Source organism: Eubacterium sp. AF22-8LB (assembly GCF_003458715.1).
In the GTDB taxonomy this organism is placed as follows: Bacteria; Bacillota_I; Bacilli_A; order Erysipelotrichales; family Erysipelotrichaceae; genus Holdemanella.
The window spans coordinates 1-57,671 of record NZ_QRVI01000012.1; the positions used below are offsets into that span (position 1 = coordinate 1).

The window sequence follows — 57,671 nt, forward strand, 5'->3', positions numbered from 1 at the left end:
ACTCTATTTGACAAGAGTTACTCTATTTTTTATTTTGTCTGTTGTGATGATTTTATAATTTTTTGTTTTTAGATTCGATGAAACATCACTATCTTTATCTACGATCCATATCGCTTGTACATCATAATCAAGAGTAGATAGATATTTCTTTCCATCCTTTACACTCATACAAAATAGAGTCGTGCTTAAGGCATCGGCCTTTCCTGAATCTTTTGTGATGACAGTTACACTTCGTACATCGTTTGCAGGATAACCGGTTTGTGGATCAATGATATGGGAATACTTTTTATTTTTATATGTAAAATATCTTTGGTAATCTCCACTTGTAACTAAACAAGTGGCTTTTTTTGTTGAATATTGAACTAGAGCATCATTTGAATCTGGACTTTGAATACCAATCTTCCAATTGGATCCATCTTTTTTTTCACCAAGTAAGACAACGTTACCACCGGCATTGATATATCCATTGGTTAGGCCTGCTTTATTTAATGCTTCTTTGGCAAGTTGAGCGGTATATCCTTTGGCAATGGCGCCTAGATCAAGAGATAATTCAGAATCTAAATAACGTACTGTATTTCCATCAATTTGAATTGAATTTATATCAATATGTTTTAAGGCTTCTTGAATTTGTTCATCACTTGGAGGAATCTGTGTGTTTTCCCTGGCATCATGCCAAAGATTTAAAAGCGCTCCTTGTGTAATGTCAAACTGTGAGTTTTCTGCCTGCATTTTAAGTGCTAATTGTAAACAATTAATAAAGGTAGTATCCATTTCTATTGGATGATCATAGGCTTCATGATTCAATGTATATAGGTTGTTCATATTTTTATAGGCATGGTATTGGTCAAAACGTTTGTTGTTGTCTTTAAATGTTTTTCTTAATATCTTTGTATACTTGGCAAAATCTGCTTGTGAACACGTACAATTCAATGTGATTGGGGTGTCAAAACCTACATCGGTAAGTGTAATATTGAGATCTTCGCTTTTTGGATTTGCTTTATTTTGTGTATAGAAGATAACGGAACAAATAAAGATCAAGAAACATATCGAGAGTACCAGCCATGATGTAATGGATTTATTTTTTTGCATAAGAGTATTATAGAATGAATTTAATTGGTTGTAAATGTAAGTACTTACCTAAATTATGGGAAATTGTCAAAAAATTCTTGAAGTTGTGTGAAAAAAGGCCTATGATTAACTAGTATAAATGGGAGGTAGGATTTATATGTCACTATTTTTAGGACCAATGAGACAGCATATCCCTGGTAAAAAAGAATTGACAGAGAAGTCTGAATTATTACATCTTATGCCTAAAAAGGAAGTTTATATTCCTTTAGTAGCAGGACGTACTTTAGACTTTGATATTCTTGTTGAAGAGGGAGATACTGTATCCGTTGGAACAAAACTTGCTGAAACGAAGTCAGGTTTTTATGTGCCAATTTATTCAAGTGTTTCTGGAACTTACAAAGGAATTGTTAAGAGAATGCACAATTCTTTGCGTCCACAAAATCACATGGTGATTGAATGCGATTTCAAACAAACAAAAGTTCAATCATTTGCACCTTTAGACTGGCAAAGTGCTTCTAGAGAAGAGTGTGTGGATTTTGTAAAAAATGCAGGTATTGTTGGTTTAGGTGGAGCTGGTTTCCCAACCTATGTTAAATACATGAAACCAGATGGAGTTGATTACGTATTGATCAATGCCGTAGAATGTGAACCATATATCACAGCTGATTACCGTTCGGTAATGGATGATGCACAAGATTTAGTTACTGGTGCTAAAATCATGAAGAAAATGGCAGAAGCTAAAACGGTTTACATTTGTATCAAGGAATCTCACCCAGATTTAATTGAAAAAGTAAAATCAAGCTTAAATGATGCTGCTGGTGTTGAGGTTCGTCCAGTCCCTGATGTTTACCCAATGGGATGGGAACGTGTTTTAGTACGTGAAGTATTACATAAGGAATATGGTGGATTACCAGCCGAAGCCGGTGCCATCATTGGAAATGCTTCGAGTGCTATTGCGATTGCGAAAGCTTTCGAAAAGGGTGAAGCAATTACCCAAAAGAATTTAACAGTTAGTGGAGAATGTGTTAAAAATCCACACAATGTTTGTGTCCCTGTTGGAATGCCTGTTAGTGAAATCATTGAAGCTTGTGGTGGATATACACAAGATACTGTTCGCTTGATTTCAGGTGGACCTATGATGGGTAAAACAATTGTCAATGATATGTTTGTCGTTGATCGTGCCATGAATGCATTAACTGTATTACCAGCTGCTAATGATGATGCGATTGCTTGTTTACGTTGTGGTAAATGTAGTGATCATTGTCCAAGTGGTTTACAGCCAGTCCGTATTACGGCTGCATTGAAGGCCAATGACGTAGACGAAATGTCAAAACGTGGCGTTATGAGTTGTATCGAATGTGGAATGTGTACTTATATTTGTCCATCTCATATTGATGTAACTGAAAATGTTCGTAAGGCAAAACGTATTGTTATGCTTAAGAAAAAGTAGGGAGGATTCAAATGAAATTTACTTTTCATGTAAGTCCAAGCATTAAGAATAACTTGTCAACACAACGTATCATGAAGGAACTAACTTTAGGCTTACTTGTTGTGTTTGCAGCTTCAGTCATTTACTATGGTAAATCTATCGGAGCCGATGCTGCTTTACATTGTATTCTTTTATTAGCTTGTTCTTTAATTACAACATTAGTTTGCGAATCCATCTTCGCAAAAATTATGAAGAAAGATGTTAAAACTTTCTTAAAGAACTCATTTGGATGGGTTTCAGCTATCATTTTAACTTTAATGGTACCTGTAAACATGTCTTGTTATGCCGTTATCGTTGCAACCGTATTCGCAATCGTAATTGCTAAATTATTGTTTGGTGGTTTTGGACAAAATATCTTCAACCCAGCAGCTGTTGGACGTGCTTTAATTCTTCAAGCTTTCACTGGTGTTAGTGTTGGATTGGTTACATATGCTACACCAACAACTACAATTGCTAGTACTTATCATTGGTTGCCAGCAAATGCCAGTGTTTTAGATGCTTTTTTGAAAACTATAAATGGAACTAATAAAGGTACTTTCTTAGATTTAGCTTTAGGTAACTACCCAGGATCATTAGGTGAAACATTTACTATCTTGATTTTGATTGTTGGTGTAGTTCTAGCAATTCGTCAAATCATTGACTGGAGAGTTCCTGTTGTATACTTAGGTACAATTTTTGTATTGACAGCAGTTGTTGCAGCTATTACAGGAATTGATTCATACCACGGTATTCCTGCAGTTATCTGGTATCCATTACTTCACATCTTAACTGGTGGTGTTGTATTTGGTGCTGTATTTATGTTGACAGATCCAGTAACAAGTCCAACAAGCGCAAGTGGTCGTGTTGTATTCGCAATGGGTGCGGCTATTATCACTGTACTAATTCGTTTAAAGGCAAACCTTCCAGAAGGATGTTTATATTCTATCTTATTAATGAATATGTTTACTCCTTGGATCGAATCTTGCTTCGACGGAAAACAATTAGAATTGGTTAAAAAATCAAGAATTGTCTGTGCCTGCTTAGCTTTAATTGGTTTAGCTATCAGTTTCTATGCAGCTAGTTCTATTCAAAAGGTAGAAGATGTACCTGCAACTACAGCTGCTGTTGTTGAAACGATGGAGGTAACTCTATGAACAAGATCGTACATTTAGGTTTATTCTTGGCCATTGTTAGTGCTATTGCTGGTGGTGCCTTAGCATTCGCAAACCAAATGACTGCGCCAGTTATTGCTGAAAATAATGAGCGTCAAGAAAAGGAATCATTGGTTGCAATGTATCCAGATGCAAGCGAAAATGATTTTAAAGTTGTTAATAAGACTTTTAATTCTAAAACTGTTCAAAAGGTTTATGAATATAAAAATGTATATATCTTCAACATGAGTGTTAGTGGATATAAAGAAGGAACTGTATTCTTAGTTTCAATTGATAAGGATACAAAGAAAATCGACAAATATAATGCCATCAGTAATGGAGATACTAAGGGCTTAGGTTCTCAAGTAACTGAGGCTCCATTTAAGAAATCTCTAGAAGGAAAAGATGCAACTGGTGAATTGGATACAATTTCTGGTGCCACTGTTTCTTCTGGTCCAGTTGTGAATGGTATTCATGAAGCTGCAAAGCTTGTCGATAAGTTGAAGTAAGGAGGTTATCTAGATGAATCGTTTTGAAAACTTTAAAGCGGGTTTGATTAAAGATAACCCAGTATTCTCATTATTCTTAGGAATTTGTTCAACACTTGCCATTACTACAAGCGTAAACAATGCGATTGGTATGGGTGTTAGTGTTATTATCGTATTGATCATGTCAAACGTGATTATTTCATGTGTTCGTAAAATTACACCAGATGAAATTCGTATTCCAGTTTATATCGTTATCATTGCGACTTTGGTTAAGATCATTCAAATGTTGATCCAAGCCTATGCTCCAAGCTTAAATACAAGCTTAGGTGTATTTATTCCATTGATCGTAGTTAACTGTATCATCTTAGGTCGTGCGGAAGCATTTGCGAGCAAGAATGGTATTTTAGATTCAGCTCTTGATGGATTAGGAATGGGTCTAGGATATACATTAGCTGTACTTGCGATGTCATTTATTCGTGAATTGATTTCGACTGGAGGAATCAAAGTGGTAAACCCATTTAACGAAGCACAAGTTTGGTTAAACCTACACATCATCCCTGAAAACTTTACAATTAGTGTTTTTGGATCAAGTGTAGGAGCCTTCATTACATTTGCGGTTTTAGCAGCAGCTGTTGGTGCTTATAAACAACATGTAAATGCTAAAGAGGAAGCTGCAGCAAAGGAGGTAAAGTAAGATGGGTGAATTGATGGCACTTTTAGTAACGAGTGTATTAGTAAATAACGTTATCTTAACGCAGTTCTTAGGTATGTGCCCATTCATGGGTGTTTCTAAAAAGAAAAGCTCAGCCATTGGTATGGGTGTTGCCGTAGTCTTTGTTATTGTCGTTGCAGCAATCGTTACATATGGTCTATATTATTTAGTCCTTGTACCTTTACAACTTGAATTTATGGATTTGATTACTTTTATCTTGGTAATCGCATCTTTAGTTCAGTTAACTGAAATGTTTATTAAAAAGACAAGTCCTGCACTATACAAATCATTAGGTGTTTACTTACCTTTGATCACAACAAACTGTGTTGTATTAAACGTATGTTTAGTAAATATCTCTAATAGTTATAATTTTGCACAAATGTTAGTATACTCAATCGGTACTCCATTAGGATTTGCCCTTGTATTATTCATTTTCTCTACAATTCGTGAAAGATTAGAACAAAGTGAAGTTCCAAATGCCTTTGTTGGTAATCCAATTGCCTTGATTGTAGCTGCTATCATGGCTATGGCATTTTCTTGCTTTACAGGAATTGTATAATGAGATATCTATATGCAATATTGTTTTTTGGTGGATTAGTTGCCATCTATATTGTTTTGTATTTAATGAATAAAAAAACACCCAAACCAGAGGGGTGTGAAGATTTAAAAGCCGATTGTGATGGATGTAAGGATTTTTCCTGCACAAACAATCCGGCTCATAATCAAGTGAAGGGAGAATAAATATGGTAATTGTAGCCGTAATTATGATGCTTGTACTTGGTGCAATACTTGGCTTGGGTCTAGGTGTTGCCGACAAATATTTAAAAGTAGAAGCAGATGTACGTGTTGAAAAAGTAACATCATTGCTACCTGGATATAACTGTGGTGGTTGTGGATTCCCTGGATGTAGCGGTATGGCTGAAGCCTTGGTATCAGGTGATATGGATCACATTGCTTGTAAACCTTGTAAAGCTGACAAGCGTCAAGAAATCATTGATTACTTAAAAAACACACCAGGACCTGATGGTTCTACAATCGAAGTAAAAGGATAAAATGAAAAAGACGGAATTTCAATTTCCGTCTTTTACTTTACTTGATATTGTTTGATGATTTCCAACAATTTGGATTCATCCGGATCAATATAGATGGTTTTATTGGATTTCATCGTCACAAAACCAATCTTAGATCCTGGTACCTTTTTGATCTGAGAAATCAAACAATAATCGACTGGTACTGAACTAGAATCTTTTCCTTTTGAATAGTAGGCTGCAAGCTGGGCACATAACCGTATTTGGAATTCTGTGAAATGATCACTTTTAAGTAGTACGTGAGATCCATGGTAATCTTTTACGTGGAACCATAAATCGTTCTTACGTGAGACTTGGTGAGTCACATAATTATTTTGAATGTTGTTTTTACCAACATAGATTTCACAATCTTCCAAGACTAAATGAAGGACATTTGGCTTATTGCTCTTCTTTTTTCTTTTGTTTTCTTTTTTAGGCATTAAGACACGCTGCTTAATTAACTCTTCACGAATTTCACCTGCATCAAATACAGTACAGTGCTGCAACTGTTCTTCTAGCTGCGTATAGTATTCGATATCTTCTTTACATTGTTCAATTTGTTCTTCTAGAATGACTAGACTTCGTTTCATCTTGTGATACTTCTGATAGTACTTATTCGCATTGGTTTTTAAATCAAAACGCATATCGATTGGAATTTTTACATCCTCATTTGTTTCAAATGAAGGTAAGACAATGGTTTTCTCCTTGTTTATTTGATACATATATGCAAAGATCAAATCGCCATACTCTTGATATTTTTTGTAGTCTTTGCCATCCTCTAGAGCTTGTTCAAGCTTAGGAAGCTTCTTGATTTGTTTCGTCTTTTCTTTATCAACTATACGAATGATATCGCCATATTGTTCTTTAATACGCTTTTTTTGTTCATCCTCTTCATATAAATGATTCAAACCCTCCATGATTGTATAGATTTTAGGTATCTCATTTAGATGCTTGAGTTCGATACAATGAAAATCTTTTTGATAAATATATAAAGTATTTGAAGAAACAAGTTCATTTAAAATCTCATTATAGTTTTCACCACTTTGAATACGATAAATAAATTCATTGGATAATAATGGAGAAAAACCATAGATTTGTTTCACAAGACTTTGATCTAAGTCGACATTCTGAATTTCAAAAGGATTTTTCTTTTCAGGTTGTGCTGGGGCAATATATTTTGCGCCTGGATGAATGAATCGTTTGGCATTTTCATATACAGGAATACGCTTTAAAGCATCTTGAATGATACCACCCTTTACCAGTATCATGTTGGCATATTTTCCCATTAATTCAATATATAAATTGTATTTAACTAGGTCTTGAAATTCGTTTCGACAAGATAGGTGCAAGCATAAAATACGATCATATTCTACTTGCTCAAAGGATTCGACAATGGCTTGTGAGCATAGCTTTCTTAAGACCATCACAAAGTTGGATGGTTCAGGCTGAATACCAGGAATGAAATTTGCGATATATACACGGTTTGTGTTGGAATGTACATTGATCACAAGTTTTTGGTTACCCTCGTTACGTGTATGCAGATGAATTAATATTTCTTCATCGCTAATATTTTGTATTTTACCAATTTTGCATGGTGTATAGGCATTTAGTTTTTGTTGAATGTTGTATAAAAATAATCCGTCAATGGCCATAGAAAACCTCCTTAGTCTGATAAAGATTATAGCATACTAAAATTAAATTTGACACATATGGTTTGGACTTGTAAAATGGATGAAAAGAGGGAGAGCAAGAATCACATGGAAAGAGGTTTATTAATCATTTTGAGTGGTCCTAGTGGTGTAGGAAAAGGGACGATTCGAAAATATTTTGAACAAGATGAACGCCTAAATTTAGCTTATTCGACTTCAATGACAACACGTAAGCCACGTGCAGGAGAAGTAGATGGAAGAGATTATTATTTCTCAAGTCGTGAAGATTTTGAAGAAGCCATCAAGAATGGGGAATTACTTGAGTGGGCTGAATTTGTTGGAAACTATTATGGTACACCTTTAAAAGAAGTCAATCGTTTACGTGACGAAGGCAAAAACGTCTTATTGGAAATTGAAGTGCAGGGTGCATTGCAGGTGCAGGAAAAATGTCCAGATGCTGTATCGATTTTTATCATTCCACCATCAATGGAAGAGTTGGAAAGACGTATTCGTGGACGTAGTACGGAGCCTGAAGAAATCATTCAGCAAAGGCTTGCCAAAGCTAGCAATGAGATGAAGATGGTATCGCAATACAAATATATTGTTTGTAATGATGATCCAAAGTTAGCGGCTGAATTGATTAAGACGATTATTCTTCGCCATGTTGAGCTTGAAGAAAACAAATAGTTGCACAAAATCGGTTTTTGTGCTATAAATATATTGTATAGAAATTAAAGGAGTGGGTCGTACCACTCCTTCTATTTTGCTACTAAGGAGAATAAGTATGGACAATCTTAAAGAATGGATTGAAGAAGTTCTTAATGCGAATGGGTGCCATTTATATGAAATTGAATGGATTACAAATCAACAAACCCCATTATTAAGAGTTTCAGTTGAAAAAGAAGACGGTACAATGGATTTGGATACTTGTGCAACTTGTTCAGATGCGATTGGACAAATGCTTGATGAAAAAGACTGGTATGCCAATGAATACATGCTTGAGGTTTGTTCGCCAGGAGCAGAAAGAGAGCTTAAGACGGATGAAGAAATTCAAAGAGCTGTTGGTAAATATGTCTATGTCAAAATGAAGGATCCAAAACAAGGATTAGATCAAGTGATTGGAGATCTTGTTGAAGCAACAGAAAACGATGTAACCATTTCATATCGTGATAAGACAAGAACAAAAAAGATCACTATTGAAAAGAGTAATATTTCGCTGATTATGACAGCAGTAAAGGTATAGGAGAACAAAGATGAAACCAAAAATTAAAGTTAAAGATATCGCTAAAGCATTACAGGGTATTGAAACAGATCGTAAATTGACTAAAGAAATCGTTGAAGATGCATTAAAAGAGGCTTTAACTAAGGCTTATCGTAAACATATCGAAATTCCTGATGCTTATGTACGTGTAGACATTATCGATGATACGATTCACATTTACCATGAGCGTATGGTTGTTGAAGAAGTTGAAGATGATGAATTAGAAATTGAATTAGAAGAAGCTAGAAAAGAAAATCCAAACATTCAATTGGGTGATATGGTCGATGAAGAAGTTGATTTTACAGACTTTGAACGTGCTGCTGTAGTACTAGCAAAGAATGTTATGAAACAAAAGATTCGTGAAGCAGAAAAAGCATTGGTATATGAAGAATATTGTGACAAAGTCGATGAAATGGTTTTAGGTACAATTGAAACGGTTGAAGAAAAATTTGTTGTTGTCAATATTGGTAAAACATATGCGGTCATGAAAAAATCAGATCAGATTCCAACAGAACACTACAAAGAAGGAGACAACATTTTAGTTGTTATTACGGAAGTAAATAAAGAAACAAAGGGGGCACAGGTTTTAGTTTCTCGTGCTACACCAGTTTTTGTTCGTCGTTTATTTGAACGTGAAGTTCCTGAAATTTACAATGGTATTATTGAAATCAAAGCCATTGCCAGAGATCCAGGTGAAAGATGTAAAATTGCTGTTTATTCACACAATGAAAATATTGATCCAATTGGAGCATGTATTGGTCCTCGTGGAAGTCGTGTTCAAACCATCATCAATGAATTACATGGTGAAAAAATTGATATCTTCGAATGGTCAGACAATATCAGTGAATTAATTGCGAATGCATTAAGTCCAAGTGTTGGTGTTGCAGTCATTCCAAATGAAACTGTAAAAGATGGATTGATTGTTGTTGTGCCTGATAACCAATTATCATTGGCTATTGGTAAACGTGGTAAAAATGCGCGTTTAGCTGTTAAATTAACAAACCACAAGATCGATATCAAATCAGAAACTGAAATGCAGGAATTAGGTATTGACTATATGGCTATTTCAGCTAAGATGCAGCAGGAATATGAAGAAAAGAAAGCCAAAGAACGTGCTTATAAACAACAACAAAAGATTGAAGAATTAAAATCAAACGAATCTGAAATCGAAAATATTGATGTAGCTGACTTCACTTATGAAGATGAAGAAGTGGATGCGGTTGAAGAACATGCCGAAGATACTTTATTCGAAAAAGAGAACACAGTTAAAGAAACTGAACAAGAAAAAGAAGTTGATGAAATGGAAGAGGCGGCTCGTATTGCGAAACAAAATCGTAAAGAAAAGACGGCTGCTGATGTAAAGGAATATACTTCTAAATTTGAATCTATGGCAGATGCTTCAAACAAACAAGAAGAGGTTGTTTCTAAACCTAAGAAAGAAAAAGAAAAGGTTGAAGAAGAAAAGAAACCTGTTGAAGTTAAGAAATTCAACTATGAGGATATGAAGCCTATCTATTCAGAAGAAGAGTTAGCTGAAATCGAAGAGCAGGAATATGAAGAAGAAAATGCTTGGGATGATGATGTTGACTACGAAGAATATGATGAATACTATGATGACTAGGAGTAAGTTACATGCGTAAGATTCCAATGAGAAAATGTGTCGTTACCCAAGAACGCTTTCCTAAAAAGGAATTGATTCGTGTGGTGCGTACACCTGAAAAAACAGTTGAGATTGATTTAACAGGTAAGAAAAATGGGCATGGTGCTTATATTCAAAAAAGCTTAGAAACCCTAGCTCTTGCGAAAAAGAACAAGGCTTTACAAAGAGCTTTAGAAATTGAAATTCCTGAAGAAGTTTACCAGGAATTAGAGAACATCATTACCAATGAATAAGATTACGAATTTGATCCAGCTTGCCTATCGAGCAGGTAAGGTGGCAAAAGGCGATTCTTTACTTGTAAGTATTCAAAAATCTCAAGCCAAAGTTGTTATTGTGTCTTCTTTATGCGGTCAAAACCGTATGAAGAAGATTCAAGATAAATGCACATTTTACAATGTGCCGTATATAGTAGTAGAACCATCTGTATTAGATGATGTTTCATACAAAAAGATGAGTGCTATTGCGATTGTAGATAGTGGCTTTGCCAAAGCGATTATCGAAAAGATGAAAGGTTAGGTGATTCGATGGCTTATAACAACAAAAACAAAAAGAAACCAAATCGAAAAGGGCATAAGAGTTCGTATCAGTCTAATGCACCTAAAAAGGAAGAAGCAGTAAAGGAAATCACATATAGTGATGCGATTACTGTAGGTCAGTTAGCACAGTTGCTTCATAAGAACAGTTCTGAAATCATTAAATTTTTATTTATGATGGGAAATATGTCAACAATCAATACGGTATTATCAGATGATGATATTGAATTGATCTGTATGAACTTCAATGTGGAAGTACATAAAGAGGTTGTTGTTGACGAAGATGATATTGAAGAACAACTTCAAAATGTAGAAGAAGATGAATCCAAATTAGTACCTCGTCCTCCTGTTGTCACAATCATGGGTCACGTTGACCATGGTAAAACAACATTATTGGATACAATTCGTAAAGCGAATGTTACGGAAAATGAATTTGGTGGTATCACACAGCACATTGGTGCGTACCAAGTATCCTTAAAGGGAAGAAAGGTAACATTCTTAGATACACCAGGTCACGAAGCTTTTACAGCTATGCGTGCGCGTGGAGCGGAAGTTACGGATATTGTTATTATCGTAGTTGCAGCGGATGATGGTGTTATGCCACAAACAAAAGAAGCCGTAGACCATGCGAAGGCTGCAGGCGTTCCTATTGTAGTTGCGGTTAACAAAATTGATAAACCAGGTGCAAATCCAGACCGTATCATGTCTGAAATGAGCGAGTTAGGAATTATGCCAGAAGAATGGGGCGGAGATACAATCTTTACTCAGGTTTCAGCTAAAAAAGGAACTGGTGTTCCAGAATTGTTGGAGACTATGTTATTAGTTGCGGATATGCAGGAATTAAAGGCAAATCCAGATACAAATGCTTCGGGAACTGTAATTGAAGCAAAACTAGATAAAGGTCGTGGACCTGTTGCCACATTGTTAGTTCAACGTGGTACATTACACACGGGAGATAGTGTTGTAGTTGGTACTAGTTATGGTCGTGTTCGTAAGATGACAAATGATCGTGGTATGGAAATCAAACATGCTGAACCAAGCTGTCCAGTAGAAATCATTGGTTTAAATGAAGTGCCAAGAGCCGGTGATGTATTCATGTCTTATGATAGCTATAAAAAGGCTGCTGAAATTGCAGGTCATCGTTTGGATAAACAAATTGAAAAAGAACGTAATTCAACAAGCGCTATGTCTTTAGAAGATTTAGCTAAGAAAATTGATGAAGGTGATGTTCAAGAAATCAATGTCTTGATCAAAGCCGATGTTCAAGGTTCTGCGGAAGCTTTAAAGGCTAGTATGGAAAAGCTAGAAGTTGATGGAAACGTTCGTATCAATGTCATTCGTTCAACTGTAGGAACAATTACAGAATCAGATATCTTATTGGCAAGTGCTTCAAATGCGATTATTTATGGATTCAACATTCGTCCTAGTGCAGCTATTCGTAAAAAGGCTGAAGAAGAAGGTGTGGAAATTCGTTTACACAACATCATCTATAAGGCTTTAGAAGAATTACAGGCTGCTATGAAAGGTTTGCTTGCACCAGTATACGAAGAGGTAGTTATTGGTCAGGCAGATGTTCGTCAAATCTATAAAGTTAGTAAGATTGGTACAATTGCTGGATGTATGGTTACGGATGGTAAGATGAAACGTGACTGTAAAGTTCGTTTGATTCGTGAAGGTATTGTTGTTTATACAGGTAAACTTGGATCATTACGTCGTTTTGAAAATGATGTTAAGGAAGTTATAAATGGTTACGAATGTGGTATGACAATTGAAAACTTTAACGATATTAAAGTAGGAGATATTATAGAAGGCTTCGAAGATCAGGAAGTGGAAGAATAGTATGTCATTAAAAACAGAACGTATGGAGATGACAATTCAAAGAGAGATTTCACATATTCTTCAATTTGAATTGAAAAATCCTAAATTAGGTTTTTGCACAGTAACGGATGTACAATGTACAAATGATTTATCACAGGCAAAAGTTTATGTGACATTTTTAGGTCAACAAGGTCGTAATGATGCAGGTATGCGTGTATTAAATCAGTCGAAGGGTTTCATTCGTTCGGGTGTCGCAAAGAAAATAAAGATTCGTAAGATGCCAGAATTGATCTTTATTCAAGATACAAGTCTTGAACAGGGAAATAAGATTGAAAACATTTTAAAGGAAATCGAAAAATAGAGAAGACTTAGTGGTCTTCTCTTTTTTTGTTTGTCGATAGTATTAAGGAACAGAGTCCTAATGGTAGATAAGTAAAATTCTTTGTTAAGAAGTATGTGAATATAAAACATATCCCTGCGAGAATAAATAATATTCGATTTATATTTGTGTTCATAGTTATTGTAACTCCTTTAAATTGATTATAACAGAAAAAAATTGTTGAATTGTAAAAAGTAAGAAAAAAAGAAGAGATTCAGTTTTAGATGAATCTCTTTTTGAAGTAGTTAGTTATTATTGATTTAAATTAGTCACGTTCTACGATAGTAGCACAACCCATACCACCACCGATGCAAAGTGTAGCTAAACCTTTCTTAGCGTCACGTTTTTGCATTTCGTGTAGTAATGTAACTAAGATACGGCATCCACTAGCTCCAACTGGGTGTCCTAATGCAACGGCTCCACCGTTAACGTTAACTTTGCTCATATCGAATCCTAATTCTCTAGCAACAGCTACAGATTGTGCAGCGAAAGCTTCGTTAGCTTCGATTAAGTCCATATCATCAACTGTTAATCCAGTTTTTTCCATTACTTTACGAGTAGCAGCAACTGGTCCAATACCCATAATTTCTGGTTCAACACCAGCTAATGCACCTTGTACCCAAGTAGCCATTGGTGTAACACCTAATTCTTTAGCTTTTTCTTCGCTCATAACAACGATAGCAGCAGCACCATCATTGATACCTGAAGCATTACCAGCAGTTACCATTCCGCCTTCTTTTCCAGAGCAGCAACGTAATTTAGCTAATGATTCAGCAGTTGTTCCTGGACGAGGTCCTTCATCAACTTTGAATTCAACGATTTCTTTTTTAACTTTAACTGGAACTGGTACGATTTCGTCATCGAATTTGTGTTCAGCCATAGCTTTTTCTGCTTTTTGTTGAGAGTTAGCTGAGAATTCATCTAATTCTTCACGAGTTAAGTTCCAACGATCACAGATGTTTTCTGCAGTGATCATCATGTGGTAGTGGTTGAATGCATCAGTTAATGCATCGTTAACCATTGTATCAACGATAGTAGCGTTGTTCATACGGTAACCGAAACGTGCTTTTGTCATTGCGTATGGTGCCATTGACATGTTTTCCATACCACCAGCAACTACGATATCAGCTTGACCAGCCATGATCATTGCAGCAGCTTGGTTAACACAGTTTAAACCAGATCCACAAACAACGTTTAATGTTACAGCAGGAACTTCAATAGGTAGACCAGCTTTGATGCTAGCTTGACGAGCAACGTTTTGTCCTTGAGCTGCTTGGATAACACATCCCATTAAAACTTCGTCAACTAGTTCAGGTTTAACACCTGCACGGTTTAATGCTTCTTTAATTACGATAGCACCTAATTCAGCAGCTGGAGTGTTACTTAAAGCTCCACCCATTTTACCAATAGCAGTACGACATGCACCTGCTAAAACTACTTTTTTTGTCATATTAATATTCCTCCATGTAAGACTATTAAGTCATTTACCTTTTAAACTTTATCATAGTGAATGATGAAAATCAATCACAAATTAAAAAATTCACAAGTGAATTCAAAGAAATAAGGAGAATAGCTCTCCTTATTAATTAATCGCACATTTTTACGATAACAGCGGCACCTTGTCCTCCACCAATACATAGGGAAGCAAGACCGATTTTTGATTTACGTTTTTGCATTTCATATAACAATGAAACTAAGATACGGTTACCACTAGCACCAACTGGGTGACCTAAAGCAATAGCACCACCGTTTACGTTTGTCTTAGCTAAGAATGCTTCACGATCCATTCCTGTAGCTTCTTCCAATTCGTGGATAACACCTAATGATTGTGCTGCGAAAGCTTCGTTTAATTCAACTAAATCAAGATCTTCAATCTTAAGATCTGCATACTTCAATGCATTTAAGATAGCTGGAGTAGGACCTAATCCCATAACTCGTGGGTCAACTCCACCTTGTCCAAATCCGATAACTTCAGCGATTGGTGTTAAGTTATATTTCTTAACAGCATCTTCACTAGCAACGATAGTAAATGATGCACCATCATTGATACCAGAAGCATTACCTGCTGTTACAGTTCCATCTGCATTGAATGCTGGACGTAATTTAGCTAATTTTTCAAGACTTGTTTTACGAGGGTGTTCATCTGTATCAAATACAACTTCACCTTTACGAGTCTTATAAGTAATAGGAACGATTTCATCCTTGAATTTACCTGCAGCAATAGCAGCTAAAGCTTTTTCTTGAGAAGCAAATGCGAATTCATCTTGTGCTTCACGAGAAATGTTATATTTCTTAGCGATGTTATCAGCTGTACATCCCATGTGAATTCCATACATTGCATCTGTTAGACCATCGTGTAACATAGCATCAACTAATTTTTGGTCTCCCATCTTAGTTCCTGTACGGTTTTTGTAGCTTAACATGAATGGAGCACGAGTCATAGATTCAACACCACCAGCAACATATAAGTCACCAAAGTTAGCTTGAATACGAAGTGTAGCTTCCATAACAGCTTTCAAACCTGAACCACATAACATATTGATTGATTGTGCACAAACTTCAACAGGAATACCTGCATCAAATGCAACGTGACGAGCAATGTTTTGTCCTAAACCTGCAGCGATTACGTTACCAATAATAACTTCGTCCAAGTTTGCTGGATCGATGTTAGCCTGTTTAATAGTTTCTTTTAAAACTGTAGCTCCAACAGTTGCTAAATCAACATCTGTTAGACTTCCCAAAAAAGTACCAATTGCACTACGTTTAGCAGCAACAATATAAGCTTTTCTCATTTGTATACCTACTTTCTACTCCTAATCGAGATTTACTTTTTACAACGTTAGTCTAGTCCTTTAAATAGGGGATGTCAACCACTTGTTTATAATTTCACATGCTAAAAATGCTCAATATATATTAATAAGATAAAGCTTATTGAACAATTTGTTAAAATATTAACAAAAGCATTGACGAGGTCGAAAAAAGTATGTAGAATATGACTGTGTGAAAAGTTTAACATACTTTCTCATGCTATCGATGTCCTAATTCGAATAGTTCAAAAAACTGGAAAGGAGAACTTCATTTATGGATTTCAATTTAACAGAACAACAATTAATGATGCAAAAGTTGTTCAGAGAAGTTGCGCAAAACGAAGTAAAAGAAAACGCAGCGGATGTTGACGAAAACGAAAGATTCCCTAAGGAATCTGTAGAAGTGATGCGTCAAGCAAAAATGCTTGGTATTCCTTATTCTCGTGAATACGGAGGAGCTGGCGCAGATTATTTATGCTACATTTTAGCAATTGAAGAATTGTCTAAAACATGTGCTACTAGTGGTGTAGTTTTATCAGCTCACACTTCATTAGGTACTTGGCCTATTGCTCAGTTCGGTACTGAAGAACAAAAACAAAGATTTTTAACAGATCTTTGCACAGGTAAGAAATTAGCTGCATTCGGTTTAACTGAACCAAACGCAGGTACAGATGCTGCTGGACAACAAACAACAGCTGTATTAGATGGTGACGAATATGTTATCAATGGTACAAAAATCTTCATTACAAATGCTGGAGAAGCTGATGTATATGTAATTTTTGCCATGACAGACAAAACTAAAGGAACACGTGGAATTTCTGCTTTCATTCTTGAAAAAGGAACTCCAGGATTCACATTCGGTCTTCACGAAAAGAAATTAGGTATTCGTGGATCTGCTACATGTGAATTAATCTTCAATAATGTACGTATTCCAAAAGAAAACTTATTAGGAAAAGAAGGTATGGGATTCAAGATTGCCATGCAGACACTTGATGGTGGACGTATTGGTATCGCAGCTCAAGCATTAGGTATTGCTCAAGGTGCTATCGACGAAGCTGTTGCTTATGTAAAACAACGTAAACAATTTGGTCGTCCAATTGCTAAATTCCAAAATACTCAATTCCAATTAGCTGATATGCAAACAAAAACAGATGCAGCTCGTTGGTTAGTATATTCTGCAGCTACTGCTAAACAAGAAGGTCGTCCTTATACTCAATTAGCTGCTGAAGCAAAATTATTTGCTGCTGAAACAGCTATGGAAATTACAACTAAGGCTATCCAATTATTAGGTGGATACGGATATACTCGTGACTTACCAGTAGAAAGAATGTTTAGAGATGCTAAGATCACTGAAATCTACGAAGGTACTTCAGAAGTACAACGTATGGTCATCTCTGGCGCAATGTTGAAGTAAGAAAGGAATTGGTGTTGAAAATGAAAATCGTTGTTTTAGAAAAACAAGTTCCGGATTCAACTGAAATCACAGTTGATAAAAAAACTGGTGCGTTAATTCGTGACGGTGTACCTGCAATCACAAACCCTGATGATTTAGCTGGTTTGGAAGCTGCATTGGAATTAAAAGACAAAAACCCTGACACTGAAGTTGTTGTAATGACAATGGGATTACCTAAAGCTGCTGAAATGTTAAAAGAAGGCGTTGCTATGGGTGCTGACAAAGGTGTTTTATTAACTGACCGTGTATTAGGTGGATCTGATACATGTGCTACAAGTATCGCTTTAGCTGCTGCTTTGAAAAAAGTAGGATTCGATTTAGTAATCGCTGGTCGCCAAGCTATCGATGGTGATACTGCTCAGGTAGGACCTCAAACTGCTGAACGTTTGGATATTCCTCAAATTACTTATGTAGATGAAATCTTAGAAGTAAAAGAAGATACAATCACAGTAAAACGTTCATTAGAAGATGTTGAACAAATCGTAACTGCTAAGTTGCCATGTGTTATCACAACATTATCTGGAATGAACAAACCTCGTTACATGCAATGTGACAATATCGTTGACTTATGTAAAGAAGACAAGATCGAAGTTTTAACAAATGCTGAATTAGGAATCGATCCAGAAACAGTTGGTTTCAAGGGTTCTCCTACATCAGTTAAAACTACTTTCACTAAAGACGTAACTGATAAAACAGAAGTATTCACATTGTCTGAGCAGGAAACTGCAGATATGATTGCTAAAACATTGAAAGAAAAGCAAATCATTACAAAGTAGGGAGGATGAAGTAGAATGGCTCGATTTGAAGAATATAAAGATATCTTCGTTTTCGTTGAACAAGAAAACGGAAACATTGCAGAAGTAAGTTATGAACTTATTTCAGAAGCAAGAAAACTAGTTGCTTCTATCCCTGAATTTGGATACAAAGTAGTTGGTGTATTGCTTGGAGAAAATGTAAAAGAAAAAGCTCAAGAAGTTATTAGTCATGGAGCTGACAAAGTAATCGTTGTTGATGATGCTTTATTAAAAGACTATTCAACTCAATTCTATGCAGATGCTTTAACACAAGTTGTTTTAGCTCACAAACCAGATTCAATGTTAACTGGTGCCACTCCTTTAGGACGTGACTTAGCACCACGTGTAGCTGCTCGTTTAAACGTTGGTCTTACTGCAGATGCTACTAAGATCGAAGTTGACTTAGAATATGCTAAAGAAACTGGTGAATCATTATTAGACGTAACTCGTCCTACATTCGGTGGTAACTTATTTGGTACAATCGTATGTAAAGACACTCGTCCACAGATGGCTACAATCAGACCAAAAGTATTTGAATTAGCTCCAACAGATGCTAGCCGTACTGGTGAAGTTGAAGAATTCAAACCAACTTGGAGAACTACAGATCCTCAAGTATTCGTAGAAAAAGTTATTGAAAAAGTTAAAGCAGATGTAGATATCACTAAAGCTAACATCTTAGTAGGTGCTGGTCGTGGTGCTGAAAATTGCTTAGACGTACTTCAAAAAGTAGCTGACGAATTAGGTGGTGTAGTTTGCTGTACACGTGCCGTTGTTGAAGATGGATTCTTAGACAAAGATCGTCAGGTTGGTCAAACAGGTAAAACTGTACGTCCTTCATTATATATCGCTTGCGGTATTTCAGGAGCCGTACAACACTGTGCAGGTATGGATAAATCAGATTTGATTATCTCTATCAACCGTGACCCTCAAGCAGAAATCTTCAATATTTCTAACATGGGATTCGTTGGTGACTGTGCTACAGTATTACCTTTATTAGTAGAATCAATTAAAGCTGCAAAAGCTGAATAATAAAAAGGAGCAAAACGAAATGAAAAATGTAGGTGTTATTGGTGCTGGAACAATGGGGCAAGGTATTGCCAATGCATTTGCTACAGCTGGTTACAATGTAACTGTATGTGATATTAAAATCGAATGGGCACAAAATGGTATCAACAAAATTGGTGCTAAATTAGATAAATTAGTATCTCGTGAAAAAATTACTGCAGAAAAAGCAGAAGGTATTAAAGCTAACTTAACAGCTGGTGAATACAAAGATTTAGCTGATTGTGATTTAATCGTTGAAGCTGTTCTTGAAAAAATGGAAATCAAAAAAGACTTATTTAAGACTTTAGATGAAATCTGTAAAGAAGACTGCATCTTCGGAACAAACACTTCAAGTTTAAGTGTTACTGAAATCGCTAACGGAATCAAACACAACGTTATCGGTATGCACTTCTTCAACCCTGCTGATCGTATGAAATTAGTAGAAGTTATCTCTGGTGAAAACACTCCAGTTGAAACTAAAGAAGCTATTATCGAATGCTCTAAATCATTAGGAAAAACTCCTGTTGAAGTTGCTGAAGGACCTGGATTCGTTGTTAACCGTATCTTGATTCCTATGATTAATGAAGCTTGCTTCATTTACCAAGAAGGATTGGCTAGTGTTGAAGATATCGATACAGCTATGAAACTTGGAGCTAACCACCCAATGGGACCGTTGGCTTTGGGTGACTTAATTGGATTAGATATCGTTTTAGATGTAATGGAAGTATTATATACTGAAACTGGAGATCCTAAATATCGTCCATGTACATTATTAAAGAAAATGGTTCGTGCTGGAAAATTAGGTCAAAAAACTAAACAAGGATTCTACAGCTACAACTAGTGAAATAACTAAAGTGAAACACTCGTTGTTTCACTTTTTATTAATATTTAGAGGAGAAAAATCATGGAAAACGTTTTATTAGAAAAACAAGGACACGTATCAATTATCACAATCAACCGTGAAAAAGCATTAAACGCATTATCAACAGCTGTATTAAATGACTTAGAAGAAGCTGTAAACACAGTAAAAGCTGATAAAGATACTTACTGTGTAGTTATCACAGGTGCTGGAAGTAAATCTTTCGTTGCGGGTGCAGATATTGCTGAAATGAAAGACAAAACTGTTGAGGAAGCTGCTGAATATGGAGCTTATGGAAACAAAATCTTCCGTCAAATCGAAACTTTACACTGCCCAGTTATCGCAGCAGTTAACGGTTTTGCATTAGGTGGAGGATGCGAATTAAGCATGGCATGTGACATTCGTATTGCTGCTGAAAACGCAATCTTTGGACAACCAGAAGTAGGATTAGGAATCACTCCTGGATTTGGTGGAACTCAACGTTTAGCTCGTTTAGTACCTGCAGGAATCGCTAAAGAAATGATCTTTACAGCTCGTAACATCAAAGCTGACAAAGCATTAGCAATCGGATTAGTAAATGCGGTAGTTCCTCAAGAAGAATTAATGGCAACTGCATTAAAGATGGCGAATGGAATCTGCAAAAATGCTCCAATTGCTGTTGCACAATCTAAAAAAGCTATCAATGCTGGACTTCAAACAGATATAGATTCAGCTATCGCAATCGAAGTAAAAGATTTCTCTGATTGCTTCGCTACAGAAGACCAGACTTATGGTATGGAATGCTTCGTAAATAAAGTAAAAGAAAAAGAATTTAAAAACAAATAATTTGAAAGGAAGATTTAAATGTCAAAAGTAATGTCAGCCCAAGAAGCTATCAGCATGATTAAAGATGGCGACAAAATTGGTGTTGGTGGATTTATCGGAATGGGCCACCCTCAAGAATTAAGTGTTGCCATTGAAAAGAGCTTTTTGGAAACAGGACATCCTAGAGATTTAACAGTAATGTTCTCTGCTGGTGTAGGAGATGGAACACCAGATTTAGGATTGAACCACATGGGCCACGAAGGATTGTTAAAAAGAATCATTGGTGGTCACTGGGGATTGATTCCAACATTCCAAAAATTAGTTTTTGAAAATAAAGTAGAAGGATATAACTTACCACTTGGAACAATCAGTTTGATGTTCCGTGAAATTGCAGGACACCGTCCAGGTGTTATCACTAAAATCGGTTTGAAAACATTCATTGACCCACGTTTAGAAGGTGCGAAGATGAATGAACGTACAAAAGAAGATTTAGTTGAACTAATCAATATGGATGGAGAAGAATGGTTACGTTATAAATCATTCCCACTAGATATTGCCTTAATTCGTGGTACATATGCAGATGAAGATGGAAACTGCTCAATGTGTAAAGAAGCAGCTACATTAGATTCAATCAGTATCGCCCAAGCTGTTAAAAACAGTGGTGGTAAAGTTATTTTACAGGTAGAAAAAATTGTTGAACGTGGTTCATTAAAACCAATGGATGTTAAGATTCCAGGAATTTATGTTGATGCGATTGTTGTTGCAGAACCAGAAAATCACTGGCAAACATATTCAGATCCATACAATCCATCGTTCTGTGGAGAAATCCGTGTACCAGTAGATTCAATTGAACCTATGCCATTAAATGCACGTAAGGTTGTATGCCGTCGTGCTGCTATGGAATTAGATCCAGCTGCAGTTATCAACTTAGGAATTGGTATGCCAGAAGGTATTGCCAATGTTGCCAATGAAGAGGGTCTTCCAGGACTTAAGATGACTGTAGAAGCCGGAGGAATTGGTGGTGTTCCAATGAACGGTACTGCCTTTGGTGCTTGTACAAATCCAGACGCAATCATCGACCAGACATACCAGTTTGACTTCTATGATGGTGGTGGATTAGATCAAGCCTTCTTAGGACTTGCAGAATGTGATGCGAAAGGTGATATCAACGTATCTCGTTTCGGACCTAAAATTGCCGGATGTGGTGGATTTATTAATATCACACAAACTTCACCAGTTGTTGTTTATTGTGGAACATTCACAGCTAAAGGTTTAAAAGAAACTGTTGGTAATGGTAAATTGACAATTAATCAAGAAGGTCAAATCAAGAAATTTAAAAATCACATTGAACAGGTTACATTCTCAGCTGAATACGCAAATCAAACAGGTCAAAAGGTCTTGTATATCACTGAGCGTGCCGTATTTAAATTAATTGATGGTAAATTAACATTGATTGAAATCGCACCAGGTGTAGATCTTCAAAAAGATGTATTAGACCAAATGGAATTCAAACCATATATCGCTGAAGATTTGAAGTTGATGGATGCACGTCTATTTACTGACGAAATCATGGGATTAAAAGAAGAATAAAAGCTAAAACAGGTCAAATGACCTGTTTTTGTGTTAAAATGGTTTTGGGAGTTGATATAAATGTTATTTTTTAGAAATGATTATGGTCAAGGCTGCATTCCTGAAATTATGGAATATATGAATACCACAAATGGCCGTTCTTTTACTGGATATGGTATGGATGAAATTTGTCAAAACGCAAAGGAAGCTATTAAAAAACATATTCCAGATTATGATGTCGATGTTCACTTTTTAGTTGGAGGCACCATCACCAACCAAACAATCATCAAAGCATGTTTAAAACCATTTGAAGCTGTGATTGCCTGTGATACAGGACATATCGTAACACATGAAACAGGTGCTATTGAAGCTGTAGGACATAAAGTCATTCCTGTAAACAACTATGCAGGAAAAATAAATCCAGCTGATATTCGTAAGGTGTTTGATGCACATATGCTTTCTTATGAACACATGGTTTATCCAAAAATGGTTTATATTTCGAATGCAACTGAATATGGTACTGTTTATACATTAGATGAATTAAAAGAAATTCGTCGTGTTTGTGATGAATTAGGTCTTTATTTAATGATGGATGGAGCTCGACTTGGTGTCGCTTTAGCAACCGTAGATTACACACTTAATGATTTAGCAAATTTATGTGATGTATTCTATATTGGAGGAACAAAAAATGGTGCTTTAATAGGCGAAGCTGTTGTCATTACCAATCCTGCATTAAAGCCATATTTCCGTTTTGTGATGAAACAAAATGGTGCGATGCTTGCCAAAGGATGGTTATTAGGTATTCAATTTTTAGGTTTATTTGAACACGATGCATTCTATAGTTATGCCAAACATTCTGTAGTATTAGCGCAACAGATTCAATCGAAACTTCAAAAACTAGGCTATGCCTTATTTATGAAGAGTGATACAAACCAGATTTTTGTCAATGTCACGAAGGAACAATATCAGTTCTTAAGTGAAAAGATTGATTTTGAAATCTGGGAAAAATGCGATGATCATTATGTCATTCGATTTGTGACAAGCTGGCATACTTCAAATGAAGAAGTAGAAGAGCTTTGTGACTATTTAGAGGCGGCCATCGAAAAAAAAGAAGAATAGTATTATTCTAGATTGGAACGATACGTCCAACCTAGTATACCATTCTTTTTGATTTGAACTTTATCTTGATAGGCGAAAACGATTTTAACAGTTTCGCCTTTTTTTAATGGAATTTCATAGTTCGTATAATCAAATGCCTTTAAATCCTTGGTCACAAATTCATTTTCAACCCAAAAAGTTCGATGATTATATGGACAATACACCTTAGATTGTTTATCACTTTTTTCTAATATTTGAATTTGACCATGGTTCCAAGTTACAAAAAAGGGAATTTGCGTATGATATGAAACATCATGAATGACCTTTTTTTCTTCAAGCAGATCGCTTCTTTCCATACGTGTTGTCTTGCCTTCAAAGATTAAGGCGTTCAATTGTCCACCATGCTTCACAACATTTCCACCATCAATACTATAAATATTGTGTTTGACATCATAAATAGGATCAAAAGAGGCGATATGCGAACAATATTCTGTCACAGGCATGTGTCCTACAACCACATTCTTTTTAAAGACTTGATGCGTTTCTAAAAAGAAGGGGTGTGTTAAAACTTGTTTAAAATCTGTACCATAGTTATCATTTGATTCAATGCCGGCATGTACATAGATATGTTGATCATCCTCTAATACGTGAGGCAAATCATTTAAGAAACATAATTCTTTTAAGTAATGTTTTCGTAATATCTGACAAATGTTTGATATGTCACAATCTTTGTTGATTTCAAGATGTAAGCTTTGAGCCATTTCATGAATCAAGCTTTCCTTACGAAAACCTAAAACATGCTTTAAAAAATTAAGGCGATACGAATATAAAACATTTTTCGCTATAAAATCGCAGTTTCCCATAATACAATGTACATCCTGTGTTTGTACCTGATGCATAATGTAATGTAATGTTTCTAAGTTTTTTGGTCCTTTTTCAATGATGTCTCCTAATAGAATTAAACAGTCTTCATTGGGCTTATAATCAATCTTTATTAATAGCCTTTTATATAAGTCTAGATTACCATGAATATCACTAATTACAATTTTGCGTTTAGACTTTGTATATAGCCTTTTAATCACGACATTTCGATTCATTGAAATAAGAAGGGAAGGAATGTATCACATTCTTTTTCCCAGTCCTCCTCACAATGTCTTCCATCTGGAATTACATTGTATAATACTTTAACATTCTTTTTAGAAAGGGCATTTCCTACTTCGGTACATGCTTTTGTCTGCCAAACAAATTCATGCATTAAGCTTGTTTCTTTAGAACCCCATGATAAATAGATGGAAGTATTGCGTTGTATTTGTTGTTTAGAAATATCTTTAAGTATCGCATCCATACTTTCTAGAATATAAGGAGATACGACAATAGCCTTTGAATAGATATGAGAATATGTATAGGCTGCATATAAGCTCATTAAACCTCCACAGCTGCTTCCGGCAATATAAGTATTTTTTCTTGTTCTTTTCGTTCGATAATGCTGATCGATATAGGGCTTTAATTCATTCACAAAAAAATCCATTGTCGCATCGCCTTGTCCTTCAAAAGAACCGTATTCAGGATCATAAAAGGGATAGGGTGCATATTCTATTAAACGATTATTTCCGTCATGTGAACATTCTTGACCGACCACAATTAAGTCTAAGCCTAACTTTTCAATGTGGTCCTGAATATGAATGGCCTTGCCATAAGTGGCATATTCGTCTAGAAATAAATTATGCCCATCAAACGTATAAAGAACAGGATATTGTTTGGTATTCAACTCATAATCATCGGGTACATAAATAAATATTTTACGATTTTGATTCAGCTTTGACATGAAAAGCTCTTTTTCAATTATCATAAGCAATCCTTTCTTAATAGAGCTGTTTTAAAGAATTCATCTCTTCTTACAGGACTTGTAAATTTAGCGACGATCGCAACATCTCCCATGGCAGCCGCAATAGCTTCTGGCAAGTAAAGTATTTCAATCAGCTCTTCATTAAACATAGCTTGAATTTGTTTTGTCGAATATTGATATTTGATGGAATTTCTTCTTCCGACAAAACCAGCAGAAAATCTTCTAAGTTTTGAATAGGATGCCGACTGTTTTAAAATAACCTCTGCCCATAAACGATAGACATCAAGTTCTCCGGCATAATTCATTAAATCCGGACAGAAACCTCCTGGTGGTCTGAAGTTTACTTCTAAGCCAAAAATGCGTCCTTTTTCACCTAAACCTTGAACATTATGATTTAAACGGAAGAACTCACAATGGAAGAAGCGATTCTTGATTTTGAAGGCATGAATTGTTCTTTGAACAATATCACGACACTCATCGTCAATTTCAAATTGGGTATAACAACCAATACTTTGTTGATACAGAACCGAATCCATACAGTTACCTACATATTCTAAGCTGTTTAAGTATTGAATATCACCATGTTCATCACAAATTCCATCTAAAGTAAAGACATCTCCATCAATGAATTGTTCTAAAATCATCACATGATCCTTTGTCTGCATATAGACAGATTCTAATTGTTGTTGATTCATGATTTTGTATGTCATACTTGCACCAACACCATGATCCGGTTTCATAACAAGTGGATATCCGACTTTGTCGGCAAATTCAATCGCATCCTTTAAGGTATTAGGTACTTTATAATCGGCAACAGGTACATCGGCTTCTTTATAATATTTTTTCATTTGTGACTTTGACTGTAACTCTTCAATTCTTTCAAGCGAAAAACCTGTTTTCACATTGAAATCATCACGCAAACGAGCATCTAAAGTAAGCCACGCCTCATTATTAGATTCAATCCAGTCCATTTTTCCATATTTAAAAGTGAAATAGCCAACAGCTCTAACCATCGCATCGTAATCTTGAAAGCTATGTACGACATAAATTCCATCACAATATTGTTTTAACTCATCTTTTAATTGATTGTAGGGTGTATCTACAATAGCTAATACAGTAGCCCCATTTTCCTTTAATCCTCGACAAAACATCCAATAGCTTTCTGGATAATTTGGTGAAATAACGACAAAATTCATAAGCTACACATTCCTTTCTGCCATTATTTGACTAATCGCAATGACCGTTTTACCATCATCAATCTTGCCATTTTTTGTATATTCATAGGCTGTTTCTAAATCAAGCCATACAATATCAATTTCTTCATCCTCGTCCTTGGCAAATTGAATTTTTGCCTTTGTAGGATTGATGGCTTTATAAATCCAGATTCTTTCATCGCAAAAGCCTGGAGTTGAAACAAAGCTTAATAAAAGCTCAAGCTTTTCACATTCCATACCCGTTTCTTCATTCAATTCACGAAGACCACATGCCATAGGATCCTCACCATATTCAAGCTTTCCAGCTGGAATCTCTAATGTTTCTGAATTAATAGCTGGACGGAATTGTTTCACTAATAAAATCTTTCCATCCACAATACATATCACACCTACGCCGCCTGGATGACGAATAATATCGCGTTTATATACTTTATCTTTGATTTTGACATCTTTGGATACTAAATCAAAAATAATACCTTTATATATCATTTTTTCTTCCATAAACAAACACCTCTATTTTAAAAAAATTATAACACAAAAAAACACTCCGAAGAGTGTTAATTGATTTTATCCAAAAAGCTTTGTGTAATCGCATCAGCAATTTTTTGTTGGAAGGTTTCATCAATCAGCTTTGAATAATCATCCGAATTACTCAAATAACCAAGCTCTAAAAGAATCGATGGAATTTGACTGTCATATAGAATTGGGAAGTTTTCATAATGATCTGAATCAATTCCCTCAAATTGAGATAGGTTGATTGAACTCATGGTACTTGCGAGCTCCTTTGCCAATTGAATCATTTTTTCATTTGGCTGCGTGAATATTGAATAGCCCTTTGATAAGGAATCGGAGCTTGAATTCATTTGAATCGAAATTAAGTAATCTGCTTTTTGCGCATTTAAAGCTGTAATACGATCCTCTGTAGTCAATGATGAATCATCACTTCTAGTGTAAACAACTTTATAGCCGGCACTTTCTAATGTATCGCCAATCTTTTGTGCAATCGCAAGATTCAATTCTTTTTCACTCGTATGGCCTTCACTTGTATAGCCGGCATCGCTGCCACCACGACTCGCATCAATGCAAATAATTGCTTTTGATTTCGAACGTTTATTTGAAACTGTATCATTTGTGATGAGTGTTGTTTTCGATTCAGCTTGTTCTGGTACATCGATTTTTGATGTTTCTTTGATTTGTTTATTTAGATTTGGCTGTATAACCATAGCCAAAAATAACGCAAAAATTAAAAAGAGAATGGCTCTTCGCATGGAATACCCCCTTGTCTAATTATTCTAACATTTGTCGTAACAGATGAAAAGCTTTTTAAAATTTGTTATAATGGGTAACATGGGTGATAGTATGGATTTTTTAATAATGTTAGATCAGTTTGAAGGTCCCTTGGATTTGATGCTGCATTTAATCAAAGAAAATAAATTGGATCTTTTTGACTTGGATATGAATGTTTTGGCAACACAGTATATTGATTATATTCATGCCATGCAAAATATGCATTTAGAAGTAGCCAGTGAATATTTATCGGAATTGGCAAGCTTGATCGCATATAAGTCAAAAAAGCTTTTGCCTAGAGAAACCGTTGAGGTAGAAGAAGAATATGAAGAAGATCAGCGTGATCAATTGGTGGCTCGCTTGCTGGAATATCAAAGATATAAGGAAGTTAGCTTGGCATTAAAAGAAGATTATGATAAGCGGCAGCTGCATTTTTCACGCCCAGTTTCAAGCTTGGTTGAACAATGGAAGATTCCAGTTGAAACCGATACATTAGAAGAACAATCGCCATATGATTTAATGAAAGCGATGCGCCATTGTATTGTTCGTATGGAATTGTTGCAGCCCTATGAAACGAAAGTAACCATTAAAGAATTATCGATTGAGGAACGTACGATACAAATAAAAGAGCGTATGAAACATTTGAATGGATCGATTTCATTTCAAGATCTTTGTTCAGATTGTACCAATCTGCATATGATTATTGTTACCTTTTTATCGATATTGGATTTAATACATGATAAATGGATGACCTATTCGATCGATGAAACAGAAATGATCTGGGTCACTAGAGAGGATTTATAATGGATAATGCAAAAGCTATATTAGAAGGCCTTTTGTTTTTAAGCGGAGAAGAAGGGCTTACCATGGAGCAGATGGTTCATGGTCTACAAAATTTAGAGATGGATGATATACGTGTCTTGTTGGATAGCTTAAAATCAGAATATGCGAGTAACTCCAAAGGGATTGAATTGGTTGAATATGCGAATCGTTTTAAGTTTGTCACAAAAGAATTCGTATATCCGTATGGTAAGCAACTGTTTGAAGAATATAAACAGCCAACCCTTTCTCAGGCTGCCATGGAAACATTGGCTATCATTGCCTATAAACAACCCATTACACGTGTTGAAATCGAAGAGATTCGTGGTGTGAATTGTGAAATGATGTTAAAAAAATTAGTGGCTCGAGGCTTGATTGAAGCTAAGGATCGTTTAGATGCGATTGGAAAACCACTTTTATATCGTGTAACGGATGAATTCTTGGATGCTTTTCAATTAGAGGATCTAAAGGAATTGCCGGAATTACCACAAACTAGAGCGAACAGCGAAGAACTATTTGAAGGAGAATAATATATGGAAAGACTACAAAAGGTAATTGCCCAGGCGGGTATTTGTTCAAGAAGAAAAGCCGAAGAATTGATTTTGGATGGAAAAGTTAAAGTCAATGGCAAGGTGTGTGATGTGTTAGGTACAAAGGTATCAAAACAAGATATGATTGAGGTCAATGGAAACATGATCTCTAAGGAAGAAAAAGTGTACTACATTATGAATAAGCCTAAGGGATGTTTATGTACAAATAGCGATGACAAGGGAAGAAAAACAGTGTTGGATTATATGCCCAAAAATGAAAGAATCTTCTCAGTGGGTCGTTTAGACTATGATACAAGTGGTGTTTTATTACTGACAAACGATGGAGAATTCTGTAACCATATGATTCATCCTCGTTATCATTTAGAAAAGACATATGTTGTCAATCTTCAAGGGATTTTAACAGAGGATGATATCAAACAATTAAGAAAAGGCTTAAAGACAAAAACCGAAAAGTATCAGCCGGCAAAGGTCTTTGTGCTACAAAAGGATTTGACGCGTGGACGTACACAATTTGAATTAACAATTTCAGAAGGAAAGAACCATCAGGTGAAAAATATGATGTTGGCACTTGGACACGAGGTGCGTCGTTTGCACAGAGTTCGTTTTGCGTTTTTAGATGTCAAGGATTTAAAAGCAGGAGAATACCGTCGCTTAAAGCCATATGAAATCAAGCAGTTGAATCGTTTAAGCATGGAAGGTATTGACGAATAATGAAACAGGTTTATTTGGACCAGATCATTAATGTAAATGATACACTTGCTTTAGATTCAAAGCAGGCACATCATATCTTTGATGTGCTTCGTACTTCATCAAAGGAAAAAATTCGTATTGTTACTAAAAGCTCAGGTGTCTTTTATGGACATGTATTGGATAAGCCCAAATTACATATTGATGAAAAGTTAGATGTTTTAAAAGAACATCAGTCAATAACACTATGCTGTGCTTTGATTAAACAAGATAAATTTGAATGGATGCTTCAAAAGGCATGTGAACTTGGTGTGAGTAAAATCGTTCCTTTTGTCTCTAAAAATACTGTTGTGAAATTAGATGAGAAAAAGGCTGAAAAGAAATTGGTTCGTTGGAATGAAATCTTACTTGCGGCAACCAAGCAATGCAACCGCAATACGTTGGTTGAATTAGAGTCAGTTGTTTCTTTAAAGGACTTGGTGAATTATAAGAGTGAATGTAATGTGGTTGCTTATGAAAAGGAAAGTGATCCATCTAAGCATATGGCGCATTACTTACAATCCAATCCTTATTCCATTACGGTTTGTATTGGTCCTGAGGGTGGATTTGAAGAAAGTGAAATTAAAGTATTAAATGATTTTGGCTTTGAAAATTGTTCTTTAGGAAAGAACATACTGCGTGCTGAAACAGCCGCATGCTATGTATTAAGTGCGATTGAATACCAAAATCATGTGGAAGGATAAGAAAAAATGAAGTTTTCAATTATAACACTTGGCTGCAAGGTCAATGCGTACGAATCGCAATACTATGCAGGTCAGTTAGAAGAATTAGGGTATGAACAGGTATCGCCAGAACAACCATGTGATATTTGTATCATTAATACTTGTACTGTAACAAATACGGCGGCGAGTAAGTCTCGTCAAAAGATTCATTATGCTAAGCGTATGAATCCTAATGCGTTATGTGTTGTGGTAGGTTGTTTTGTGCAATTCGCAAATGAAGAGGAAAGAAAAGCTTTGGATGCTGATCTAGTGATTGGTGCCAAACAAAAGAATGAGTTGGTAAAGCTCATCCAACAAGCTTTAAATGAACATGAAAAAATTGATGTTGTGAATGAAGTAACGCAATTCAAAGATTTTGAAGCGATGCCTGTTCATTGTTTTGAATCGATGCATCGTGCATTTTTGAAGGTGCAGGATGGATGTAATCAATTCTGTTCCTATTGTGCTATTCCTTTTGCGCGTGGAAGAGAAAGAAGCTTAGATCATAACCAGGTTATTCAAATTGCCAAGGATCTATGTGATAGAGGGCATAGTGAAATTGTTTTAACGGGTATTCATACAGGTCGTTATTTTGATGGGGAATATCATTTGGCTGATCTTTTAAAGGATCTTTTAGAAAACACACCCGAACATGTATATTATCGTATATCAAGCATTGAAATTACTGAGGTTACGGATGAATTGATTCATTTGATGCAGGAAAATCCTCGTATGTGCCATCATTTACATATTCCAATACAGTCGGCATGTAATGAAACGTTAAAGCGTATGAATCGTCCATATACGATTGAAGAATTTAAAGAAAAAATCAATTATATTCGTTCTTGCATTCCAGATATTTCGATTTCAACCGATGTAATCGCAGGTTTTGTACAGGAAAGTGATGAGGAGTTTGAAACGACATATAAAAATCTTGCGGATTTAGAATTAAGTTTTTTCCATGTCTTCCCTTATAGTAAGCGTAATGGGACAAAGGCAAGTACTTTAAAGGGTGAAATCAATGGTAAGATTGCCAAGGCTAGAGTTGCTCGTTTACTTGAACTTTCGAATGCTTGTAGAGAAAAGGATATGCAGCGTTTTAATCCTGTTCAAGTCTTGATTGAAAGAAAACAAGATGGTTACTATACAGGATATACAAACCAATATCATCCATGTAAGATATTGAGTGATGCGCCATTAAGTGGTAGAATCACTATCGAATGGGAACGTATCGAAGAGGGTACGTACTATGGAAAGAAGGATGTTGTATGCGATTAAGCAAACTATTTAAAAATGCACCTACAATCAATATTACAGGTTTAAGCTTTGATTCAAGAACGGTTCGTCCAGGAAATATTTATTTCTGTTTACCCGGACTAACAAATGATGGGCATGACTTTATTGATTCAGCTATAAAAAATGGCGCTGTTTGTATTGTTCATTCAAAGGAAATTTTGAATATGGCACCAGGTGCTGTATATATTCGCGTGGAAGATGTCAATGATGCCATGAATACAGTAGCGCGTATCTTCTATGCGAAACCAAGTGATAAAATGAAAATGTATGGTGTGACTGGTACAAATGGAAAATCAACCATTACTAATATTATTCGTGACATTATCAATGATAAAACGCCATGTGGCTATATTGGTACGATTGCGATCAAATATGGAGATATTGAATTGCAGCCAAATTTAACAACGCCAGATGCTTTATTCTTGCAATCAAAGCTTGCAGATATGGTTCGTTGTGGTATGAAGGCTTGTGCTTTAGAGGTTTCAAGTCATGGGCTTGCCCAACATCGTGTAGATGGTATTTCTTTTGATTGTGCTATCTTTACAAATTTAACATATGATCATTTGGATTTTCATGGAACAATGGAAAACTATTTTGAAGCGAAGAGCCTATTGTTTAAAAATCTTGTTAAGGATAATGGTGTTTCCATATTGAATAAGGATGATGAAAAATATGAAGCATTAAAGGATTGCTCAAAAGCTCGCGTTATTTCTTATGGAGTCAATAGTGAAGCGGATTATCGTGCAATCAATATTAAGATGAGCTCTCAGGGTACACAATTTGATTTGGTGTATTCAGGACATATGTATCCGGTTAAGACAAATTTAGTAGGTAACTTTAATGTCCATAATTTATTGGCGGCAATCGCAGCTTTAAAAGAAACGGGATATGATTTAAATAATATCATTGAAAAATGTCAGCATATTGCTCAGGTCGAAGGTCGTATGGAACGTATTGACTGTGGACAGCCATTTAATGTGATTGTTGACTTTGCACATACACCAGATGGCATGGAAAAGATGATGCAGTTTGGAAGAAGCGTGACAATGCCAGGACATCGTTTAATTGCAGTATTTGGTTCGGCTGGTAAGCGTGATGTGCATAAGCGTAAGGTATTCGGTGAACTAGCTGATAAATATTGTGATTATATTGTTATTACTGAGGATGATCCTCGTGATGAAGATCCAAAAGAAATCGCAGATCAAATTAAGTCTGGTATTCAAGATACGTTACATGTATTTATTCAGGATCGTTATGAAGCTATCCATCAAGCCATTACATCAGCTCAAGAAGGAGATACTGTCTTGCTTCTTGGAAAAGGGGACGAAAGCTTTATCTATCGTGAAAACGGAAGAGCTCCTTGGGTAGGAGATAATGTGGCTGCCAAGGAATGTATTCAGCAAAGTCTTGCCTAAATTTTTAAATAATGCTTGCATTATATGAAATCTTTGATATAATATTTTTGCTAATCTTGGGAAGGGAGGTTTGTGAATATGCCAAAAGTAGTTCTTAAAGAAAACGAAGGACTTGATGACGCTTTAAGAAGATTTAAACGTCAGGTTTCTCGTAATGGCACCCTTGCTGAGGCGCGCAAAAGAGAATTTTACGTTAAACCAGGTGTGCGCAGAAAATTAAAATCAGAAGCTGCGCGTAAAGCACGTAGAGGTAAATAATCTGCATACTATATGCAGATTTTTTTCTTGAGGAGGAAATTTGTGTCGTTTTTAGAATTTGATTGTTCCGATCGAACATTTGAAGAGATTCAGATTTTTACAGGTTTTCAAGATTCCAACTTGGATATGTTGAGTAAATGCTTTAAATCTGTATTTATGATTCGTGATCAAAAAATCAAAGTGGAAGTAAATGATTCTTTAGATGAAAAAAAAGTAATTGAAGTCATTGAAGCTTGTTTTTCGATTATTGATACGCAACATCGATTGAATGCACAGGATGTAAATTATATTTGTTCTCTAGCATTTAAGAATCGTTTAAAGGACTTTAAAGCTCATCAGCTACAGGCTGTATGTAAGACAAAAACAGGTAAAATGATTTATCCAAAGACCATTGGACAAGCTATTTTATGTGACGCGATGCGTCATAATGAAATTGTTTTTGCGACAGGTGTTGCTGGTACAGGAAAAACATATCTTGCCGTAGCTTATGCGGTTAATATGTTAAAAAGTGAGCGAGTTGAGAAAATCATTCTTACACGTCCAGCAGTAGAGGCTGGAGAGTCGCTTGGCTTTTTACCGGGTGATATGAAAGAAAAGGTTGATCCTTATTTAAGGCCTTTATATGATGCGCTGAATGAAATGCTTGGCTTGGAAACTGTTGAAAAATATGTGGAGAAGCAAGTTATTGAAATTGCGCCATTGGCATTTATGCGTGGTCGCACTTTAAATGATGCTGTAGTTATTTTGGACGAGGCACAGAATGCGACTTGTGCACAGATGAAGATGTTTTTAACGCGTATGGGTAAAAACTGTAAGATGGTTGTTACAGGAGACGTTACACAGATCGATTTGATCAAGAAAAAGGATTCTGGTTTAATGCAAGCTTGTACGATCTTGGATCATATTGATGGGATTTCAATTATTCATTTGGAAAATAGTGATGTTGTTCGAAATCCATTGGTACAAAAAATTATTGAGCGTTATGCCAAGGTTGAATAATTTACATTAAACTGTTATAATTGAAAACTGTAAAAAATATATTGAAAGGTGATAAATCTATGGGAAGACATTTTGAGGTTCGTGCTGCTGCAATGCAGAAAACAGCCAACGCAAAGGCAAAAATTTATTCTAGATATTCTAAAGAGATTTTAGTTGCTGCAAAAAACGGTGACCCAAATCCAGATATGAACCAGACTTTAAAAAAGGCGATTGATCGTGCTAAGGCAAATAACGTGCCTGCAGACGTAATCAAGCGTGCTATCGAAAAAGCAAAAAGTAGTGCTGATGAAAGCTATTCAAGTGCTCGTTATGAAGGTTTTGGACATGGTGCAGGATCTACAATCATCATTGATTGCTTAACAGATAACGCAAACCGTACAATCGCAAACTTAAGAGCTTGTTTCAATAAATCACATTCTAAATTGGGTGTTGGTGGATCTGTATCATTTGGATATGAACACTTAGGTGTAATCGTTATTCAATATGATAATGAGGAAGCTATGATGGATGCTTTATTAGAGGCTGAAATTGAATTAAATGATATTGAAATCGAAGAAGGATATATGACAATTACTGTTGATCCAACTCAATTGGATGACGCAAAGGTTGTTGTTGAAAAATTAATTCCAGATGTTAAGTTTGAAGTCTTAGAAGATAAGATGATTCCAAATGAAGAGGTTGAACTTCACGGTGAAGATTTAACTTTATTCAAACGTTTAATAACTTTACTAGACGAAGTTGATGATGTACAAAATGTATATCACAACGTTTCAAACTTAGATGAAGCTGAATAATTCATTCCTAAGAAAAAGAAAAAGATAAGGATATACTGTAGAGAGAAAATGGCTGGTGAAAATTTTCGTAGAATCCTTGTTGGGACACTTTGGAGGAGTTGGCTAAAAACCAACCGTTGGTCGCGTTAAGACTTGAGGTGTATACTTTACGTATAAAATAAGGTGGTACCGCGTTTAAAAACGTCCTTATATTGGGGCGTTTTTTTGTTTATTTAAAGGAGGAAAACGCATGGCATATCAAATTCCTAGAGGTTGCCAGGATGTATTCGGAAATGAATCCTACAAATGGCAGGCTCTTGAACAAACATTAAGAAGCTTCTGTTACATGTACAATTATGATGAGATTCGTACACCTATTTTTGAACATACAGAAGTTTTCAAAAGAGAAAATGATTCAAGTGACATGGTAAACAAAGAAATGTATACTTTTAAACTTGAAAACTCAAAAGCATCATTAACCCTTCGTCCAGAAGGAACTGCAGGTGTTGTTCGTAGTTTTGTTGAAAATAAAATGTTCGCAAATCCTGATCTTCCTGCAAAATTCTATTATATGGGCCCTATGTCAAGACATGAACGTCCTCAAAAAGGAAGAATGCGTATCTTCAACCAGTTTGGTGTAGAAGCATTAGGCGTAAAAAGTCCATATGTCGATGTAGAAACGATTGTATTGGCATTTTCTATCCTTAAATCATTGGGATTGAATGATATTAAGGTATGCTTAAACACATTAGGGGATGATGAATCTCGTACAAATTATCGTAATGCGTTAAAGGAATACTTTGCGCCTTATGTTGATGAATTGTGCGGAGACTGTAAGCGTCGTTATGAACAAAATCCATTACGTATTTTAGATTGTAAAGTGGATCATGATCATGAATGTATGAAAAATGCACCTAAGATGTCCGATTACTTAAATGAAGCTAGTCAGGAATATTTTAATACGGTATGTGAATTACTAGACAAATTAGAAATTCCTTATGAAGTGGATGATAAATTGGTTCGTGGATTGGATTACTATACACACACTGTATTTGAAATCGTGTCTATGAATAAAGAAATGGGTGCACAATCGACTGTATTGGCTGGTGGACGCTATGATGGATTGATTTCGTACTTTGGCGGACCTGAAGGTATGAGTGGTATTGGATGGGCTTTAGGTATGGAACGTTTATTAATTGCCTTAGAAGCAGAAGGCATTGAATTGGAACAAAAACCTGCGTTAGATGCTTATGTGATGTGCTTAGACAAAGAAGCTAGAACATATGCGTTTGAGGTATTGACTGAGCTTAGAGCCTATGGATATCGTTGTGATATGGATATGATGGAAAGAAGCTTTAAGGGACAATTTAAGGCGGTTGATCGTTCAAAGGCTAAATTAGCAATTTTGATTGGTAAATCAGAATTGGACGATAAGAAAGTTACTGTTAAAAATATTGCACATAAAGAACAGGGAACAATTGATGTTGAAAAATTGATTCCTTATGTGGATGGTATATTAGAAGAAGAAAGCCATCATCATCATGAACATGAAGGAGAATAAGCATGTATAGAACACACAACAATGGAGAATTACGTTTAGCGAACGTAAATCAAGAAGTCACATTATGTGGATGGGTAAGTAAGCGTAGAAACTTTGGAGCTTTAGTCTTCATTGATTTAAGAGATCGTTATGGTATTACTCAGTTAGTTTTCAATGAAGATATCGCTGCACAAATCAGTGAAGTGCGTAATGAATATGTATTACAGGTAAAGGGAACCGTTGTTGAAAGAAAAGACAAGAATCCTAAGCTTGAAACGGGTGAAATTGAAGTTGTAGTAAGCGAAGTCAAAATTGTAAATACAGCTATCACTACACCTATGATCATTGCGGATGAAACAGATGCACTTGAAGATACTCGTTTAAAATATCGTTACTTAGATTTAAGAAGACCGGTTCTTCAAAAGAACTTGATTTTAAGAAACCGTATTACTTTATTAGTTCGTAACTATTTAGCAAAATACGGATTTACAGAAGTAGAAACACCTATTTTATGCCGTTCTACACCAGAAGGCGCACGTGATTATTTAGTGCCTAGTCGTATCAGTAAAGGTGAATTCTATGCACTTCCACAATCTCCACAGCTATACAAACAGCTATTGATGGTAGGTGGAATGGATCGTTATTTCCAGATTGCTCGTTGCTTCAGAGATGAAGATTTACGTGCAGACCGTCAACCAGAATTTTCTCAGATCGATATTGAAATGAGCTTTGTTGATGAAGAAGACATTTGGTCAATGACAGAAGGTTTAATGAAAGAAATCTTCAAAGATATCAAAGGAATTGATTTACCTGCATTTAAACGTATTCCTTACGATACTTGTATGGAAAAATATGGTTCTGATAAACCAGACTTACGTTTTGATATGCCTTTATACAATGTGAGTGAGGTATTCACAAATACTGAATTTAAAGTATTTGAAAACTGTTTAAATGAAGGTGGCATCATCCAAGCTATGAATGTAAAGAATGGTGCGGATAAATTCTCTCGTAAACAATTAGATAAATTACAAGATTATGTTAAGGTATATGGTGCAAAAGCACTTGCGAACTTAAAGTTGACAGCTGAAGGCTTTGCGGGTAGTGTTACAAAAGTATTATCCGATGCAGAAAAAGAAGCTTTAAAAACTATGTTGAATATTGAAGAAAATGATATTGTATTCTTCGTAGCAGACAAGAAAAAGGTAGCTCAAACATCTTTAGGTGCGTTACGTGTGAAATTAGGTCATGATTTAGATTTGATCAATAAAGACGCCTATGAATTCTTATGGGTTACAGATTTCCCAATGTTTGAATATGATGAAAATGAAAATCGCTATGTTGCGGCTCACCACCCATTTACTTCACCTAATCTAGAGGATGTCGATAAATTGATGTCTGATCCAGCAAATTGTTATTCTAGAGCTTATGACTTAGTATTAAATGGTTATGAATTATTATCTGGTTCTATTCGTATTCATGATCAAAAGCTTCAGGAAAAAGTATTCGAAGCTATTGGTATGACTTTAGAAGAAGCACATGAAAAATTCAGCTGGTTTATGGATGCATTCCAATATGGAACTCCACCTCATGGAGGTGTAGGTATTGGGCTAGAACGTTTAACTATGATTCTAGCTGGTACTGACAACATTCGTGATGTAGTTGCATTCCCTAAAACTGCTAGTGCATCTGATTTAATGGCACAGGCACCAAGTCCAGTAGATCCAGCACAATTAAAAGAATTAGGTATTGAAACTAAATAGCATAAAAAGACAGGGTAACCTGTCTTTTTATATAGAAAAAAAAACAAGTCGTTAGACTTGTTCATCTAGAAAATATGTAGCCTCCATGTCGGCTGTACTTAGCGCAAATGCGAGTGGGAACAATTCAAAAGCTTTACCTACATTATTTACAGGATCACTTCCGGAAAAGCCCATATGATAACGAATCGCAAAAGCTTCTTCACGACTAATACGCATAAATGGCTGAATCATATAGACACTTTTTTCACCATGTCCAAAAGGAATATTGTCCTCAAATTCAAAGACATCCACTTGTTGCCATTCGCCGTTGATTTTCTTATTTCGTGTACCTTTTTTATAGACATTGATCTTACATACATCATGTAAAAGGGCAACTAATGCGATGGTTTCATCGCTGTAGTGCATCTTATATGTGTCTTGAACTCTTTGTCTTTCTAGATAATCTTTTAAACAATGATAGACGTGCACACTATGTGCGCAAAGACCACCTTCCATATTGCCATGAAAACGTGTGCTTGCGGGGGCTGTAAAAAAATCAGAGTGAGGACCTTCTAGAAATTCTAGAAAGGCATCGGCTCCGTCACGATGTATATTTTCTTTATAGATTTGAATAAATTCTTCTTTTACGTTCATACTTTTTACCTAAATTAAAAGCCCAAGAACATGAGATCTTTCCCTGTTAAGTACAGGTGGGCAATCTGTGAACAGCATTAGGATCCCCACGCGTAGCGGGTCTTCAACACAACAATTCAACATCCGATTTCCCTTATCTCGAGTGTAGGAAAAATTAATGTCCTTAGGCATTTCTATAATAACGAACTTCATACAAGAATACAAGTCTTGACTTTTTAGTATCAAATGTGCATAGTTGCAAGTAACTTTAAAAACAAGTAAAATATAAAAGGTGAAATTATGGATGGAATTTTAATTATTGATAAACCGTATGGTATGACAAGCCATGATGTTGTAAATTGGCTTCGTCGAAAATATAAACAAAAAAAATTTGGACACACAGGAACATTAGATCCTAACGCAACTGGTGTTTTAGTTGTTCTTTGTGGAAAGTCATGTAAATTATTACAGTTTTTAAGTGATACCGATAAAGAATATATTGGTCAGATTGAATTTGGAAAAAGTACATCAACCGATGATATTTGGGGTGAAGTAGAGGCTGAAAAAGAAATAAATTTAAAATTTTCTTTTCAAGAGGAACTACAAAAATTTGTAGGGAAGAATCATCAACTGGTGCCTAAGACCTCTAATAAAAAAGTGAATGGTAAAAAACTAATGGACTATCAAAGAGAAGGCTTAGAGGTTCCTAAGGTATACAGTGATATTGAAATATATTCGATGGAAGATCTAGGTGACTATAGCTTTAAAGTGGCCTGCTCAAGTGGAACCTATGTGCGTAGTATTTGTCGAGATTTAGCTTTAAATACAAACAATTTGGGTTGTATGAAAAGTTTAAGACGAACTAAAGTCGGTCGTTTTACGATTGATCAAGCACAAACACTAGAAGATTTAGAAACGCAAGAACCTGTCTTATATCCATCAATTTATGTATTGGATCATCTAGATAAAATTGATTACCAACCGATTCAAGATGTCTATCAGGGTAAACGTATTCGTTTAGATAATCCAAACAATGAAGTTTGTATCTTAGATGCAGGTGAACCTATCGCAATCTATGAAAAAGAGCGTGAAGGTTTATTTAAAAGTAAAAGAGGTCTATGGTAATGGAAGTTATTCGTATTGATTATAACCATGTTCAAGAAGATTTATGTAAAAGCTCTTGCTGTATCGGTTTCTTTGATGGTTTACATACTGGGCATCAGGCATTGCTTGAAAATTGTATTCAAGTCGCAAAAGAAAAAAATGTAAAAAGTGGATTGATTACCTTTGATCCAGATCCTTGGAAAATTTTCTTTCCAGAACGCGTATGCAGACATATCACAACACTAGATGATCGTATCTTTTTGGCAAGTGCTATGGGCATTGAAGTCATGTATATCATTACATTCTCTAAGGATTTTGCTGCTTTAGATGTGGATGCTTTTCATATGTTGCTGCATAAAATGAATGTATCTTACATAACATGTGGCTTTGATTTTAAATATGCTTCAAAAAATTCAGGTAATGTTCAGACACTAAAAACACAGAATTATTTCGAAGTATCTGTGATTGAGAGTGTGAACTCAAAAAATGAAAAGATATCTTCTAGTCGTATTGAACCTTTGATTCAAAGTGGAAAGATGGATTTGGCAAACGAACTATTAGGTTACATGTATTCAATTGAAGGTGTGATTGAGCATGGCTTTAAACGAGGAAGTACTTTATTGAATTTTCCTACCGCAAATCTTGGCGCAAATCCAGACTATTTAGTTCCTTCAAGTGGTGTCTATGCAGGCTTTGTATGTGTAAATGATACTTTGTATGGAAGTATGATCAATGTGGGCAACAATCCAACATTTGAAAATAAAAAGGTTTCAATCGAAGCACATATCTTTGATTTTGATCAAGATATTTATGATCAAAAGGTTCGCTTTTTCTTTTTGAAAAAGACTCGAAATGAAATTCGTTTTGATGGATTTGAATCTTTAAAAAAACAGCTAGAATCAGATATTATTACTTGTAAAAAGGTGATTTTAAAAGAATCGAGCTATGTGAATGAAACAGCGAAGCTTTGGGATAAGAAAGTTTTTGAGTTTAAATAACTTTTTTGATATACTTAAAGAGAAGTGAAGGTGAAATTATGGCGAAAGAATATATCGAACTAGAACCAGGTAATGAATATGGTGTTATTTCTTTAAATAAGACTGTTTTTTCTACAATCGCAAAGAACGTAATTGAAGAAGATGAAAACGTTCAGCTTGCAGAAGGAACAAAACCATTTAAGACAGGAATTGTGACAAAAGTTGACGATAATAAATTGACTTTATCGATTCCAGTAAAAGTACAGCACAAGGCAAATGTGAGTGATGTATGTTTAAATCTACAAAACAAGATCTTTGAAAGTATTTCTTATATGACAGACTTTAAACCTGAGGCCATTGAAATTCAGGTTATTGGCTTTATCTTCTAGGAAATCTTTCAAAGGTTTCCTTTTTTTCAATTTATGAGTGTATCTTTTGAAAATTATCTTGTAGTAGGTATAAGTTCAAGAGCTTTGTTTAATTTAGAAAAAGAAAACGAGGTTTTTGAAAAGGAAGGATTGGACGCATATCGTGAATATCAAATTGTTCATGAAAATGACGTTCTCAGTCCTGGAAGTGGTTTTGTGTTAGTACAAAACTTATTAAACATCAATAAGCTAGCCAATCGAAAGCTTGTCGAAGTCATTGTGATGTCAAGAAATAGTGCGGATACATCACTACGTATCATTCATTCACTTGAACATTATGATATGGACATTGGGCGTATGGTTTTAAGTGGCGGAGAAGACATCAGTCGTTATTTATCTGCTTTTGGTGTGGATTTATTCTTATCGTGTAATGAAAATGATGTATCAAATGCGATTCATGCTGGTTTTGCGGCCGGTATGATTTATGCCCGAGATACTAAATATAGCTTCCCCGATCATCAGATTCGTATTGCCTTTGATGCGGATGCCGTCTTATTTTCGGCTGAATCTGAAAAAATTTATCAAGAACATGGTTTAGAAGCGTTTAATGAAAATGAAATTCAAAACCAGGATGTCGCCTTACAAAAAGGTCCAATGGCTTCTTTGTTAAAAAGTTTATCTTGGCTTCAAAATGAAACCAAAGATTTACATGTATTAAGAACAGCTATTGTGACGGCACGAAACAAAGATACGGGGGTTCGTGTAATAAAAACTTTAAGAGCATGGGATATTGTCGTAGATGAAGTATTCTTTATGCAGGGAGCCAAAAAAGCGGATGTGTTAGCTTGTTTTGGTGCCAATATATTTTTTGATGATCAAGACGTGCATGCAGGACCTGCAAGTCAAGTCGTGCCAAGTGCGCGCGTACCATATAAAGAAGGAGAAATGTAAATGAATAGACATGAACAACGTGTAATTGCGATGCAAAGTGTATACCAGCACTTATTATTAGGAAAGGACATCCGTAAGTGTGTATTTGATGTGATGAAGGGGTCAAATGACATTGATGGATATTTATATAGTTTGACAATGGGTACGGTTGAAAATAAAGAGGCTTTCGAACAAAAAATCAATGAATTGTTACGTGACGACTGGAATTTTGATCGTTTAAGTATGTTAGAACAAGCTATTTTATTGATTTCATTTCAGGAAATTTTGGCAAATGATACACCAAAGCCAGTTGTAATCAATGAAGCAATCACATTGGCGAAAAAATATTGCGATGACAATTCATATAAATTATTAAATGGAGTTCTAGATCAACTATGAGAAATGACATGGTTGTAAGTATTTCAAGTGTTATTGCACGCATTAAAAATGTGTTAACACAAACCATGGATCTAGATGGTATCTGGATTCAGGGTGAAATCAGCAACCTAACTAAACATAGATCCGGACATTACTACTTTTCTTTAAAGGATAAAAGTGGTGAAATGAACTGTGTCATGTTTTCAAGCTACGTGGCCAGACTGAACTTTAATGTTCAGGAAGGCATGCGCGTTTTAGTTTCTGGAAGCATTAATGTTTATGAACAAAGAGGAAGTCTTCAGCTAATTATTCGCCAAATGAAGCAGGATGGCTTAGGCGATTTATATCTTGAGTTTGAAAAAAGAAAGCAGGATCTATTAATGGCTGGCTATTTTGATGAGAGTCATAAAAAAGCAATGCCCGAATTTATTGAAAATATTGGCGTGATTACCGGTGCTTCTGCAGCTGCTTTACAAGATGTATTATCTACGATTCAAAGACGTTGGCCCATGATGAAAGTTCATTTATACACAAGCTTAGTGCAAGGAAATTTAGCTCCAAAAAGTCTAATTCAAGCATTGAAGAAGGCGGATAAAAATCATCATGATGCCTTGTTGATTGTTCGTGGTGGTGGAAACTTTGAAGATTTATTTTGTTTCAACGATGTTGAGCTTGTTAAGACAATTTATTCATTAGATACATATATTGTCAGTGGTGTTGGCCATGAAGTAGATACGACCTTATGTGATCTTGTATGTGATCATCGTAGTGTAACACCTACAGCTGCTGCGCAATGGGTAAGCTTAGATCAATATGAAGTAATGACTCAGATTGAAAAAAACAAAAAATTACTTATCAATGAGATGAGACATATATTAAATGGGTATTCGTCTCAATTGAATATTTATAAAAATCATCCATATTTAAAGGATCCAAAATCCTTTATTGTTGATAAGCAACTCAAACTGGATGCGTATCGTACACAGCTTGAACATGCGCTTGATTTGCAGAAACAAAAGATGGATGTAATTCAAAATTATAAAGCGAATCTAATTTCAAGTATGAGCCGTATTATGGAAAACAATGCGAATCAATTGAATGTATATCCTGATAAAATAGAGGCGGGCATGCGTTCTATTTTATTAAAGAATCAACATGCTCTACAAAAAAATTGTGCACTACTCGATGCCTATTCTCCTTTAAAGGTACTTTCCAGAGGGTATAGTATTACTAAAAAGGAGTGTAGTGTTATAAAATCAATTGAGGATGTACAAAGGGATGATATCATTCAAACACGCTTGCAGGATGGAATCATTCTATCTCGAGTAGAAGGCAAAGAGGAGGAATAAGATGGCTGCTAAACAATTAAAATTTCAAGAAGCCATGTCACGATTAGATGAAATTGTGGCTTTGTTAAATAATAATGAACTTGAACTTGAAGAGGCAATGTCACTTTTTGAAGAGGGTTTAAAATTAAGTACGCAATGTGAAAAACAATTAAAGAAATTTGAAACAAAAATGGATCAGCTGGTGGAGGTAAATCAAAATGTTGAGGAATCGTGAATTTGAAGATTATTTATTGATGCGTGTTAAAGAAAATGATGATAGTAGAACAAAAGATGCGATGGCTTATTCTTTGATGAATGGAGGTAAGCGTGTTCGTCCAATCTTATTGTTTTCAGTACTTGAAGGATATGGAATGGATGCACGTGTAGGATATCCTTGTGCTTGTGCCATTGAAATGATTCATACATATTCGTTGATCCATGATGATTTACCTGCGATGGATAATGATGATTTACGTCGTGGCAAGCCTAGCTGTCATAAGGCTTATGATGAAGCAACAGCTATTCTTGCAGGGGATGGTTTATTGACAAAGGCTTTTGAGGTTGTATTAGACTCTGATTGTAGTGCTGAACAAAAGGTAGCTTTAGTTAAAGCTTTGGCTTGGTATGCTGGTGTGGATGGTATGATTTATGGGCAAACTTTAGATTTGGCAGCTGAAAATGATAAAAACCCTACCTTAGCTTTATTACAAGAAATTGATCATTATAAAACAAGCAAATTATTAACTTTACCATTAGTATGTGGTTGTATATTAGCTAATAAGTTTGATGATGTGGAAAGCTTCCGTAAAATTGGGCTTGTATTAGGCTTAGAATTCCAAATGCAGGATGACATCTTAGATGTTACACGCACAGAAGAAGAATTAGGAAAATCAACAAGTGACGAAGAAAATCATAAGGTAACAGCAATCAGTTTACTTGGATTGAAGGGCGCTCAGGATATGGTCGCAAGCTATGATGAGACGATTCGTAAGGAATTGGCAAAAGTATCTTGTGATGTGACATCACTTACAAAGGTATTAGATACTTTATTAAAGCGTACATATTAATATATAGATATTTTCCACAAAAAGAGTTATATTAATACTAGCTGAACTAGTCTTTAGCGGACTAGTTTTTTTAACGAGGGATTTAACATGAAAAAGATTAGTCAAGTGTATGATATTGAATCACCTAATCAAATCAAGGATATGTCTATCGATGAGCTTACACAGCTATGTCAGGATATCCGTTCCTTTTTGATTGAGTCCATTTCAAAAACAGGAGGACATTTATCAAGCAATTTAGGAATAGTTGAAGTTACAGTGGCAATGCACTATGTATTTGATTCTCCTAAAGATAAAATGATTTTTGATGTAGGACATCAATGTTATACACATAAAATATTAACAGGAAGATCTACGCAATTTGCGACCTTACGAAAAAAAGGTGGTCTTTCTGGTTATCAAAAACGTAGTGAAAGCAAATATGACTGTTGGGAAGCTGGACATTCTTCAACTTCTTTATCAGCTGCTTTAGGTTATGCGATTGCACGCGATCTAACACATGATGATTATCAAGTAATCGCATTAATTGGGGACGGTTCTCTAACTGGTGGCATGGCTTTAGAAGCCTTAAATGACATTGGTTCGAAACAAAAGAAAATGGTCATTATTTTTAATGATAATAATATGTCGATTTCTAAAAATTACAGTGGCGTCGAAAAACGCATTACGGATATTCGTGCATCTCACTTATATATCGACTTAAAACACGATGTAAAAAATAACTTAAAGTCTAATAAATTAGGATCTAATGTATTGAATACATTGTCACATTTTCGTGATAAGATCAAAGATGAAGTGATTGATGCTCCATTGTTTAAGGAATTTAATCTAGATTACATGGGACCTGTAGATGGGCATGATATCGCAAGTTTGATCAAAGTATTTCAAGCCGCAAAGAATCATAATGGCCCGATTGTGATACATGTTTTAACACAAAAGGGTAAAGGCTATAAATATGCTGAACAGGATAAGGTCGGTAAATGGCATGGCGTATCCCCATTTGATATTGCGACAGGAAAATCTTTATCGATACTTCCACCTAATGAGATTTCATGGTCACAAGTGATTTCAAATACGGTTATGGATTTGGCTGAAAAGGATAAGCGTATCGTTGCGATTACTCCGGCTATGGCTCAAGGAAGTAAGCTTTTAGAATTTCAAAAACGTTTTCCAGATCGCTTCTTTGATTGTGGGATTGCTGAGCAGCATGCCGTGACCATGGCTTGTGCTATGGCACTGGGTGGATTAAAGCCATTTGTGAGTATTTATTCTTCTTTCCTTCAAAGAGCCTATGATCAAGTCAATCACGACATGGCAAGAATGAATGTGCCTGTTGTGATTGGAATCGATCGCTGTGGTCTTGTCGGAGATGATGGTGAAACGCATCAAGGCGTATTTGACATTGCGATGCTTAGAAGTATACCTAATCTTATCTTGTCTCAACCTAAAGATTCCAATGAAGCACAGGATTTGATTTATACTGCCTTTGAATCAAAGCTTCCTTTCTGTATTCGTTATCCTCGTGGAAATACAGAATATGCAAAGAAAAAAAGTTATTCAATGATTTCTATTGGAACTTGGGAAAAATATGTTGTGGGAACACCTACGCAGATTGTGATTACGTATGGTCCAGATGTGGATCATGTGATCTATAAAGCTCGCGAAAATCAAATGGGTTTATTGGTTGTGAATGCTCGATTCTTTAAACCAATAGATGAAGTTATGATGAAAGATTTATTAAAAATGCATCTTCCGATTACAGTTTATGAAACAGACATAAAAAAAGGTGGCTTATCAAGTGCTATCTTAGAATATATCAATACGCTCGATGAAAAGATTCATGTATTAGGTATTGGTGATCATTTTGTATGTCATGGTTCGATTCGGGCTTTACGAATTCAAGAAGGAATCAGTACGGAATGTTTATTTGAGGAATTAGAAAAAAATGGCTAAGGATCGTTTAGATAAATTCTTGTTGAATCAAATTTCAACGCGTGCCAAGGCACAAGATATGATTAAAGAGGGTAAGGTCAAGGTCAATGATAAAACCATTAAAAAGTGCTCTTTTTTGGTGGATGAAAATGATGTGATCGAAGTCTTACATACTGAAGATGAATTTGTATCGCGTGGAGCTTTTAAATTAAAGGGATGTCTTGATCAGTATCATGTTAGTATAAAAGATCAGGTTGTCTTGGATATTGGTGCGAGTACTGGTGGTTTTACGGATGTTTGTCTGCGTTATGGAGCTAAAAAAGTATATGCTCTAGATGTTGGGTATTTACAGCTTGCCAAGGAACTTGAAGAAGATAGTCGTGTTGTTAAAATGGAAGGACATAACGCAAGAGAAATCATACCGGAATGGTTTGATGAACCAATTGAATTTATGTGTATGGATGTTAGTTTTATTTCGTGCAAAACAATCCTTGAACATCTTTTAAATGTCTTATCCATTGAGCATATTGCGATTTTAGTCAAGCCACAATTTGAGTGTGGACCACAAGCCTTGAATAAGCATGGTGTCCTTAAAAATTCAAAGCTTGCCTTACAAATTGTGGAAGATGTAAAATCCTTTCTGTTTCAGTATTATAAAGATGTACAAGCGATGCCAAGTATTCTAGAAGGAAGAAGTGGCAATCAGGAATATATGGTGTATGCCAAGAATCTAAGAATATCTTAATGTGAAGATATTCTTATTTTTTTGTGAACCTTTTAAGGTTGGTGTTTTATGATTTATTTTCACTTCAAAATCAGTTAAAATAGAATAAGACTTGAGGTGATTTTGTGATTGAACAATTGTCGGTAAAAGATTATGTTTTATTTGAATCTTGCGATATTGATTTTACCAACGGAATGAGTGTCATTACGGGTGAGACGGGAGCAGGTAAATCTTTATTGATTGATGCGATTGGATATTTGAGTGGGGATCGTATTAAATCCAATGTGATTCGTAAAGGAAAGGATAAGGCTGTTTTATCCATGGTTTTAACTTCTAATGAGGAAGTAAATGCGATATTGGAAGAAAATGGTTTCGATACAGAGGATCAGGTGATTATTTCGCGTACAATTTTAAATAATAATAAGAGTACTGTACGTATTAATCAAACTGTTACGACGCTCTCTTTTGTTCGTAAAATCGTCAATTTATTGGTAGATATTCATTCGCAGATGGATACATATCGGTTGATGGATACAAAACTACAAATAGAACTTTTAGATAGCTATGCGAATACCAATGGATTAAAGGAACAAGTGAAACAGGCGTATAATCATTATTCGAATGTATTAAATGAGTTGGATACTTTAAAGAATGAAGAATTTTCTGATGCGGAATTAGAATTTTTAACAGCGCAGCTTGATGAAATAGAGAATGCGAATGTCAAGGAAAATGAAATGGATGAATTAGAAGAACAAATTCATGAGGCTACGCATTGGTTTAAAAACAAGGAAGATCTTTCTGAATGCTTATATGAAATGGATAAGGAAAATGGGGCTTTGGATTCTTTATACATGTTATATAAACAAGCATCAAAATCACCTGTACTGAATGCTTATGAGGATTCTTTTAAAAACTTGTATTATTCTTTACAAAATATTGATGAGGAATTAAAAAACATTCGTGACAATCATTCGAATGACGCTTTAGATTTAGATAGCTTGCAGTCGCGTCAATATCAAATCAAAAAGTTGTATCGTAAATATGGTGGTTCTTTTGTATCTTTGCAGGAAACAAAGCAGGGTATCATGGATAAGATCGACCGTATCATTCATCGTCAGGATGTCTTTGATAAATTGGAAAAGGAAAAAGTGGAAGCTTTTAAAACGTATATGGATTTAGCTGAAAAGCTTTCTAGAAAAAGAAAGAGCGTTTTTAAAGAATTAGAAAAGAATGTCATGACACATTGTAAAGATTTAATGTTGGAAAATGCACGCTTTAAAATTTCAAGTATTGAAAAGAAACCATCCAGCAATGGAATTGATGATATTGAATTTTTAGTATCCATGAATCCAGGACAGGATTTTTCAAGTCTTTCCTTATCGGCATCGGGTGGTGAATTATCTCGTTTGATGTTAGCGTTAAAGGTGGTTTTCCAAGCTACAAATGGCATTGAAACGATTATTTTTGATGAAATCGATACGGGAGTTAGTGGTAAGGTGGCCTTGGCAATGGGTGCTAAGATGAAGGCTTTATCTAAGAATTATCAAGTACTTTGTATTACCCATTTAGCGAGTGTGGCTGTACATGCCGATACGCATTATTTAGTTGAAAAGATTGTTAAAAACAATGAAACGATTACTACAGTACATGAATTAGCGCAAGATGAAAAGATTTCTGAATTAGCAATCATGACAAGTGGTCAGGCTAGTGATTCTGCAAAGGCTTCTATGCAGGATTTATGGGTGCAAATCCATGGCTAGAGTCATTTTACATATTGATTTGAATGCCTTTTTTGCGAGCTGTGAAGAAATTAAAAATCCGGATCTAAAGGAATTTCCAGTTGCGGTGGGCTCCTTGAGTAAGCGTGGTGTGATTTCGACTGCGAATTATGAAGCTCGAAAATATGGGGTTCATAGTGCGATGCCAGTTTATGAAGCGTTGCGTTTATGTCCAGATTTAGTTTTAGTACAAGGCGATTATGGGTATTATCGTTCGATGTCTGCACAGTTTTTTGCGTATTTAAAGACATATACTCATCAAATTGAACCGGCCAGTATTGATGAATGTTACATGGATGTAACGGATATCATCAAGCGTTATAAAAGGCCATTGGATCTCGTTTTTCAGATTCAAAATGGGGTTTATGAAAAATGTCATTTAAATTGTTCGATTGGTGTAGCACCCAATCGTTTTCTTGCGAAAATGGCAAGTGATATGCGCAAGCCTAAAGGAATAACGGTTTTAAGAAAGTCGGAGTTAAGCACCAAGCTTTGGCCTTTGAAAATCGATGAAATGCATGGAATCGGTAAAAAGAGTGTGCCTATCTTAAATCAAATTGGTATTTATACGATTGGTGATTTTGCGAATATAAAAAATGAACAGAAAATCATGCAGAAGCTCGGTAAATCAAGCTACAGTCTGATTCAAAAAGCGCGTGGCAATTCGAGTGCCATGCTTTGTTATTCGACGACACAAAAGAGTGTGTCCATTTCGCGTACCTATTCAAATGACTTATATTCTATTGATGAGGTAAGTAGTAATTTAGAAAATATCGTGAGGGAATTGACGCATAAGATGCAGCGTGAGAATCAAAAAGGCAAGCTTGTTACGCTTACATTGCGTGATACCACCTTTCATAATGTGTGTCACAGTATCAATCTAAGTGGCTATACGAATACGTATCCCATGATTTTTGGCGCGTGTAAATCTTTATTAGAAGAGTATTTTGAGCCCATTGGATATCGTTATATTGGTGTGCATATTGGTTCTTTAAAGGATGCAAGAAAAATAGTGGAGCAGATGGATCTGTTTGCGATTCCTGTGGAGAATACGGATTCGATTTTAAACCAGCTAAATGAAAAAATGGATTGTAAGTGTTTTATGAAGGCAAGTGATTTATTGAAGAAGGAGGATGTGGATTGAGTTTAAAGTTAGATTATTTTATTGATGAAAATATTCAATTATATCAGGATGATGAGCATTTTCGCTTTAATACAGATACGAAGCTACTCGCAAAATTTGTTCGTTTAAAAAAACAAGAGCGTGTTCTTGATATTGGTACAAACAATGCCGCTATTCTTGTTTACCTAGATCATTTTAATGTGAAAGAATTAGTGGGTGTGGAGGTCTTGGAAGAGACTTCTAAATTAGCCCAAAAGAATGTGGATACGTTTATTAAGCATTCTTGTAAAATCGTGAATTTGCCGATACAAGAATATAAGGATGATTTATTTGATGTGGTTGTTTCAAATCCACCTTATTTCAAGTTGAATGCGAATCAAAAGCCTGAAACAATGACGTATCGTCATTTAGGAAGAATGGAAGAAAACTTGACGTTAGAAGAATTGGTGCTTCATGCGAATCGATTATTAAAAAGCTATGGGCGTTTTTATTTTGTGCATCGTCCAAATCGTTTGAATGAAATTAACAAGGTTCTTTATGACAATCATTTTAGTATTCGTAATATCCAGTTTGCGTATGATCATCGTGACAACAAAGTTAAATCGGTGCTAGTAGAAGCTATTAAAGAGTCAAATTGTGATATGAATGTATTAGAGCCTATTTATATTTAATTTGTGTTATAATAATCTTATGGAATTAGAAGATGCATTAGCGGATTATCGTTTATATTTGAATGTTCTGCAAAGAAAATCGAAGCGAACACAACAATCCTATATTCATGATATTGAATCGTATATTCGTTTTTTAACAATGCGAAATATTACAAAGTGTGAGGATATATCGGTGTTGGATATTGAAGATTTTTTAGATTTCTATGCCCAGGATCATATCGCATCAAGTATGAATCGAATGATTGCGAGTATTCATTCCTTTCATTTGCAGATAGCAAAGGCACATCCTGAGATTCATGATGTTTCTTTACTAATTCATGGGATGAAAGCATCAAAGCATCTGCCTGTGTATTTGAGTGTGGATGAAGTAAAAAAAGTTTTTTCATCTTTTAAAGACAATGAGATAGACCAATATCATAAGACCCTTTTGGTAGTATTGTATTCTTGTGGCTTGCGCGTCAGTGAGCTTTGTGATTTAAAGCTAAATGATGTGCATTTGCAGGAAGGCATTTTAAAGGTTAAAGGGAAAGGAGATAAGGAACGAATTGTTCCGATTTCTTCATATTGTATTTCACAGATGAAATATTATTTAGATTCCATTCGTAGTGTTTGGGATGTAAAAAATGTTTCGTATTTTTTTGTGAATCGATTAGGCCATGTTTGTACAAGGCAATATGTGCATCAGATGATCAAACAAAAAGTATGTGAATTGAATTTAAACCCTAAAATATCTGCCCATAGCTTTCGCCATTCTTTTGCGACGCATCTTTTAGATAAGAATGCAGATTTAAGAATTGTGCAGGAATTATTAGGTCATAGTAATATTCAGACGACGCAGATTTATACGCATATTCAAGATCAGCGTTTGACAAGTGTTTATGATCGTTGTTTTCAAAAAATAGAAAAATCAAAGGAGGAATAGTATATGTCATGTGAAGGTTGTCCTTCTCAAGGAAAATGTGGTAAAAACAGTGAAACATGTGGAATTCAATCCAATCCAGATAACCACATTAAAAATATTATCACTGTAATGTCTGGTAAGGGTGGAGTAGGTAAATCTACAGTTACGGTTATGCTTGCCAAGGCAATGGCTAAAAAAGGCTTAAAAGTAGGAATAATGGATGCGGATATTACGGGACCTAGTATTCCTCGTTTATTGGCTTTGACGAATGAGCATGCCTATGGAAATGAAAAACAACAATTGATTCCAGTTGAATCGAAAGAGGGAATTAAAGTCATGTCTTTAAACTTCTTAGTTCAAGCGGAATCGGATCCAGTTGTCTGGCGTGGTCCTGTTATTGGTGGGGTAGTGAAACAATTCTATACAGATGTTGTATGGGGTGATTTAGATGTATTATTGATTGATATGCCTCCAGGAACTGGGGATGTTGCCCTAACAATTATGCAGTCTATTCCTGTACAGGGAGTTGTGATGGTTTCTACACCACAGCCAATGGTAAGTATGATTGTAGAAAAGGCTTGTCACATGTGTGAAAAGATGGAAGTTAGGGTTTTAGGTATCATCGAAAATATGGCTTACTTAGAATGTCCAAATTGTCATGAAAGAATTGAATTCTACAAGAAGGAAGATGTGGAAGCTTTATGTAATTCCACTTGCACGAAGCTATATGGTACACTTCCAATGTTGGATTTGATTCGTGATATCAATGAATATGATGCATATTCTAAAGAACAGCAGGAAAAGGTAGATGCTTATTTAAGTGATATTGCTTCTGAAGTCTTAGAAGATATTGCCTAATGGAATACGTATTAAGTCGAAAAACGAATTGTACAAAAATTAAGATTCGTGTAATTGAAGGAGTGGTTCAGGTGAGCGCTCCTTTCTCTGTTTCTAAAAAGGTAATTGATGAATTTGTGCATGAACAGGAAGCTTGGATCAAAGAACAGATGGATAAGAATCCTATTCTTAAAAACAATGATATCGTTGAATTATTAGGTGAAAGCTTTCATTTGCATTTTATTGATGTGCCTCGATGCTACGTAGAAAAGGATCAATTGTATTTATTTCCAAATAAGGAATTGATTCAACGTTTTCTTAAGAAGAATGCGAAAAAGTATATCGATCTTCGATTTGAATTTTTTTGCGAGCAATTACAGATACACAATATTTCTTTACAATATGGTTTTTATAAAAGTAAATGGGGTAGCTGTACGCCTAAGAAGCATAAAATTTGTTTCAATGTAAATCTTATATTCATGCCCCTTGAATTTATTGATGCGATTATTCTTCATGAGCTTGCTCATTTATATCATTTAAACCATTCAAAAGATTTCTATGATTTACTTTGTACTTGGTTACCAGAATATAAACAAGTTATGAAAAAATATAAGAATCGATCGATTCCTAGATTATGGTAAAAGAAAAGAGCTCAGGTTGAGCTCTAATTTTTTTATACGTTAATTGCAGCGTGCATTCCTAATGCATCTTTTTCTTTAGCTAGAATTGGATCAATGAATTCTTTGAAGAATTCTTCTGTTTGTTGAACTGAACGTCCTACGAAGTTTTCTGGTTTCATGATTGAAAGAATTTGTTCTTTTGTCATGCCAAACTTAGGATCAGCAGCAATACGATCGATTAAATCGTTTGGTTTTCCTTCTTCTTTAACGACACGTCCAGCTGCCATTGAGTGTTGACGAATCAATTCGTGCAATTCTTGACGGTCCCCACCAGCTTTAACAGCGTCCATCATGATGTTCTCTGTTGCCATGAATGGCAATTCTTTTAATAGGTTAGCTTCTACAACCTTTGGATATACAAATAGACCATCACTTACATTTAAGTAAAGATCTAATAGTCCATCTGTAGCTAAAAAGGCTTCGGCAATAGAGATACGTTTGTTTGCTGAGTCATCTAATGTTCTTTCAAACCATTGTGTACTTGCTGTGATTGCTGGGTTGATTGAATCGGCAATAATATAGTTAGCTAAGGCAGCCATTCTTTCTGAACGCATAGGATTACGTTTGTAGGCCATTGCACTTGAACCAATTTGCGATTTTTCAAATGGTTCTTCAATTTCTTTCATATGTTGTAATAAACGAATATCATTACTGAATTTGTGTGCACTTTGAGCAATTTGAACTAATACTTGTAAAACTTGTGTATCATATTTACGTGTATATGTTTGTCCACTTACAGCGAAGTATTGGTCATATCCAAGTTTTTCACAAATCTTTTCATCTAAAGCTTTAACCTTGTCTGTATCACCTTCAAACAATTCCATAAAGCTTGCTTGTGTACCAGTTGTACCTTTACATCCTAATAATTTCTTATTGTCTAATAAGTGTTGGATTTCCATGTAATCCATATATAAGTCTTGCGCCCATAGGCTAGCTCTTTTTCCAACTGTTGTTGGCTGTGCAGGCTGGAAGTGTGTAAAGGCAAGACATGGCATGTCTTTGTATTTTAATGCAAATTCTTCTAATTTTTCTAATACATTGACAATTTTCTTTTGTACAAGCTCTAAAGCTTCGTGCATAATAATCAAATCTGTGTTATCACCTACATAACAGCTTGTAGCACCTAAGTGAATGATTCCTTTTGCCTTAGGACATTGTACTCCATATGCATATACGTGTGACATAACGTCGTGGCGTACTTCTTTTTCTCTTGCTTTGGCAACATCGTAGTTAATATCCAATGCGTGTGCTTTCAATTCTTCGATTTGTTCATCTGTGATGTCTAATCCAAGTTCTTTTTCTGATTCAGCAAGAGCAATCCAAAGTCTTCTCCAAGTCGTAAATTTCTTGTCGTTTGAAAATAATGCTTGCATTTCCTTTGATGCGTATCTCTGTGAAAGAGGAGATTGGTAATATTCGTTCATTTGTTCCACCTATTCTAGTTAGTTTTTCTCTAACAGTAATATTATATGTGTTTCAATTTTTAAATTCAACTTCAATTGTTGTATAATAAAAGAGTATGGAAAAGGAGCGTTTATGAAAACTTTATCTATATTATCTACAAAGCTAAGTGCTTGGGGCTTACACTTAATTGGAAGAGGTGGATCGATGCCTGGTTCTATTGGTTGTAAGGTCGATGCGAATATATTAACAAAATTAAAATTCAATGGTCCTGTGATTCTTGTGACGGGTACTAATGGGAAAACGAGTACAGCCAATATGATTACAGACTTGTTTGAAAAGGCAGACTATCATGTTATTTCCAATCGTAAAGGCGATAACTTAAAAGCTGGTATTGTGACTACTTTACTTACGAATAGTAAATTAAACGGCGAAATCAAGGCCAATGCGGTTGTACTAGAATGTGATGAATTAAATGTAAGACATATTCTTCCATTTATTCCGGTTACGGATTTTGTGGTCAATAACTTCTTCCGTGATCAATTGGATCGTGCTCGTGAAATGGAGCAATTGATTGATTCGATTGAAAAGGTGTTGCCAGAATATAAGGAGCGTTTAATTTTAAATGGAAATGATCCAAATGTTGTACGTTTAAATTTAGTTGCGAAGAATGCAAGTATCTCTTATTTTGGTATGGATGAAAACAAGTATTCGGTTAAAACTACAAAAGAGGCGAGTGAAGGCAAGTTCTGTCCAAAGTGTGGAGCTCGATTGGAATATGATTTTTATCAATATTCTCATATTGGTAAATTCCATTGTTCTAAATGTGATTTTGAATCACCTGCATTAAATACTTGTTTAAAGGATATTGATTTGGATAAGGAAACTTTTGTATGTGATCAAACAACATTTAAATCTCCATATGAAGGTATGTATTCTATGTATAATTGTGCGGTTGTATTGAATATGGCTAAAAATTATGGTATTTCTCTAGATTGTGTTAAATCTGTATTTAGTCATGCTCCTCAGCCTGCAGGAAGAAATGAAATGTTTAAATCGGAGGATCAGACTTGTATTTTAAATTTAGTTAAGAATCCTACGGGAGCTAACGAGGTTATGAAGGTCATTGAAAAGGATCCTTCGGATAAAACGATTGTGATTGTATTAAATGATCGTGAGCAGGATGGAACAGATGTAAGCTGGATTTATGATACTTTCTTTGAAAAAATTATGACGAATAGCACAAAGGAAATTATTTGTACAGGGCTTCGTGCGAATGATATGGCATTGCGTATTTATTATGGTGGATATGAGGGGCCATTAAGTGTTGTTGATACGTTGGATGTTGCAGTTAAAGCAGCTTTAGCAAGTAAGCGTACAACCTATGCGATTGCAACATATACGGCATTATTACCTACGCGAAATGCAATCAAAAAGGAGATGGGTCTATGAAAGTAGTTTGGATGTATCATGATATCATGGATCTATATGGGGATAAGGGAAATATGATGGTTCTTAAAAAACGTTGTTTAGACCGTGGTATTCCTTTTGAACTGGATACTTGTGGTATTGGTGAAGAAAAAGATTTAAGTGAATATGATTTGATTTTCTTAGGTGGTGGTGCAGATAAGGAACAAATCAGTTTGATTCCTGATTTATTATCGCGTAAAGAAAACATCAAGAAGGCTATGGACGAAAAAACATTTGTGCTTTTGATTTGTGGTGGTTATCAATTATTTGGTCAATATTATATAGCTGCCAATAATGAAAAGATTTCCGGTTTACAGTTTTATGATTATTATACAGATACAGGAAAAGCGGGAAGTCGTTGTATTGGAAATATTGTGATTGATGCAAACCTGGATGGTCTTCAGACGCGTATTGTTGGTTTTGAAAACCATGGTGGTCAAACATTGAATGTCAAACATCCTTTAGGGAAGGTCGTAAAAGGTTATGGTAATAGTTTTGGCGCTGG

At 35.3% G+C, this 57,671-nt stretch carries 61 protein-coding genes and 1 other annotated feature (1 of these 62 running past the window's edge); of the genes, 50 read left to right on the top strand and 11 right to left on the bottom strand.

Going from position 1 to position 57,671, the window contains the following annotated elements; translation table 11 throughout:
• Positions 1 to 3: 3 nt before the first annotated feature.
• Entirely contained in the window at positions 4 to 1,089 is a 1,086-nt protein-coding gene (locus DWY01_RS05890) for an FAD:protein FMN transferase (RefSeq protein ID WP_117994793.1), read from the bottom strand.
• A gap of 136 nt (positions 1,090 to 1,225) precedes the next feature.
• Here DWY01_RS05890 and DWY01_RS05895 point away from each other — a divergent pair, with 136 nt between their 5' ends.
• Genes DWY01_RS05895 through DWY01_RS05925 form a run of 7 tightly spaced genes read left to right on the top strand, consistent with a single transcriptional unit; the run spans position 1,226 to position 5,939 of the window.
• Entirely contained in the window at positions 1,226 to 2,518 is a 1,293-nt protein-coding gene (locus tag DWY01_RS05895) for an RnfABCDGE type electron transport complex subunit C (RefSeq protein ID WP_117994797.1), read from the top strand.
• An 11-nt stretch (positions 2,519 to 2,529) separates the two neighbouring features.
• Entirely contained in the window at positions 2,530 to 3,690 is a 1,161-nt protein-coding gene (locus tag DWY01_RS05900; protein ID WP_117994801.1) for an RnfABCDGE type electron transport complex subunit D, read from the top strand.
• On the top strand, positions 3,687 to 4,196 hold the full coding sequence (locus DWY01_RS05905; RefSeq protein ID WP_117994804.1) for an FMN-binding protein: 510 nt from the start codon (positions 3,687 to 3,689) through the stop codon (positions 4,194 to 4,196). The genes DWY01_RS05900 and DWY01_RS05905 overlap by 4 nt, the downstream gene beginning before the upstream one ends.
• A gap of 13 nt (positions 4,197 to 4,209) precedes the next feature.
• Positions 4,210 to 4,869 (top strand): electron transport complex subunit RsxE, encoded by a 660-nt coding sequence (gene rsxE, locus DWY01_RS05910; RefSeq protein ID WP_117994809.1) that lies wholly within the window; start codon positions 4,210 to 4,212, stop codon positions 4,867 to 4,869.
• 1 nt (position 4,870) lies between these two features.
• Positions 4,871 to 5,446: an electron transport complex protein RnfA gene (locus DWY01_RS05915; protein WP_117994812.1), complete on the top strand. Its 576-nt coding sequence runs from the start codon at positions 4,871 to 4,873 to the stop codon at positions 5,444 to 5,446.
• Complete coding sequence (locus DWY01_RS05920) at positions 5,446 to 5,628, top strand: hypothetical protein (RefSeq protein ID WP_117994816.1); 183 nt, start codon at positions 5,446 to 5,448, stop codon at positions 5,626 to 5,628. The genes DWY01_RS05915 and DWY01_RS05920 overlap by 1 nt, the downstream gene beginning before the upstream one ends.
• A 2-nt stretch (positions 5,629 to 5,630) precedes the next feature.
• Positions 5,631 to 5,939, top strand: a complete 309-nt coding sequence (locus tag DWY01_RS05925) for a (Fe-S)-binding protein (RefSeq protein WP_117994819.1) — start codon at positions 5,631 to 5,633, stop codon at positions 5,937 to 5,939.
• A gap of 32 nt (positions 5,940 to 5,971) precedes the next feature.
• Here the strand turns inward: DWY01_RS05925 and DWY01_RS05930 are convergent, their stop codons facing one another.
• The gene (locus DWY01_RS05930) at positions 5,972 to 7,606 is read right to left on the bottom strand and encodes an NFACT family protein (RefSeq protein WP_117994822.1); all 1,635 of its coding nucleotides are present in this window, start codon (positions 7,604 to 7,606) and stop codon (positions 5,972 to 5,974) included.
• Positions 7,607 to 7,711: 105 nt separating this feature from the next.
• On the opposite strand from DWY01_RS05930, the gene gmk reads away from it, so the two are divergent.
• From gmk to rbfA, 7 genes are all read left to right on the top strand, one after another.
• On the top strand, positions 7,712 to 8,290 hold the full coding sequence (gene gmk, locus DWY01_RS05935) for a guanylate kinase (protein ID WP_117994826.1): 579 nt from the start codon (positions 7,712 to 7,714) through the stop codon (positions 8,288 to 8,290).
• A gap of 97 nt (positions 8,291 to 8,387) precedes the next feature.
• Positions 8,388 to 8,846, top strand: a complete 459-nt coding sequence (gene rimP, locus DWY01_RS05940) for a ribosome maturation factor RimP (RefSeq protein WP_199519894.1) — start codon at positions 8,388 to 8,390, stop codon at positions 8,844 to 8,846.
• Positions 8,847 to 8,856: 10 nt separating this feature from the next.
• Entirely contained in the window at positions 8,857 to 10,485 is a 1,629-nt protein-coding gene (gene nusA / locus DWY01_RS05945) for a transcription termination factor NusA (RefSeq protein ID WP_243001975.1), read from the top strand.
• A gap of 11 nt (positions 10,486 to 10,496) precedes the next feature.
• Positions 10,497 to 10,757, top strand: a complete 261-nt coding sequence (gene rnpM / locus DWY01_RS05950; RefSeq protein ID WP_117994829.1) for an RNase P modulator RnpM — start codon at positions 10,497 to 10,499, stop codon at positions 10,755 to 10,757.
• Positions 10,750 to 11,040, top strand: a complete 291-nt coding sequence (locus DWY01_RS05955; RefSeq protein ID WP_117994832.1) for a ribosomal L7Ae/L30e/S12e/Gadd45 family protein — start codon at positions 10,750 to 10,752, stop codon at positions 11,038 to 11,040. The genes rnpM and DWY01_RS05955 overlap by 8 nt, the downstream gene beginning before the upstream one ends.
• A gap of 8 nt (positions 11,041 to 11,048) precedes the next feature.
• Positions 11,049 to 12,896, top strand: coding sequence for a translation initiation factor IF-2 (infB, locus tag DWY01_RS05960; RefSeq protein ID WP_117994836.1), 1,848 nt, complete (start codon positions 11,049 to 11,051; stop codon positions 12,894 to 12,896).
• 1 nt (position 12,897) lies between these two features.
• On the top strand, positions 12,898 to 13,236 hold the full coding sequence (gene rbfA, locus DWY01_RS05965) for a 30S ribosome-binding factor RbfA (protein ID WP_117994841.1): 339 nt from the start codon (positions 12,898 to 12,900) through the stop codon (positions 13,234 to 13,236).
• A 283-nt stretch (positions 13,237 to 13,519) separates the two neighbouring features.
• Here rbfA and DWY01_RS05970 read toward each other — a convergent pair whose 3' ends face one another.
• Positions 13,520 to 14,704, bottom strand: a complete 1,185-nt coding sequence (locus DWY01_RS05970) for an acetyl-CoA C-acetyltransferase (protein WP_117994846.1) — start codon at positions 14,702 to 14,704, stop codon at positions 13,520 to 13,522.
• Between the two features lie 136 nt (positions 14,705 to 14,840).
• Positions 14,841 to 16,046: an acetyl-CoA C-acetyltransferase gene (locus DWY01_RS05975; protein ID WP_003865001.1), complete on the bottom strand. Its 1,206-nt coding sequence runs from the start codon at positions 16,044 to 16,046 to the stop codon at positions 14,841 to 14,843.
• 289 nt (positions 16,047 to 16,335) lie between these two features.
• On the opposite strand from DWY01_RS05975, the gene DWY01_RS05980 reads away from it, so the two are divergent.
• From DWY01_RS05980 to DWY01_RS06010, 7 genes are all read left to right on the top strand, one after another.
• The gene (locus tag DWY01_RS05980) at positions 16,336 to 17,475 is read left to right on the top strand and encodes an acyl-CoA dehydrogenase (RefSeq protein WP_003865002.1); all 1,140 of its coding nucleotides are present in this window, start codon (positions 16,336 to 16,338) and stop codon (positions 17,473 to 17,475) included.
• A gap of 20 nt (positions 17,476 to 17,495) precedes the next feature.
• Positions 17,496 to 18,290 (top strand): electron transfer flavoprotein subunit beta/FixA family protein, encoded by a 795-nt coding sequence (locus tag DWY01_RS05985; protein ID WP_117994849.1) that lies wholly within the window; start codon positions 17,496 to 17,498, stop codon positions 18,288 to 18,290.
• A gap of 15 nt (positions 18,291 to 18,305) precedes the next feature.
• The gene (locus DWY01_RS05990; protein ID WP_117994853.1) at positions 18,306 to 19,337 is read left to right on the top strand and encodes an electron transfer flavoprotein subunit alpha/FixB family protein; all 1,032 of its coding nucleotides are present in this window, start codon (positions 18,306 to 18,308) and stop codon (positions 19,335 to 19,337) included.
• A gap of 19 nt (positions 19,338 to 19,356) precedes the next feature.
• Complete coding sequence (locus DWY01_RS05995) at positions 19,357 to 20,193, top strand: 3-hydroxyacyl-CoA dehydrogenase family protein (protein WP_003865005.1); 837 nt, start codon at positions 19,357 to 19,359, stop codon at positions 20,191 to 20,193.
• Between the two features lie 63 nt (positions 20,194 to 20,256).
• Positions 20,257 to 21,036 carry an enoyl-CoA hydratase-related protein gene (locus tag DWY01_RS06000; RefSeq protein ID WP_117994857.1) on the top strand — a complete coding sequence of 260 codons (780 nt, stop codon included), beginning with the start codon at positions 20,257 to 20,259 and terminating at the stop codon, positions 21,034 to 21,036.
• 18 nt (positions 21,037 to 21,054) lie between these two features.
• Entirely contained in the window at positions 21,055 to 22,605 is a 1,551-nt protein-coding gene (locus tag DWY01_RS06005) for an acyl CoA:acetate/3-ketoacid CoA transferase (RefSeq protein ID WP_117994862.1), read from the top strand.
• A gap of 60 nt (positions 22,606 to 22,665) precedes the next feature.
• Positions 22,666 to 23,703, top strand: a complete 1,038-nt coding sequence (locus tag DWY01_RS06010) for a low specificity L-threonine aldolase (RefSeq protein WP_117994866.1) — start codon at positions 22,666 to 22,668, stop codon at positions 23,701 to 23,703.
• Between the two features lie 2 nt (positions 23,704 to 23,705).
• On the opposite strand, the gene DWY01_RS06015 is transcribed toward DWY01_RS06010, so the two are convergent.
• From DWY01_RS06015 to DWY01_RS06035, 5 genes are read right to left on the bottom strand one after another with little or no spacing between them, the layout of a single operon-like run.
• Positions 23,706 to 24,764, bottom strand: coding sequence for a metallophosphoesterase (locus DWY01_RS06015; protein WP_199519895.1), 1,059 nt, complete (start codon positions 24,762 to 24,764; stop codon positions 23,706 to 23,708).
• Between the two features lie 11 nt (positions 24,765 to 24,775).
• Positions 24,776 to 25,531: an alpha/beta hydrolase gene (locus DWY01_RS06020; protein WP_117994875.1), complete on the bottom strand. Its 756-nt coding sequence runs from the start codon at positions 25,529 to 25,531 to the stop codon at positions 24,776 to 24,778.
• Positions 25,528 to 26,724, bottom strand: coding sequence for an acetyl-CoA carboxylase biotin carboxylase subunit family protein (locus DWY01_RS06025; protein ID WP_117994880.1), 1,197 nt, complete (start codon positions 26,722 to 26,724; stop codon positions 25,528 to 25,530). The genes DWY01_RS06020 and DWY01_RS06025 overlap by 4 nt, the downstream gene beginning before the upstream one ends.
• Before the next feature lie 3 nt (positions 26,725 to 26,727).
• Positions 26,728 to 27,243, bottom strand: a complete 516-nt coding sequence (locus DWY01_RS06030; protein ID WP_117994883.1) for an NUDIX hydrolase — start codon at positions 27,241 to 27,243, stop codon at positions 26,728 to 26,730.
• A gap of 56 nt (positions 27,244 to 27,299) precedes the next feature.
• On the bottom strand, positions 27,300 to 28,010 hold the full coding sequence (locus DWY01_RS06035) for an N-acetylmuramoyl-L-alanine amidase (protein WP_117994886.1): 711 nt from the start codon (positions 28,008 to 28,010) through the stop codon (positions 27,300 to 27,302).
• A gap of 91 nt (positions 28,011 to 28,101) precedes the next feature.
• Here DWY01_RS06035 and DWY01_RS06040 point away from each other — a divergent pair, with 91 nt between their 5' ends.
• The 11 genes from DWY01_RS06040 (at position 28,102) to aspS (ending at position 38,888) form a co-directional block, all read left to right on the top strand.
• On the top strand, positions 28,102 to 28,833 hold the full coding sequence (locus DWY01_RS06040; RefSeq protein ID WP_117994890.1) for a ScpA family protein: 732 nt from the start codon (positions 28,102 to 28,104) through the stop codon (positions 28,831 to 28,833).
• Positions 28,833 to 29,378 (top strand): SMC-Scp complex subunit ScpB, encoded by a 546-nt coding sequence (scpB, locus tag DWY01_RS06045; RefSeq protein WP_217291995.1) that lies wholly within the window; start codon positions 28,833 to 28,835, stop codon positions 29,376 to 29,378. Before DWY01_RS06040 ends, scpB begins: the two co-directional genes overlap by 1 nt.
• A gap of 3 nt (positions 29,379 to 29,381) precedes the next feature.
• Positions 29,382 to 30,110 carry a pseudouridine synthase gene (locus tag DWY01_RS06050; RefSeq protein WP_117994897.1) on the top strand — a complete coding sequence of 243 codons (729 nt, stop codon included), beginning with the start codon at positions 29,382 to 29,384 and terminating at the stop codon, positions 30,108 to 30,110.
• Positions 30,110 to 30,829, top strand: a complete 720-nt coding sequence (locus tag DWY01_RS06055; protein ID WP_117994901.1) for a 16S rRNA (uracil(1498)-N(3))-methyltransferase — start codon at positions 30,110 to 30,112, stop codon at positions 30,827 to 30,829. The genes DWY01_RS06050 and DWY01_RS06055 overlap by 1 nt, the downstream gene beginning before the upstream one ends.
• Before the next feature lie 6 nt (positions 30,830 to 30,835).
• Entirely contained in the window at positions 30,836 to 32,125 is a 1,290-nt protein-coding gene (gene mtaB, locus DWY01_RS06060) for a tRNA (N(6)-L-threonylcarbamoyladenosine(37)-C(2))-methylthiotransferase MtaB (RefSeq protein ID WP_117994905.1), read from the top strand.
• Positions 32,116 to 33,558 (top strand): UDP-N-acetylmuramoyl-L-alanyl-D-glutamate--2,6-diaminopimelate ligase, encoded by a 1,443-nt coding sequence (locus tag DWY01_RS06065; RefSeq protein WP_117994908.1) that lies wholly within the window; start codon positions 32,116 to 32,118, stop codon positions 33,556 to 33,558. The genes mtaB and DWY01_RS06065 overlap by 10 nt, the downstream gene beginning before the upstream one ends.
• A gap of 78 nt (positions 33,559 to 33,636) precedes the next feature.
• The gene (rpsU, locus tag DWY01_RS06070) at positions 33,637 to 33,816 is read left to right on the top strand and encodes a 30S ribosomal protein S21 (protein WP_003865021.1); all 180 of its coding nucleotides are present in this window, start codon (positions 33,637 to 33,639) and stop codon (positions 33,814 to 33,816) included.
• Positions 33,817 to 33,858: 42 nt separating this feature from the next.
• A complete protein-coding gene (locus DWY01_RS06075; RefSeq protein ID WP_243001976.1) occupies positions 33,859 to 34,815 on the top strand; it encodes a PhoH family protein in 957 nt (318 codons plus the stop codon).
• A gap of 59 nt (positions 34,816 to 34,874) precedes the next feature.
• The gene (locus DWY01_RS06080) at positions 34,875 to 35,609 is read left to right on the top strand and encodes a YebC/PmpR family DNA-binding transcriptional regulator (protein ID WP_117994916.1); all 735 of its coding nucleotides are present in this window, start codon (positions 34,875 to 34,877) and stop codon (positions 35,607 to 35,609) included.
• Positions 35,610 to 35,800 (top strand) — a binding site (T-box leader).
• Between the two features lie 38 nt (positions 35,801 to 35,838).
• Positions 35,839 to 37,149 carry a histidine--tRNA ligase gene (hisS, locus tag DWY01_RS06085; protein WP_117994921.1) on the top strand — a complete coding sequence of 437 codons (1,311 nt, stop codon included), beginning with the start codon at positions 35,839 to 35,841 and terminating at the stop codon, positions 37,147 to 37,149.
• Between the two features lie 2 nt (positions 37,150 to 37,151).
• Positions 37,152 to 38,888 (top strand): aspartate--tRNA ligase, encoded by a 1,737-nt coding sequence (gene aspS, locus DWY01_RS06090; protein WP_117994925.1) that lies wholly within the window; start codon positions 37,152 to 37,154, stop codon positions 38,886 to 38,888.
• Positions 38,889 to 38,939: 51 nt separating this feature from the next.
• On the opposite strand, the gene DWY01_RS06095 is transcribed toward aspS, so the two are convergent.
• Positions 38,940 to 39,521 carry a hydrolase gene (locus tag DWY01_RS06095; RefSeq protein ID WP_117994929.1) on the bottom strand — a complete coding sequence of 194 codons (582 nt, stop codon included), beginning with the start codon at positions 39,519 to 39,521 and terminating at the stop codon, positions 38,940 to 38,942.
• Between the two features lie 279 nt (positions 39,522 to 39,800).
• On the opposite strand from DWY01_RS06095, the gene truB reads away from it, so the two are divergent.
• From truB to DWY01_RS06175, 16 genes are all read left to right on the top strand, one after another.
• The gene (truB, locus tag DWY01_RS06100; RefSeq protein ID WP_117994933.1) at positions 39,801 to 40,625 is read left to right on the top strand and encodes a tRNA pseudouridine(55) synthase TruB; all 825 of its coding nucleotides are present in this window, start codon (positions 39,801 to 39,803) and stop codon (positions 40,623 to 40,625) included.
• Positions 40,625 to 41,602 (top strand): bifunctional riboflavin kinase/FAD synthetase, encoded by a 978-nt coding sequence (locus DWY01_RS06105; RefSeq protein WP_199519896.1) that lies wholly within the window; start codon positions 40,625 to 40,627, stop codon positions 41,600 to 41,602. Before truB ends, DWY01_RS06105 begins: the two co-directional genes overlap by 1 nt.
• Before the next feature lie 38 nt (positions 41,603 to 41,640).
• Positions 41,641 to 41,970, top strand: a complete 330-nt coding sequence (locus tag DWY01_RS06110; RefSeq protein ID WP_117994941.1) for an Asp23/Gls24 family envelope stress response protein — start codon at positions 41,641 to 41,643, stop codon at positions 41,968 to 41,970.
• Between the two features lie 33 nt (positions 41,971 to 42,003).
• Positions 42,004 to 42,900, top strand: coding sequence for a 5'-nucleotidase (locus DWY01_RS06115; RefSeq protein WP_117994944.1), 897 nt, complete (start codon positions 42,004 to 42,006; stop codon positions 42,898 to 42,900).
• A complete protein-coding gene (gene nusB, locus DWY01_RS06120; protein WP_117994947.1) occupies positions 42,901 to 43,278 on the top strand; it encodes a transcription antitermination factor NusB in 378 nt (125 codons plus the stop codon).
• 8 nt (positions 43,279 to 43,286) lie between these two features.
• A complete protein-coding gene (gene xseA / locus DWY01_RS06125) occupies positions 43,287 to 44,606 on the top strand; it encodes an exodeoxyribonuclease VII large subunit (protein WP_199519897.1) in 1,320 nt (439 codons plus the stop codon).
• 1 nt (position 44,607) lies between these two features.
• Entirely contained in the window at positions 44,608 to 44,820 is a 213-nt protein-coding gene (gene xseB, locus DWY01_RS06130) for an exodeoxyribonuclease VII small subunit (RefSeq protein WP_117994956.1), read from the top strand.
• Positions 44,804 to 45,652 carry a polyprenyl synthetase family protein gene (locus tag DWY01_RS06135; RefSeq protein WP_117994959.1) on the top strand — a complete coding sequence of 283 codons (849 nt, stop codon included), beginning with the start codon at positions 44,804 to 44,806 and terminating at the stop codon, positions 45,650 to 45,652. Before xseB ends, DWY01_RS06135 begins: the two co-directional genes overlap by 17 nt.
• 87 nt (positions 45,653 to 45,739) lie before the next feature.
• Positions 45,740 to 47,602 (top strand): 1-deoxy-D-xylulose-5-phosphate synthase, encoded by a 1,863-nt coding sequence (gene dxs / locus DWY01_RS06140; protein WP_117994962.1) that lies wholly within the window; start codon positions 45,740 to 45,742, stop codon positions 47,600 to 47,602.
• A complete protein-coding gene (locus tag DWY01_RS06145) occupies positions 47,595 to 48,326 on the top strand; it encodes a TlyA family RNA methyltransferase (protein ID WP_117994967.1) in 732 nt (243 codons plus the stop codon). The genes dxs and DWY01_RS06145 overlap by 8 nt, the downstream gene beginning before the upstream one ends.
• A gap of 104 nt (positions 48,327 to 48,430) precedes the next feature.
• Positions 48,431 to 50,065 (top strand): DNA repair protein RecN, encoded by a 1,635-nt coding sequence (gene recN, locus DWY01_RS06150; RefSeq protein ID WP_117994970.1) that lies wholly within the window; start codon positions 48,431 to 48,433, stop codon positions 50,063 to 50,065.
• The gene (gene dinB, locus DWY01_RS06155) at positions 50,058 to 51,227 is read left to right on the top strand and encodes a DNA polymerase IV (protein WP_117994975.1); all 1,170 of its coding nucleotides are present in this window, start codon (positions 50,058 to 50,060) and stop codon (positions 51,225 to 51,227) included. The genes recN and dinB overlap by 8 nt, the downstream gene beginning before the upstream one ends.
• Positions 51,224 to 51,877, top strand: a complete 654-nt coding sequence (locus DWY01_RS06160) for a tRNA1(Val) (adenine(37)-N6)-methyltransferase (RefSeq protein ID WP_158553662.1) — start codon at positions 51,224 to 51,226, stop codon at positions 51,875 to 51,877. Before dinB ends, DWY01_RS06160 begins: the two co-directional genes overlap by 4 nt.
• Positions 51,878 to 51,896: 19 nt before the next feature.
• On the top strand, positions 51,897 to 52,799 hold the full coding sequence (locus DWY01_RS06165; protein ID WP_117994983.1) for a tyrosine-type recombinase/integrase: 903 nt from the start codon (positions 51,897 to 51,899) through the stop codon (positions 52,797 to 52,799).
• Positions 52,800 to 52,802: 3 nt separating this feature from the next.
• Positions 52,803 to 53,636, top strand: a complete 834-nt coding sequence (locus tag DWY01_RS06170; protein ID WP_117994986.1) for an Mrp/NBP35 family ATP-binding protein — start codon at positions 52,803 to 52,805, stop codon at positions 53,634 to 53,636.
• Positions 53,636 to 54,256, top strand: coding sequence for a M48 family metallopeptidase (locus DWY01_RS06175; protein WP_117994990.1), 621 nt, complete (start codon positions 53,636 to 53,638; stop codon positions 54,254 to 54,256). Before DWY01_RS06170 ends, DWY01_RS06175 begins: the two co-directional genes overlap by 1 nt.
• A 32-nt stretch (positions 54,257 to 54,288) precedes the next feature.
• On the opposite strand, the gene purB is transcribed toward DWY01_RS06175, so the two are convergent.
• Positions 54,289 to 55,719, bottom strand: coding sequence for an adenylosuccinate lyase (gene purB / locus DWY01_RS06180; protein ID WP_117994993.1), 1,431 nt, complete (start codon positions 55,717 to 55,719; stop codon positions 54,289 to 54,291).
• Between the two features lie 112 nt (positions 55,720 to 55,831).
• Here purB and DWY01_RS06185 point away from each other — a divergent pair, with 112 nt between their 5' ends.
• Both DWY01_RS06185 and DWY01_RS06190 read left to right on the top strand, forming a co-directional pair.
• Positions 55,832 to 57,148 carry a Mur ligase family protein gene (locus DWY01_RS06185; RefSeq protein ID WP_117994997.1) on the top strand — a complete coding sequence of 439 codons (1,317 nt, stop codon included), beginning with the start codon at positions 55,832 to 55,834 and terminating at the stop codon, positions 57,146 to 57,148.
• Positions 57,145 to 57,671 carry the 5' portion of a type 1 glutamine amidotransferase gene (locus DWY01_RS06190; RefSeq protein ID WP_117995001.1) on the top strand. 205 nt of this gene lie beyond the right edge of the window, so 527 of the gene's 732 nt are visible here — the first part of the coding sequence; its start codon is at positions 57,145 to 57,147; its stop codon lies beyond the right edge, outside the window. Before DWY01_RS06185 ends, DWY01_RS06190 begins: the two co-directional genes overlap by 4 nt.

Excerpts from the sequence above, each read along its gene's own strand:
- DWY01_RS05890 (WP_117994793.1), bottom strand. The coding sequence starts at position 1,089 with ATGCAAAAAAATAAATCCATTACATCATGGCTGGTACTCTCGATATGT.
- DWY01_RS05895 (WP_117994797.1), top strand. The coding sequence starts at position 1,226 with ATGTCACTATTTTTAGGACCAATGAGACAGCATATCCCTGGTAAAAAA.
- DWY01_RS05900 (WP_117994801.1), top strand. The coding sequence starts at position 2,530 with ATGAAATTTACTTTTCATGTAAGTCCAAGCATTAAGAATAACTTGTCA.
- DWY01_RS05905 (WP_117994804.1), top strand. The coding sequence starts at position 3,687 with ATGAACAAGATCGTACATTTAGGTTTATTCTTGGCCATTGTTAGTGCT.
- rsxE (WP_117994809.1), top strand. The coding sequence starts at position 4,210 with ATGAATCGTTTTGAAAACTTTAAAGCGGGTTTGATTAAAGATAACCCA.
- DWY01_RS05915 (WP_117994812.1), top strand. The coding sequence starts at position 4,871 with ATGGGTGAATTGATGGCACTTTTAGTAACGAGTGTATTAGTAAATAAC.
- DWY01_RS05920 (WP_117994816.1), top strand. The coding sequence starts at position 5,446 with ATGAGATATCTATATGCAATATTGTTTTTTGGTGGATTAGTTGCCATC.
- DWY01_RS05925 (WP_117994819.1), top strand. The coding sequence starts at position 5,631 with ATGGTAATTGTAGCCGTAATTATGATGCTTGTACTTGGTGCAATACTT.
- DWY01_RS05930 (WP_117994822.1), bottom strand. The coding sequence starts at position 7,606 with ATGGCCATTGACGGATTATTTTTATACAACATTCAACAAAAACTAAAT.
- gmk (WP_117994826.1), top strand. The coding sequence starts at position 7,712 with ATGGAAAGAGGTTTATTAATCATTTTGAGTGGTCCTAGTGGTGTAGGA.
- rimP (WP_199519894.1), top strand. The coding sequence starts at position 8,388 with ATGGACAATCTTAAAGAATGGATTGAAGAAGTTCTTAATGCGAATGGG.
- nusA (WP_243001975.1), top strand. The coding sequence starts at position 8,857 with ATGAAACCAAAAATTAAAGTTAAAGATATCGCTAAAGCATTACAGGGT.
- rnpM (WP_117994829.1), top strand. The coding sequence starts at position 10,497 with ATGCGTAAGATTCCAATGAGAAAATGTGTCGTTACCCAAGAACGCTTT.
- DWY01_RS05955 (WP_117994832.1), top strand. The coding sequence starts at position 10,750 with ATGAATAAGATTACGAATTTGATCCAGCTTGCCTATCGAGCAGGTAAG.
- infB (WP_117994836.1), top strand. The coding sequence starts at position 11,049 with ATGGCTTATAACAACAAAAACAAAAAGAAACCAAATCGAAAAGGGCAT.
- rbfA (WP_117994841.1), top strand. The coding sequence starts at position 12,898 with ATGTCATTAAAAACAGAACGTATGGAGATGACAATTCAAAGAGAGATT.
- DWY01_RS05970 (WP_117994846.1), bottom strand. The coding sequence starts at position 14,704 with ATGACAAAAAAAGTAGTTTTAGCAGGTGCATGTCGTACTGCTATTGGT.
- DWY01_RS05975 (WP_003865001.1), bottom strand. The coding sequence starts at position 16,046 with ATGAGAAAAGCTTATATTGTTGCTGCTAAACGTAGTGCAATTGGTACT.
- DWY01_RS05980 (WP_003865002.1), top strand. The coding sequence starts at position 16,336 with ATGGATTTCAATTTAACAGAACAACAATTAATGATGCAAAAGTTGTTC.
- DWY01_RS05985 (WP_117994849.1), top strand. The coding sequence starts at position 17,496 with ATGAAAATCGTTGTTTTAGAAAAACAAGTTCCGGATTCAACTGAAATC.
- DWY01_RS05990 (WP_117994853.1), top strand. The coding sequence starts at position 18,306 with ATGGCTCGATTTGAAGAATATAAAGATATCTTCGTTTTCGTTGAACAA.
- DWY01_RS05995 (WP_003865005.1), top strand. The coding sequence starts at position 19,357 with ATGAAAAATGTAGGTGTTATTGGTGCTGGAACAATGGGGCAAGGTATT.
- DWY01_RS06000 (WP_117994857.1), top strand. The coding sequence starts at position 20,257 with ATGGAAAACGTTTTATTAGAAAAACAAGGACACGTATCAATTATCACA.
- DWY01_RS06005 (WP_117994862.1), top strand. The coding sequence starts at position 21,055 with ATGTCAAAAGTAATGTCAGCCCAAGAAGCTATCAGCATGATTAAAGAT.
- DWY01_RS06010 (WP_117994866.1), top strand. The coding sequence starts at position 22,666 with ATGTTATTTTTTAGAAATGATTATGGTCAAGGCTGCATTCCTGAAATT.
- DWY01_RS06020 (WP_117994875.1), bottom strand. The coding sequence starts at position 25,531 with ATGATAATTGAAAAAGAGCTTTTCATGTCAAAGCTGAATCAAAATCGT.
- DWY01_RS06025 (WP_117994880.1), bottom strand. The coding sequence starts at position 26,724 with ATGAATTTTGTCGTTATTTCACCAAATTATCCAGAAAGCTATTGGATG.
- DWY01_RS06030 (WP_117994883.1), bottom strand. The coding sequence starts at position 27,243 with ATGGAAGAAAAAATGATATATAAAGGTATTATTTTTGATTTAGTATCC.
- DWY01_RS06035 (WP_117994886.1), bottom strand. The coding sequence starts at position 28,010 with ATGCGAAGAGCCATTCTCTTTTTAATTTTTGCGTTATTTTTGGCTATG.
- DWY01_RS06040 (WP_117994890.1), top strand. The coding sequence starts at position 28,102 with ATGGATTTTTTAATAATGTTAGATCAGTTTGAAGGTCCCTTGGATTTG.
- scpB (WP_217291995.1), top strand. The coding sequence starts at position 28,833 with ATGGATAATGCAAAAGCTATATTAGAAGGCCTTTTGTTTTTAAGCGGA.
- DWY01_RS06050 (WP_117994897.1), top strand. The coding sequence starts at position 29,382 with ATGGAAAGACTACAAAAGGTAATTGCCCAGGCGGGTATTTGTTCAAGA.
- DWY01_RS06055 (WP_117994901.1), top strand. The coding sequence starts at position 30,110 with ATGAAACAGGTTTATTTGGACCAGATCATTAATGTAAATGATACACTT.
- mtaB (WP_117994905.1), top strand. The coding sequence starts at position 30,836 with ATGAAGTTTTCAATTATAACACTTGGCTGCAAGGTCAATGCGTACGAA.
- DWY01_RS06065 (WP_117994908.1), top strand. The coding sequence starts at position 32,116 with ATGCGATTAAGCAAACTATTTAAAAATGCACCTACAATCAATATTACA.
- rpsU (WP_003865021.1), top strand. The coding sequence starts at position 33,637 with ATGCCAAAAGTAGTTCTTAAAGAAAACGAAGGACTTGATGACGCTTTA.
- DWY01_RS06080 (WP_117994916.1), top strand. The coding sequence starts at position 34,875 with ATGGGAAGACATTTTGAGGTTCGTGCTGCTGCAATGCAGAAAACAGCC.
- hisS (WP_117994921.1), top strand. The coding sequence starts at position 35,839 with ATGGCATATCAAATTCCTAGAGGTTGCCAGGATGTATTCGGAAATGAA.
- aspS (WP_117994925.1), top strand. The coding sequence starts at position 37,152 with ATGTATAGAACACACAACAATGGAGAATTACGTTTAGCGAACGTAAAT.
- DWY01_RS06095 (WP_117994929.1), bottom strand. The coding sequence starts at position 39,521 with ATGAACGTAAAAGAAGAATTTATTCAAATCTATAAAGAAAATATACAT.
- truB (WP_117994933.1), top strand. The coding sequence starts at position 39,801 with ATGGATGGAATTTTAATTATTGATAAACCGTATGGTATGACAAGCCAT.
- DWY01_RS06105 (WP_199519896.1), top strand. The coding sequence starts at position 40,625 with ATGGAAGTTATTCGTATTGATTATAACCATGTTCAAGAAGATTTATGT.
- DWY01_RS06110 (WP_117994941.1), top strand. The coding sequence starts at position 41,641 with ATGGCGAAAGAATATATCGAACTAGAACCAGGTAATGAATATGGTGTT.
- DWY01_RS06115 (WP_117994944.1), top strand. The coding sequence starts at position 42,004 with ATGAGTGTATCTTTTGAAAATTATCTTGTAGTAGGTATAAGTTCAAGA.
- nusB (WP_117994947.1), top strand. The coding sequence starts at position 42,901 with ATGAATAGACATGAACAACGTGTAATTGCGATGCAAAGTGTATACCAG.
- xseA (WP_199519897.1), top strand. The coding sequence starts at position 43,287 with ATGGTTGTAAGTATTTCAAGTGTTATTGCACGCATTAAAAATGTGTTA.
- xseB (WP_117994956.1), top strand. The coding sequence starts at position 44,608 with ATGGCTGCTAAACAATTAAAATTTCAAGAAGCCATGTCACGATTAGAT.
- DWY01_RS06135 (WP_117994959.1), top strand. The coding sequence starts at position 44,804 with ATGTTGAGGAATCGTGAATTTGAAGATTATTTATTGATGCGTGTTAAA.
- dxs (WP_117994962.1), top strand. The coding sequence starts at position 45,740 with ATGAAAAAGATTAGTCAAGTGTATGATATTGAATCACCTAATCAAATC.
- DWY01_RS06145 (WP_117994967.1), top strand. The coding sequence starts at position 47,595 with ATGGCTAAGGATCGTTTAGATAAATTCTTGTTGAATCAAATTTCAACG.
- dinB (WP_117994975.1), top strand. The coding sequence starts at position 50,058 with ATGGCTAGAGTCATTTTACATATTGATTTGAATGCCTTTTTTGCGAGC.
- DWY01_RS06165 (WP_117994983.1), top strand. The coding sequence starts at position 51,897 with ATGGAATTAGAAGATGCATTAGCGGATTATCGTTTATATTTGAATGTT.
- DWY01_RS06170 (WP_117994986.1), top strand. The coding sequence starts at position 52,803 with ATGTCATGTGAAGGTTGTCCTTCTCAAGGAAAATGTGGTAAAAACAGT.
- DWY01_RS06175 (WP_117994990.1), top strand. The coding sequence starts at position 53,636 with ATGGAATACGTATTAAGTCGAAAAACGAATTGTACAAAAATTAAGATT.
- purB (WP_117994993.1), bottom strand. The coding sequence starts at position 55,719 with ATGAACGAATATTACCAATCTCCTCTTTCACAGAGATACGCATCAAAG.
- DWY01_RS06185 (WP_117994997.1), top strand. The coding sequence starts at position 55,832 with ATGAAAACTTTATCTATATTATCTACAAAGCTAAGTGCTTGGGGCTTA.